This is a genomic window from Bradyrhizobium sp. 142, from assembly GCF_023074015.1.
GTDB lineage: Bacteria > Pseudomonadota > Alphaproteobacteria > Rhizobiales > Xanthobacteraceae > Bradyrhizobium.
Window position 1 is genome coordinate 1 of sequence record NZ_JADPKQ010000200.1, and the last position, 57,671, is coordinate 57,671.

The window sequence follows — 57,671 nt, forward strand, 5'->3', positions numbered from 1 at the left end:
CCGCCCACCCCTGCCCCCTCATCTTCCGATAGCAGGCAAAAAACATCAGATACGCACTGACGAAGCCGAGCGTCTGCTTCGATTCATAGATTCCTTGCCATTGACCATTGTGCATCCAGCTCTGGTCTTCCCCGATCTCGGGCACGAAGACCGCACAAAAAGCCGATGCGGCGACCAGGATGAAGAGACCGAGCGCCGTCGACCTCACGATCTCGTCGATGTCGACGCGCGTGATGAGGCAGAACGCACCGAAGGTCGTCACCACAAGCGCCGCGCTCTTCATGATCGCAGCGGCGCTGACGCTGCTCCAGGCCACGGAAATGGCGGCCAGAGCATAGAATGCCACCAGCACGATCAGGTCGGGATTGAACTGCAGCCACAGCCGTGGACGCACGAAGGCACTGGCGTAGATCAGGACGCCCCACATCAAGAGAGCGATCGCCTGTTGCAGATTGGTGAACTCTGCAGGCAGCAGCGCGGCGTTGAAGGTGCCCATCGATGCGACCACATTGACGGTGATCGAACCGCCGATGACGATCCTGGCAAGCTTTTCCACGCCGACGCCGCGCGTTTTCCAGATCGCGCTTTCGGGTACCCCGGAATTCACCTCGGTCTGCAGGCTGGCCATGATCTGACCTTCCTTAAGCACAGTTAATAAATTGCTATCGCGGATCGCGCGCCAGCTCCGCGCCCAAAAGGCTGCACGACATCAAGGATTGGGAATTCGTTAACGATACGTTTGCCATGCAATCGGGGGCGAGACGCTTTCGGGCAGGCCGACGCCGGATCTGGTTCAGCGCTGAAGGATCACAAAATGGGTCAAGCGACGGCGCGTAAGCCTGACTTATTAATAAGGATCGCGCCTCACCGGTGTCTGCGCCGGCACCGCCCTGCTATAAGAGCGCAGTTCAGGCCGATCGGCCTTCCCGAAATTTCTGGTGTTCCCGGTCACGTATGAACAAGGCTAGCGATACGTTCGATGTCAGCATCGATCACGGGTTCGACTTTTTGTCTCCGGAATACGTCGAGCTGTTCGACAACTCGGCCGCGACCGCGTTCCAGCATCCGCTCTGGCTGGACCGCCTCTATGCCAAGCTCGCCCTGCATGCGAGAGCGGAGCCGCTGATCGTCGTTGTTCGCCGGCACTTAACAGGCACGCTCGCGATGGTGCTGCCTTTGCTCCGGATTCGACGCGGCCCGATACGAACCGTCGAATTCGCCGACCTCCGCGTATCCGACTATTTGGCGCCGGTCTGCAGTGCCGAACTGTTGTCGCAACTCCCCGAGGACGAGCATGCTTGCGCCGAGATCCGGCGCCTCATTCGGCCTTTCGATCTGCTCCGGATGACCAAGCTGCCCGATGGGCGGCTTCCGATCGAGAACCTCCTGGCGGCGCCACGCCGGGTATCCATGGACACGAATGCCTATGCGACCGTTCTCCTCGCCCCGTTTGAGCACTGGCGGGCCAGCGCGATGGATCGCTCCGTTCAAAAGGAGCTCGCAAAAAAGTACCGCCAGCTTGAGAAGAAGGGCGCGCTAGTCTTCTCGTGCTGCGACGACAGCGCCTCTGCGCTCGCTACGATGGAGGTGATGAGGAAACTTCGCGGTCCGCGGTTTCAGGCGCATGGCGACGGAGATTTGCTCCAGCGCCCCGAGTATTACGACTTCTATTCCGACGTGGCGCTCCGCGGTCTCGGCTCCTTTGTTCGACTCTACGCCCTGAAGATGGACGGCAACGTGATCGCCGCCGTGCTTGGACTGTGCCATCGCGGCAGTTTCCTCGTCATCATGAGTGCGTTTGACATTGCCGGATACAAGAGCCAGTCACTTGGCGCTCTGATGTTTGAGCGTGTCGCAAGGGATTGCATCGAGCGCGGCGACCGCATGCTCGATTTCACGATCGGTGATGAGCCCTACAAGAAATCGTTTGGCGGACAGCCTTCGCCGATGTGGGCGGTCACTCAAGCCGGCAGCACAGCAGGCACGATCGCCTTGTTCGCACTGAGGCAGGCTCCCTGGCTCAAGCTGGCGGCAAAGCGAATCTCGGAGTTCAGGCTGCCTGCGACCCGCACCTCGTCTCCGACGCGCTGACCAACAGACGCATGGCGACGGGCTGCCTTCAGGCGCGCAGCGCAGTACGGACGCGCCCGAGCCAGCCCGGCCGCGCCTGGTCGAACCGGTGGATGATCTTGCGCCGGAGGAAGTGCAGCCGCCGCCGCACATCCCAGCCGATGTCCCCGCGAGACGTCAGGGCCTGGCGGAAGCGCGCCATTTTCAGCGACTGCTGATCCGCCGCAACCTTGGCCGGATCTGAATAGAACTGCGATATCTTCTCTTTGCTCATGCCCTCAGTCATGAGCCATCGCGGTGCATATTCGGTGCTAAGACGCTCGACGTCCACCAGCAGACGGGCAACGCCGGTGCCGGCAGCAGGACAGTTGGTCTGGAACGCATCGCCGATGAGCACAACGCCCGGCTGCAGGTGCCCCTCGACGATGGAAAGGTCCATCACCCAATTCTGCACTCGGTCTGTGACGAGAAAATCGCCGAGGTAACACCGCAGTCCCGGCAGCAGGCGCAGAACTGTCGCTTCCGTGTCGCGACGCAGCTCGCGCATGACCGGATCGGTTGGGTCGCGGAACATGAAGAGATTGGCCCGCATGCCGGCCGGTACCGGGAACAGGCTGAGATAGTCGATGCCGTCGCGGGCGCGTTCGCCGTAACAGGTCAGGGCGTTAAAATCGAATGGCGCGCCGTCCCGGCGCGCGATGGTGAAGCCGAACGAGACCGAATGCTGTGCGGCCAGCACGCGCCGCCGAATTCCCAGCCTGTATCCGAGAACTCCCGCCATGCCCGTCGCCAAGATGACGAGGCGCGCCTGAAGGCGCCTTCCCGAGGCAAGGTCGAGATGCTGCACGTCATCGCTGCAGCTCACTGCGATGACCTCGTCAATGATCAGGCTCGATGGATCGGGTATCTGACCGCGCGCCATCGCAACGAGATGGCGATAGGTGAACCCGTAAGCCCGTCCGACGCTGACGTCGACAACTTTGCCTTCCCGGATATTGAGCACGCGGTCGTATGGACAAGCCATGCTCTCGAGGCCGCGGATGAAGCCTAGCCTGCGGAACACGTCGAGCTGCTGGCTGCCAATCTTTTCGACCCGGAACTCATCCGGATGGACGGCACGCTTCTCGACCAAGGCCACGCGATGTCCTGCTCTTGCAAGGACGGCAGCCGCGAGCGATCCGGCAAGGCCTCCACCGACAATGGCGATATCCGCGACGATCGTCGCAGCCCCGGCGGGCGCGATCGGCTCGGCCGCGCCGCTGTTCGCCGTCATGTCCAGCCTCCCACAGTTAACGACTGTTGCATGTGCAAGTCCCTCGCCTGATGTCGCATCATGGAGCCAAACGCGATCATTTCTCGACATCGAGGTTAATGAAGAACAGGCATGATCCAGCCTGACGAGATCTCGGCACGCACCTTGCTGGTATCGACCTTGCGAATCCGGTGTCCGGCCGCGGCGGTGCTTACTGGCGTGCCATTGCGCAGTTGAGCAGCCAATATCGCCCCCCCGCCGGAAGCCGCGCGGCGCTGTGCCGTTGTTCGGTGAGGCGGGCCTTGCACTATCTGGGACAACTGGAACGATGGTGTTCCACGATGATGCACCCGGCGCACCGTCGCAACAGTCACAGCCGGAAATATCCTGGACGCCGTACATTAACACTCGCAGTCTTTTCGCGTGCTAGGCTTGCGCCGGTATCGTAACGTGTTTCCCTCGGGAAGCCGCCCTCGTAACTTTCATGATCGAATCCATCATCCAATTCATGCGACGCGACGTGACGCGCGGTGTTGCCGGGACCATCCTCCTGAAGGTCGCCAGCGGAGCGCTGGCGTTCGCATTGTTCTCGCTGGCGGCACGAACAATGTCGCCGGATGGGTTCGGCATCTTTGCGACCTGGATTTCGCTCGCCCAGATCGCGTCAGTCGTAGGGCTGGTCGGCCAGGAATCGCTCCTTGTGCGTTTCCTGAACGAGTACCAGGTGGGCGATCGGCACGACCTCACGAAAGGTGTGCTCCTATCGAGCCTGAAGATTTCCTTCGTTGCGATGGTGATTGCGGTCGCCGCGATCGCACTGGCGGCGAACATCAGAGGCGATTGGTGGCTGCTGATACTGGCCGTGTCGGCCTATACTGCAGTGAACGCCGGGCTGATGCTCGGCAGCCAGATCGCGCGCTCGCTGGTCAGCATTCTCATGGGAGAAGGAAACAGGGAGCTCTTCTGGCGTGTCGGCGTCGTCCTGTTTCTGCTTGCAGTGCTGTTCGGTCATCAACAACTCGAACCCGCCGAATTGATCACCGTCATGACGATTGCCATGTCGGTGGGGGTGGTCGCGCAGATCGTTGCGATTGCGCGAGCCCTGCCGAACCTGCGCGACACGCCGGCTCGCTCGGAGCCTTCGCGCTGGAGATCGAGTGCCCTGCATTTCTGGGTCGCATCCATCCTCGAGGTTGCGAACCAGTACTTCGACGTCATCCTGGTGTACTGGATGCTGGACCCAACGACCGCGGGAATCTATTTCGCCGCTTCGCGCCTCGCCAACATCTTCGCCATGCTGTCGGCCGCCTTGTATAGTTTCGGGGCGCGCCGGCTTCCCTCGCTGTACTTCAGTAAGAACCACCAGGAATTCAAGCGGACGCTGCAGCTCATGGCGGAGGTGACCGCGCTTTGCGTGGTCAGCGGACTCGTCATCATCTGGATTGGCGGCCCCTACCTCCTCAACCTGTTCGGGGCCCATTTCGCCGCGCAGCATTCGGTCCTGATCGTGCTCGCAATCGGCACTGCCATTCAGGCCGCTGGCGGTCCGTCCGCAGCCATCCTCCAGCTCACTGGCCACGAGCGGAAATATGTCCCGGTTGTTGCCGCGAATGTGGCGGTGCGGCTGATTGGATTTCTTGTCCTCATTCCCTGGCTCGGGGTACTTGGCGCAGCGATTTCAGCGACGGTGTCGCTGGCGTTCGCGACCATCGTCCTGAATTTGCTCTGCCGCCGGCTAGCCGGAGTCGATCCTTCAATTCTGGTGCTCTCGCGCGTCCCGTTCTTCAAGCGCAACGCGTACTCCGTCCGTGTCGCCGATACGACCGATTAAGGGCGCGACTCGCGTTTGATAGCCAAGGCGCCTGGGCATTACGTTGCCGAACGAGGATCAACCAACCAGGCCCAAGGCCTCGCCCCGACGATAAGAGGCCGCCGCACTGGGAGATGCGCGATTGACCACAAGTCCGGTCGGCACGCCACCAAATCTCGATATCGCAGCCGTCGCTCTGCGCATGGCTGGTGAATCGACAGCATCTTCGCAGACCACCAGGAGAACCAGATCGGCGTAAGCCGCCAGAGCCGCCGCCTCGGGTTGGAAAGCAAGAGACGTCGCATGGACGACGATCAGGTCAAACTCCGAACGAATATCGTCCTCAGACAGCGACTCTGGCCTCCTGCCCGCGCCGAGAAGCATATCGACGCTGCGAAAGCCCGCGATGGTGGCGCCCTCGCCGTGCCCGTTGGCTCCGGTGGTGCCGGCACCGCCGAGATCCGGCTGCACTTGGATCAGGACGCTCAGTTTTCCCGTGCTCAAAGCCCACCGGTTCAGCGAACGCGCGACGGTGTTGCCGCCGGCCATCTTCCCGACTGACATCACAAGAACGACCTTGCCCCGAGGTCCTGGCAATTTTTCCAACCTCTCGACGAGCGGACGCAGATGAGGACTGAGATCAAGTTCGGCTCCCGCGGATAGCCCGCCCTGCCAGACGTTTTTGGCGAGCTCTCCAGGCGCCAGATCGGGAATACGGGCCCATACGGGAGGGCGCGGCCATACCTCGGACTGGCGTGGAGCCAGGTCCAGTCCGCGGATTTCCGAAACGGACTCGCTGGATCTCCGTCCCGTAGCCGCCACGGCCGCCGTCGCTGTCAGAAGCGAACCAATCGCCAGAGCGGCGAGCAGCAAAGGCAGCGGCGGAAGGGTGGAGCGAAGCGGCGGAATGGCGGCCGAAGCAACCTTGGTCTGCGAGCTCTGCAGAAGGCGCTGCTCGTTCGTGGTCTTGGACCGCGAAAGAAACTGTTCGTAGATGTTTCGGTTGGCCTCGGCGTCGCGCTGCAGCTCCTGCAGCCGCACCAGAGCCTGACCATCGACGAGGAGCTGCGATTCAGCCGCCTTCATCTGGTTCTCCAGGGCCCTCTGCTGGGCTTGCTGTGCCTCGTATTCCGACTTTGCGGTTTCGATGCCTTTCGTCCGCTCGACCTCGATCTGTCTATTGAGATCATTCGACTGGCTGTACGACATGACGAGATCGGGATGGCGATCGCCCAACACCGCGCGCTTTTGCGCGATTTGGTCGTTAAGCGCCGATCGCTGCGCCCGCAGGGCACTCAGGAGATCCTGCTTGGCGGGCCCTTCGACATTCGCCTTCACATCGCGCTGCGCCTGCTCGTAACGGGCTTTCGCCTCTTCGGTGCGGGCGCGCGCAGCAGCAACTTGCTGCGACAGTTCGGTCACGCGCAATTGCTGAGTCGTGGCGTCCTTGCCGGCATTGACGATCCTGTGCTCGATCTTGAATGCAGCAACGGCATCCTCGGAGGTTCGCAGGCGGTCGTTCAATGTCTTCAGCCGGCCGCCGAGCCAATCGGCGGCCTCGTCGGTCGCGTCGGTGCGCATGCGCCCCTGGCGGGCGACGAACGCCTCGGCAATGGCATTGGCATAATAGGCAGCCCGTTCCGGCCGGTTCGAGGTGAACCGGATGGCGATGACATAGGTCAGCCCGCGCCGGGAAATGTCGAGACGGTTGCGGAATCTCTCGAGCAGGCGCGCGGGGTCGGTGTGCCCCCCGGAAATGTCCGCGTCATCCCGAACCTTGAGCTGCTCGATCAGCGGCTCGAGAAAGCCGTCGGACTTGGCGACTTCAACCAGGCTTTGCAGCGCGGCACTATCCTGCCCTATGCCCGGCAGAACGTCCTGCTCCGTGGTCACGCGTTGCTCTCGGGGATCGACAACGACCAGAGCGGTCGCCGCAAATCGTACCGGAATCACGAGTAGAACGACGACGCCGAGGGCGAAGATCGCCAGAGCCAGCGTCAGGATGCGGCGGGCGTTGTCCCGAAGAAAGGAGAACGCGCCTGCGACTGTGAGCGCACCGCCATCGCGTGCGGCGGTACCACCGGCTTCACCGTTCGACGCATTTCGAGTCTGCCACGACGCGGCGATTGCGGCCGAGCCGGAACTTGTCGGGTCTGCGGGGCGACCGAACGTCATGGATACTACTCGGATTCAACTGGCGAACACTGTTCAGCGGCCTGCTCCACCGTAAATATCTATGGTTAATCCGCAGTTACCCGCCTTCCGCATGGTCATGGCCAATTGGTTAACGGGCACCGTACGTTCCCGCCGGAATCGACGAATTTCCGTTGTGAAAGAGACCTGTTCGCCCAGGCTGCGCATTAACTCCGTTGCGCGCTTGTCGATGTCCGCTTGAGCTTGGCGTGATAGCTATGGCTATTAGAAGGTCAACAATCCATTCCCTCATCGGGTAGGAATCCGTGCTCCGCTATCAGCCAAACGCCGAATTGGGCGAGGCAACGATGCGATCGTCGACCGCACCGTCCGTCGCGCGACCAGATAACAGCAGGCAGAAGCCGCGCGTTCTTCTCGTGCAGACCCAGGCCGAGAACGCTGGAGCCCAGGAGATATCCAGACTGCTTGGTGTCGGCCTGAGTGCACGCGGCTATCAGGTCTCAAACCTCTTCTTCTTCCGCAAATCGGACTCCTTCGACGAGCCGCCGAATACGTTCTATTGCGCGTCCAGCCGCCCCGGAAGTCCGCTCGCGCTGCTGCGAATGCTCTGGAGACTCGGTCACAATATCAGGGCCGTCAGGCCCGACGCTGTACTGACCTTCCAGCATTTCGGCAACGTCATCGGCGCAGGGATCTCGCGTCTCGTCAGCCGCGCCCCTGTTGTCGCCAATCAGGTTTCGTCAGCATTGTCGATGAGCTGGCCGGTCCGCGCAGCCGACATCGTGATGGGCAGTCTCGGCTTCTTCGACCACATAACGCTCAACTCGCTGGACATGCAGCGCGAGTACTCGCGCTACCCGTCGGCCTACCGATCCCGCATGACGCATGTGGCGCACGGCTTCGACGACAAATCGATCGCGCTGCCGAAGGAAACTGCGCGACGACAATTCGATTTGCCGCAGGACCGCATATTGCTCGGCTGCGCCGCGAGGCTTCACCCGCACAAGCGGCTTGATCTGGCGATACGTCTCTTGCCCGATGAACGATCCTGGCACCTTGCACTGGCCGGCCAGGGAACCGACGAGGCACGGCTGAGGCAGCTCGCGGAAGAGCTAAAAGTATCCGACAGATTGCATTTGGTCGGCGAGATTCCGCCGCGCCGGATGGCGGACTTTCTGGCCTGCCTGGATGTGTTTGTGTTTCCCACCCAGGCCGAGACCTTCGGCCTGGCTGCGGTTGAAGCTGCAAGCGCCGGGGTTCCTTCCGTCGTCACCGATCTTCCCGTCCTGCGCGAGGTTCTGTCTTTCGAAGGAAGACCCACAGCCCTCTTCGTCGATGCCTCCGATCATGCGAAGCTGTCGGCGGCGGTATCCACGATTCTGGCAGACCAAAACCTGAGCGACGAACTGCGACAGAACGCCAAAAGCCTGAAGCTGCGCTATTCGGTAGATGCCATGGTGGAGGAATACGTCCAAATCCTCGACCAGATCATTTGATCGCGGGCGCCGGAGTAGATTATCTCGACATGATCATCGAGTTTCGCTGCGAACGTGAGCATGCGCGGCGGTGGATGTGCCGCGAAGCGTTGTCGATCGACGGCCGGGATGTTCCGATTCAAATCGCGTGGACCGCAACGGCGCAGGCAAGACCTGCCGGCCTGGACGCGCTGTTCGAACTCGAGCGCCTGGTTTTGCATCGGGGCAAGCGCAGCGGCGCCGACAAACTGAAAATCGTTCCGGACGACACGCGGCCGCCCACCGCCCCGGCTGACGTGATCGTCAACTTCACCCGTGCCCCAAGCGATCCAAACTCTTCTGCCCGGCTACTTCTCCGTCCGATATTCAACGGAGCCGCCGGCGAGGACGCTGCATTGTCGGCCATTCTCGCCGGCGACCTGCCGGTCATCGAAATCATCAACGAGCGCGATGGCTCGGTTCTCGACCGCGGCCATCCTTCCGGAGAGATCGCGGCCGGCTTGAGCGGCGGTCTCGACACGGTCATGGCACGAACCCTGAGCATGGTAACGGCGATCCTGTCAGGAAGGCCGCGGATTTTGCCGGAACTGGCGCGCTGCGCCGGGCAAAGCATCCGCCGGCACCCTGCCGGCTATGTCGTGCGCGGATTGGCAGCATCGATCGCCAGGGAGATCTATCGCCTCTGCTGCTATGCTCCGCATTGGCACGTCGGATGGCGCTTCAATCAGGGCGCGGGCGTCTGGAATACCGGCGATCTGTCCGGGCCCGGCTGGAACGTCCTTGCAGATCCAGGGCATCGTTTCTACGCCGATCCCTTTCCGGTCAGGTGGCGCGGCAGGACGTTCGTCTTCTTCGAGGATCTCGATCACCGGGTCGGAAAAGGGATCATCTCGGCGATCGAGTTCGATGAAACGGGCCCCATCGGAGAGGTCGTACCCGTACTGGAGGAGCCTTGGCACCTGTCCTATCCGTTCCTGATCGAGGACAACGGCGAGTTATGGATGATCCCGGAGAGCTCCACAAATCGGGACGTGGCCCTGTACAAATGCGTACGGTTTCCGGACAAGTGGGAGCGACACGCGACGCTCTTTTCAGGCATTGAGCTGTCCGACGTCACGATCACGCGGCACAACGGAATGAACTATCTGTTTGCCGCCTGGCGCGACGGAACCGCCGGGTATTCGGATTCGCTGGCAATTTTTTACGCAAAGAGCCTGTTAGGGCCCTGGCTGCCTCATGCCAGCAACCCTGTCCTGATCGACCGCGCAAGCGCGCGGCCGGCAGGCAATTTCGTCACCGTCAATGAAACATTGTGGCGGCCTGTCCAGGATTGTGCAGGCGGCTACGGCGCTGCGCTCGGTCTGGCCGAGATAGTCGAGCTGTCGCCGACGACATTCAAACAGATTGTTCGCCACACCCTTGGACCGGGGCCGGCATGGCCCGGCAGGAAGTTGCACACCTTCAACCGTTGTGGCCAACTCGAAGTGATAGACGGATCGCGCGTTCAACCCAGGATCCGAGCCTTCGCAAGCAAGTTTCCATCGGCCGTTTGGTCCCCGCGAGCCAGTCCGTCGACCGTCCGCTGAAGCTCGGACCGCCGAAGGCGCATCCGGCTGATCGCATCGCTCGGCATGGGTCCTGAAGTCGACCGCCTCGTTGCCTCTTGACGCTTCCGGGACTCGTGGGTCGACGCCCCGCAATGAACTCCGCACGGCCATCTGCTGCACCGCGAAGCAAATTGCGCCGCAACATTCAAAATGAGACTGCCCGTCAAACCCGACGAGGCGCCCACGCGTGCGCCGCATCCGACTTCGGTTAGCCTTCTCTCAAGAAGCCGGGCGCCTTCGCGAGCCACGGGCGGTTCGCCCGTTCGCATCGGCGACCCAGGGACACAGGGAGGAGTGCAAGATGTCAAAATGCAGTGTGGGACTGATCGCGTTAAGCAGCCTGCTTCTTTCAGGCGCGGCAATCGCGCAGGAAAAAATCAGGGTGGGTGTCACCGCGACCCTCGAAGGCACCTATACGGTGCTCGGCGAGGATGGCATGCGCGGTCATCAGACCGCGCTCAACGTGCTCGGCAAGAAGGTCGGCGACAAGGAGCTTGAATTCATCGTTGCCTCCACCGACGCGACACCGGACTCGGCGGTGCGCGCCGTACGCAAGCTGATCGAGCAGGACAAGGTGCAGATCCTGTTGTCGCCGCTCTCCGGCGACGAGGGCATCGCGGTGAAGAACTTTGCCAAAACCCACCCCGAGCTGACCTTCATCAATGCGGCCTCCGGCGCCCAGGAAGCCACCTATGTCGACCCCGCCCCGAACTTCTTCCGCTACAACATGGACGGCGCGCAGTGGCAGGTGGGGCTTGGCAAGTATGCCTACGAGACCAAGGGCTATCGCAAGATCGCGACCGTCGGCGAGGATTACTCCTTCATCTACACCCAGGTGTTCGGTCTGGTGCTCGAATTCTGCGGCGCCGGCGGACAGGTCACCAACCGGCAATGGGTGCCGCTCGGCACCAAGGATTTTGCTTCCGTCATCGCGGCCCTGCCCGACGATGTCGATGCGATCTATCTGGGGCTCGGCGGTGCCGACGCCGTCAACTTCCTCAATCAGTACCAACAGGCCGGCGGCAAGGCGCATCTGATGGGCGGTTCCATCATGATCGACCAGACCATCCTGTCATCCAAAGGCAACGCCAAGAACGCCTTGATCGGCACCATCGCGGCGAGCGGCCAAGCCGACACCTGGGAGAATCCGGGCTGGCAGAAATTCGTCAAGTCGTATCAAGACGCCTTCCCGCCCAACAAGCGCTTCCCGAGCCCGTCGCTGCTTGCGACCAATTACTATGACTCGACCATGGCACTCATCCTGGCACTGCGCGAGGTTAATGGCGACCTCTCCAACAACCAGGCCAAGTTCAAAGCGGCGTTGGCGAAGATCGAGATCGACGCTCCCAACGGCAAGATCAAGCTCGATGCCAACCGCCAGGCGATCGGCACCAACTTCGTCACCGAAGTCGTCGATGACGGCAAAGGCGCGCTGTTCAGCAAGGTCGTGAAGGTGATCCCGAACGTGAACCAGACGCTCGGCTACGATCCGGCGGTGTTCGCCAAGATCGGACTGCCGAGCCGCAGCGTCCCGGAATGTAAGAAATAGTGACACTTCCCTTCTGTCTCGCAACCGGGAAGCGACTTGCGGACGCGGCCGTTCTGCGCTTGCAATCTCTTCCCGGTTGTTGAACGCTCACTGAAAAGACCTGAAACATTCGGGAGGGAAAGGCATGAGCCGGGCGCTCGCCGTCTTTCACGGCCGGTTCGGTCGGGCGACGGTCTATCAGTTGAACCGCCCCTTCAACGTGCACGCACACCGCGAAGGTCATCTGATCTTCCATGTCGGCGGCCTGTCGGCATGCATCGATGTCTCCGACGGGCACTATGATCTGACCGAAAGCTCCGTCGTCGCCGTCAACCCCTGGGAGCCGCACAACTTCCTGCCGTCCGATCTCGACGGCGGCGCGATCTTCTTCGTGCTCTACGTCAATGCCGAGTGGTTCGCACCCGATGCACCCGGGGCCGATCGGCTACGCTTCGGCCGCACTGAGTTCAAGCGCACGGTCGCACTCGACAAGCATATCCGGCGAACCGCGGCGCTCGTGTGCGGCGCACCGTCGCTCTCAAGCCTCGACGGCGAACTGCGGCGGCTGATCGACATCTGCTACGATGAAAGTTGGCAACAGGCCGGAATCGCACGCGAGGCGCGCGCGAGTGGCGCCGTCACGGACTTCCGCGTGCGCAAGTGCATCAAGCTGATGTCGGAAAGTCCGGGCGCCGAGATGGAGCTCGACACGATCGCGCGGGAATCCGGCCTGTCGCGGCCGCATTTCTACCGGCTGTTCCGCACCCAGACCGGCGTCACGCCGCATCTCTATCTCAACACCCTGATCATGGAACAGGCGCTCGAGGCTCTCGTCGCCAGCGAAGCACCCATCGCCGATATCGGCTTCGATCTCGGTTTCTCCTCGCAGAGCGGCTTCACCCGCTTCTTCACCGCCAATGTCGGGATGGCGCCCACCGATTATCGCCGCGCCGCCAAGGTTTTACGTGCCTGACCGCGCGAAAAGATACTGACGGTCAAATGCGCCAACCTCGCTCGCGCTAGGATGTGTGGAAGGCGGTGCCGAAAGAGCATTGTCAGGTTCTGGGAGAACGCACGTCCATGGCGAGGCACGCAGCCTGCAGGGGCTTGTCCGAGCTGCATTCGAAGCACGACGTCGATCAAGGTCGCTGGCGCCTGATCCATCCCTGCTCCCACTTGCGCGGCTGGGCGAGCATGGAGCAGCTATCGTGACGCGCTTCGTCGAACGCCATCCGACCTGGGCGCTGATCGTGATCATCGCCATCGCGCTTGCGCTTTGGCTCATCTTCGCGGTGTGGCCGCCCGGCCTTGAAGACGCGATCGGCCGCAAGCGCGTGTTCCTCAATGCCGTGTTCAACGGCATCACGCTCGGCGGGCTCTACTTTCTGGTTGCGAGCGGATTCACGCTGATCTTTGGATTGATGCGCAACGTCAACCTCGCGCACGGATCGCTCTATCTGTTCGGCGGCTATATCGGCTACGCCATCAGCGCCTCGACCGGATCGTGGATCCTCAGCTTCATCATCGCCTTCATCCTGACCGCGCTGGTCGGTGTCCTGCTTCAGGTCATCGTGTTCCGCCGCATGGAGGGCCAGGACCTGCGCCAGACCATGGTCACGATCGGGCTGTCGATCGTGTTTGCCGATCTGATGCTGTGGGCTTGCGGCGGCGACTTCTATCAGATCCAGACCCCGAACTGGCTGATCGGCCCGATCGAGCTGCCGCTGATCACCGCTATCAAATCCTCCGGCGAGCCAGTCTATCTGCGCTATCCCCTGGTGCGGCTCGTGATCTTCGCCGCCTCCGTGGTGATCGGTGTCGCGATGTGGCTCGCGCTCAACCGAACGCGCATGGGCATGATCATCCGCGCCGGCGTCGATGACCGCGACATCCTTGCTGCGACCGGCGTACGGATCCAGGTCGTGTTCGTCCTCGTCTTTGCACTCGGCGCCGGACTGGCCGGCATCGCCGGAGTGGTCGGCGGAACCTTCCAATCGCTGTCACCGGGCGAGGACATTCGCTTCCTGCTCGCGTCCCTGGTGGTCGTGATCGTCGGCGGCATGGGCTCGATCCCGGGCGCGGCACTCGGCGCGTTGATCATCGGCCTCGCCGAACAACTCGGCTCCGTCTACATCCCGACCTACGCGATCGTCGTGACGTTCCTGATCATGGTGGTGGTGCTGGCGCTTCGGCCGCAGGGCCTGCTTGCGAGGCGCTGAGATGTCCGTCACCCACGATACCCGAGTCCAGGTCCGGCCCGCTACAGCGCAGCGCCCGGCTCTGCGCGGATGGCCGGAGATCAACAATCCAGCGGCCTGGATCGTGGCGTCCATCCTCCTGATCATGCCGCTGATCGCCAACGGCTTCTTCCTGATCGAGATCTTTGCGACGACCTTGATCCTCGGCACCATGGCGCTGAGCCTGATGCTGCTGGCCGGCTATGCCGGCATGGTCAGCCTGATGCAGCTCACTATCGCGGGCTTTGCGGCCTACATGGTCGCGGTGTTCGGTGTCAGCGGCAATGCCAATATCAGCCTCGGCTGGCCGTGGTGGCTTGCCGTGCCGATGGCGCTCGCGCTTGCGACCATCTTCGGCACGTTCGGCGGCGCGCTCGCCGTGCGCACTGAGGGCATCTACACCATCATGATCACGCTCGCGATCGGCGCGGCATTTTATTACTTCACCAACCAGAACTGGGCGATCTTCAACGGTCACACCGGAATCAACACCGTCGCTACGCCGCATTTCTGGGGTGTCGACTGGCGCGCCGATATTCCGTTCTATTATATCGTGCTCGCCGTCGCCGCGCTCTGCTACTTCGCCGTCGAATACGTCTCCCGCGCGCCGTTCGGTCTGGCGCTCCAGGGCATCCGTGACAATCCGCGCCGCATGGCGGCGCTCGGCTTCAACGTCAACGCGCACCGCGTCGCCGCCTATGCGGTCGCCTCCTTCATCGCGGCCCTCGCCGGCGTGCTCCAGGTCTGGAACTACCGCCAGATCTCGCCGGGCTCGGTCAGCGTCGGCGCCTGCATCGATGTTCTCATCATTGCCGTCGTCGGCGGCATCACGCGGCCTATTGGCCCTTACATCGGCGCACTGATCTTCGTCCTGCTACGGACCTTCGCGCTCGATTTCCTGGTCAAGATAGGACTCGACGGCAACCGCTTCCGGCTGCTGATCGGCCTCGGCTTCCTTGCCATCGTGTTCTGGTCGTCGGACGGCGTTATCGGCCTATGGCAACGGTGGCGCCAGAGCCAGCGACCTGCTGCGAACCGCGCGGGCGGAGGAGGACGCGGCCATGGATAGCGTCGCGCAACGCCTCTCGGCGGTCGGCGCCGGTGCCGCGCTGGAATTGCGCGGCGTGACGCGGCTGTTCGGCGCGCTGGCGGCGCTGACCGACGTCACCATCACCGTTCGGCCGGGCGAGCGGCGTGCGGTGCTCGGCTCCAACGGTGCCGGCAAGACCACGCTGTTCAATTGCATCACCGGCGACTTTCCCCCCTCCTCCGGCACCATCCGATTCTTCGGCGAAGACGTCACCCACTTCCCGCCCTATGAACGCATCCGCCGCGGCCTCAGGCGGACCTATCAGATCTCCGCCCTGTTTCCCGGCCTCACCGTGCAGGACAATGTTTATCTCGCCTGCCGCGGCGTCTCGCGCGGGCGTTTTTCGTTCCTGCGTCCCGGGCAGAACGACGCGCTGATGCACGCGGCCGACAATCTCGTGCAGGCCGTCCATCTCGCGGGCGTGAAGGACCAGCCCGTCGCCGAGCTCGCCCACGGCCAGCAGCGCCAGCTCGAGATCGCGCTGGCGCTCGCCGGCGCGCCGCGCTTCGTGCTGTTCGACGAGCCGGCCGCAGGCCTTTCGCCGACCGAACGGCAGGAGCTGGTCGAGATCCTGACCTCGCTCCCGGCGCATATCGGATACATCATCATCGAGCACGACATGGACGTGGCGCTGCGCGTGGTCGAGAGCGTCACGATGATGCACAACGGCCGCATCTTCAAGGAAGGGCTGCCGCAGGAGATCGAGTCCGATCCCGAGGTGCAGGAGCTTTATCTCGGAGGCGGCCATGAATGAGGTCCGCCGCGCCGCAGCCGCGCTCGAGATCCGTGGCCTCGACGTCTATTACGGCCATTCGCATGCGCTGCAAGGCGTGGACCTTTCGCTCGATACCGGTGTGTTCTCCGTCGTCGGCCGCAACGGCATGGGCAAGACCACGCTGTGCAAGGCGATCATGGGCCTGGTGCCGGTGAGCGGCGGCTCGATCCGCGTCCGCGGCGAGGACATCACGCGGCGGCCGCCAGCCTACATCGCGCGCCTCGGCGTCGGCTACGTGCCGCAAGGACGCCGGCTCTGGCGCTCGCTCAGTGTCGACGAACATCTGCGGCTTGCCGGCGGCATGCGGCCCGGCTCCTGGACCGTCGAGCGCATCTACGAGACATTTCCGCGGCTCGCGGAGCGGAAGGACCATGGCGGCGGCCAGCTCTCCGGCGGCGAGCAGCAGATGCTCGCCATCTCGCGCGCGCTCCTAACCAACCCGCATCTGCTGATCATGGATGAGCCGACCGAGGGGCTTGCACCCGTCATCGTCGCCCAGGTCGAAGAGATGTTGCTGCGACTCGGTGAGGACGGCGACATGGCCGTGCTCGTGATCGAGCAGAACATCGGCGTGGCGACGACGGTCTCGCGCAATGTCGCGATCATGGTCAACGGACGCATCAACCGCATCATCGACTCGATGCGGCTTGCCGCCGACCGCGAACTGCAGCAGCGGCTGCTGGGCGTCGGGCTGCATGCCGAGCTTACGCCTGATCTCGACGTGCCAGCTGCGAGTACCGAGACAAAATCAGCGCCGCAGCCTGCGCGGCCGAGTGGCCCAATTCGAATCTACATCTCCAACCCGACACCGCCGACACGCTGGTCGCAGCCGGCCCCGATCGCCCGGATCGAGGCGGCGGCCCGCACGCTCTCGACGCAGATCGCGCGCCTCGACGACGGCGCGCGGCGCAAGCGCGAGCCGGCGACGTCACAGCCGTCCGGGCCGCCGGTCGTGCTGGTCGTCGGCACGCTCGACACCAAGGGCGCCGAGCTCCGCTTCATACGCGACATCATTGCCGGCAGCGGTCTGCGCACGCGCCTCGTCGACGTCTCCACCAGCGGCAAGCAAGCCACCTGCGACGTCTCCGCGCAGGAAATCGCCCTCAATCACGGGCGCGGCGGCTCAGCCGTGTTCGGTGCCGATCGCGGTGCCGCCGTGACGGCGATGGCGGACGCGTTTGCCAACTGGCTGCGGCGCCAGGGCAATGTCGCCGCGATAATCTCGGCGGGCGGCTCGGGCGCGGCGTCGCTGGTCGCGCCGGGAATGCGCACCCTGCCCGTCGGCGTGCCCAAGCTGATCGTCTCCTCTGTCGCCTCCGGCGACGTCGGGCCCTATGTCGGCCCTGCCGACATCGCCATGATGTATTCGGTCACGGACGTGCAAGGACTCAACTCGATCTCGCGCGCGGTGCTGTCGAACGGTGCCAACGCGATCGCTGGCATGGCGAAGGCGCGCCTCGACCAGCGCGAAGCCCGGGACCGGGCTGTGGCCACCGGCCTGCCGTCGATCGGCATCACCATGTTCGGCGTGACGACGCCGGCCGTGCAGAAGATCGCGGCGGACCTGCGTGAGGAGTTCGAATGCCTTGTCTTCCACGCCACGGGGGTCGGCGGGCGCTCGATGGAAAACCTCGTCGACTCCGGCCAAATCGGAGGCGTCGTCGATCTCACCACGACCGAAATCTGCGATCTCCTGATGGGTGGCGTGTTTCCGGCAACTGAAGACCGGTTCGGCGCCATCATCCGCACCCGCGTGCCCTATGTCGGATCGGTCGGTGCGCTCGACATGGTCAATTTCGGCCCGCCCGAGACCATGCCCGAGCGCTACCGCGGCCGCAAATTCCACGTCCACAATCCGCAGGTCACGTTGATGCGGACGACGGCGGAGGAGAACGAGCGCATGGGCCGCTGGATCGGCGAGCGCCTCAACCAGATGGACGGGCCGGTCCGTTTCTTCCTGCCTGAGGGCGGCGTCTCCGCACTCGATGCGCCGCGCCAGCCGTTCTGGGACCCGGAGGCCGACGCCGCCCTGTTCCGCGCGCTGGACCGCACGGTGCGACAGACCGGCAGCCGCCAGCTCATCCGCGTCAAACAGAACATCAACGATCCCGAGTTCGCCTCCACCATTGTCGGCGCATTCCGAGCCCTGTTCGGCCGCGCCGGGGCGCGCCGGCGACTAGTGAGGTGACCGATGGCCAGGTTTGAGCGCGCAGCACTCCTAAGGCGGTTCCGCGACATGGCGAAGCGCGGCGAGGCGATCGTCGGCGGCGGCGCCGGCACAGGTCTGTCCGCCAAATGCGAGGAGGCCGGCGGCGTCGACCTCATCGTCATCTACAATTCCGGCCGCTACCGCATGGCCGGGCGCGGCTCGCTCGCAGGCCTGATGCCCTATGGCGACGCCAACGCCATCGTGCTGGAGATGGCCGGCGAAGTGCTGCCCGTCGTCGCCAAGACGCCAGTGCTCGCGGGCGTCAACGGCACCGATCCATTCCGCGACATGGACGTCTTTCTCGACCAGCTCAAGGCGCTCGGCTTTGCCGGCGTGCAGAACTTCCCGACCGTCGGCCTGATCGATGGCGTCTTCCGCGCCAATCTTGAGGAGACCGGCATGTCCTATGCGCTCGAGATCGACATGATCGCCAAGGCGCGTGAGAAAGACCTGCTGACGACGCCCTACGTCTTCAGCGAGAAGGAAGCCGCCGCGATGGCGATCGCCGGCGCCGATATCATCGTCTGCCATCTCGGTCTCACCACCGGCGGCACGATCGGTGCGCAGACGGCGCCCAGACTGAACGACTGTCCGGCCCAGATCGACACCTGGGCCGCCGCCGCGCTCAGCGTCAATCCGGACATTCTGGTGCTCGCCCATGGCGGCCCGATCGCCGATCCGGATGATGCCGATTTCATCATGAAAAGCACCCGTCACTGCCACGGCTTTTATGGCGCCTCCTCGATGGAGCGCCTGCCGGTCGAACGGGCGTTGACGGAGCAGGTGCGCAAATTCAAGGCGATCGGCGCGCGATAACGCCGGAAGGTTGAAGGAGGGAAACATGTCCGGGGTTCTGGTCGGTGAATTGATCCTCTGGCTCATCGTCGCGATCGTCGTGATCGTGGTCGGCGTGTACATCGTGAACTGGCTCTATCACCGCTCGTCCAAGGAGACGTCCTTCGTCCGGACCGGCTTCCTCGGTGAACGCGTCGTGATCAATGGCGGCGCCTTCGTCCTGCCGTTCATCCACGACTACACGCCCGTCAACATGAACGTGCTGCCGATGGGCGTCGTGCGCTCCAGACAGGACGCAGTGATCACCCGCGACCGCATGCGCGTCGATATCGAGGCCGATTTCTATGTCCGCGTCCAGGCGACCCGCGAAGCGGTGTCCATCGCCGCCGCCACGCTCGGCCGCCGCACCATGGAGCCGGAGCAACTTCACGCGCTCCTCGCCGGCAAATTCATCTCCGCGATCCGTTCGGTCGCCTCGGAGATGACCCTGGAGCAGATGCACGAGCAGCGCGGCGAGTATGTCGCGCGCCTCAAGGCGAACGCTGCGGAGGCCCTCGCCCAGAACGGGCTCGAGCTGGAATCGGTCGCGATCACGGACCTCGACCAGACCGATCTCGAATTCTTCAACCCATCGAATCGCTTCGACGCCGAAGGCCTGACCCGGCTGATGGAGGACATCGAGGCAAAGCGCAAGCTTCGCAACGACATCGAGCAGGATTCGATGATCAAGATCCGCTCCCGCAACCTGGAGGCCGAGCGGCAAGCCCTCGAGATCGAGCGCGAAAGCGAGACCGCGCGCCTCGAGCAGGAGCGCGACATCGAGATGCGCCGCGCCTTGCAACGCGCCGAAGTCGCCCGCGAGCGGGCGCTGCGCGAGACCGAGGCCGAGCAGGCGCAAATTTCCGCCCGCGAGACCATCGAGAAGGCGCGCATCGCCAATGACCAAGCGATCGCGGAAGCCCGCATCGCCTCTGAGCGTGAGACCCGCCAGCGGGAGATAGAGCGCACCCGCATCATCGAAGAGAAAGAACTGCTGGCGCGCGAGGAGATCGAGACGTCCCGGATCGTAAACCAGCGCTCGATCGACACCAGCCGTATCGCCTCGGAGCGCGAGGTGCGCCAGCGCGAGATCGAGCGGATGCGCACTGTCGAGGAAGCGGAGATTGCCGCCCGCGAGGCAATTGAGAAGGCCCGCATCCAGCAGGATCGCGCCATCACAGACGCCCGCATCGCCAACGAGGAAGAGACACGGCGGCGCGAAATCGAGCGGACACGCGCCGTCGAGGAAGCCGAGATCGCCGCCCGCGAGGCCACCGAAAAGGCGCGCATCGCGCAAACAATGACCGTCAATGTCGAGCGCATCTCCTCCGACGAGCGCACGCGTGCGCTCGAGATCCAGCAGGTCCGCACCATCCAGGAAGCCGAGATCGAGGCGCAACGTGCCGTAGAGGCCGCCCGCATCGCCCGCGAGCGTACTCTCGCTGCCGAGCGCATCGCCGCCGAGCAGAATACGCGGCAGCTGGAAATCGAACGCAACCAGATGCTGGAGGTCGCTGGCATCGCCGCGCGGGAGACCACCGAAGCCTCGCGTATCGCCCAGGAAGAGCGCGTCCGCTCGCTCGAAATCGCGCGCAACCGCGCTATCGAGGAAGCCGATATCGCGTCGCGCGAAGCGATCGAGGCCGCCCGCATCTCCCAGGAGAAGGCGGTCGCGGCCGAGCGCATCCAGGCCGAGCGCGACACGCGTTCGCTCGAAATCGAGCGGACCGGCGCCTTGGAGGCGGCCGAGCTGAAGCGGCGCGACGCCATCGAGCGCCAGCGTATCGGAGTCGACCTCGCGCTCGAGGCCGAGCGGATCAACTCCTCCAAGAAGCGCGAAGTCCTCAATATCGAGCAGAAGAAGGCGATCGAGATCGCAGACGAGGACCGCGTCATCGCGCTCTCCACCAAACGTTCCGAGCGCATCGACGCCGATCGTCAGGTCAAGCAGGCCGAGATCGTTGCCCGCAAGGAAGTTGAAACCACCGACGTCTCGCGTGAGCAGGCGCTAGAGGCGGCGCGGATCGAACGCCGCCGCTCGATCGAGCAGCTCGAGGTCGCTCGCGTCCAGTCGCTTCAGGAAGCCGAGATTGCCGCACGCGAGGAGGTCGAGCGTGCCCGCATCTCCTCCGACCGCGGCCTCGACGAGGCCCGCATCGGCCGCGAGCGCGATCTGCGCAAGCTCGAGGTCAACCGCGAGAAGGAGGTCGAGACCGTGCTGATGGAGAAGGCGATTGCGATCCACACCAAATCGCTGGAGGAATCCGCGGCCAAAGCCTCGGCCGAGGAGGCGCGGATGCGCGCCACGGAAGCCACCGAGCGCGTCATCACCGCGCGCGAGAACGAGATCGCCAAGCGCCGCAAGGGCGTGGAAATCCTCATTGCCGAGAAGCAGGCCGAGGAGACGCGGATTGCGGCGGAGGCCGAGCGCGTGCGCGCGGCCGTAGAGGCAGAGGCGCAGCGACTGCTCAATGAAGCCGAGAATGTGCTGACCGATCAGGCGCGCTACTCGCTGTTCCGCCGTAAGCTCTTGGACCGCATCGAGGGCATCGTGCGCGAGAGCGTCAAGCCGATGGAGAAGATCGAGGGCATCCGCATCCTCCAGGTCGATGGCCTCAACGGCAACGGCCATGGCGGCAGTGGCGGCCGCAGCGCCACCGACGAGGTGATCGATTCGGCGCTGCGCTATCGCGTGCAAGCGCCGCTGATCGACTCCCTCCTGGCGGATATCGGCGTCGAAGGCGGCAGTCTCGCCAAAATGCCGGGCCTGATCCGCGAGGCCCGCGACATGCAGGGCATCAAGGAGTCCGCACGCAAAAGCGGCAGTGGCGGCGGCGAAAAGCCCGCCGCCTCGCCCACGCCGCCCGCGGAGGGCGGCGAACCGCCGGCCGAGCGCGGTCCGCGAAAGAAGAGCTGAGGTTTAGGACTATGCCCCGCGTCTACGTCTCCACCGTCGTCAATGCGCGCAACGACCGCGTCTGGGCGCGGGTGCGCGACTTCAACGGCCTGCCGAACTGGCATCCGGCAATCGCCGAGAGCCGAATCGAGGGCGGCGAGCCCTCCGACAAGATCGGCTGTGTGCGGGATTTTCGCCTGCGCAACGGCGACCGCATTCGCGAAAAGCTCCTCGGCCTCTCCGATTACGACATGTTCTGCACCTACTCGATCCTGGAATCCCCGATGGGCGTGGAGAACTACGTCGCAACGCTGCGGCTCACGCCGGTCACCGATGGCGACCAGACCTTTATGGAATGGACCGCCGAGTTCGACTGCGCGCCGGAGCGCGAGACGGAGCTGGTGAGCAATATCGGCGGCGGAGTGTTCCAGGGCGGCTTTGATGCCCTCAAGCGCGTGTTCGGAGGCTGACAACTGTGCCGCATATCGTCAAAAGCACCATCCTGGACGCGCCGACCGATGCGGCATGGTCGGTGCTGCGCGATTTCAACGGCCATGATCGCTGGCATCCGGCGGTTGCGACCTCCTCGATCGAACGCGCGCAACCTTCCGACAAGATCGGCTGTGTCAGACGATTCAAACTGAAGGATGGCGCCGAACTTCGCGAACAATTGCTGGCGCTGTCCGACCTCGAGCAGAGCTTCAGCTATTGCCTGCTCGATACCCCGATCCCAATGTTCAACTACGTCGCCCATGTCCGCTTGCTGCCAGTCACCGACGGCGACCGTACCTTCTGGCACTGGGAGTCGCGTTTCACCACGAAGCCCCAGGATCGGGACCGCATCATCCACATGGTCGCGGAAGATATCTACCAGGCCGGGTTCGAGGCGATCCGCCGACATCTGAAGGAGGCTGCATAGTCATGGCCGTGACCGTCAAAACTTTTGCCAGCGTCGGCGAAGCGGCCGGTGCCCTCTCTTCGGACCGGAGCGCGCGCTATTTCGGCGGCGGCACGCTGGTGATGCGCGCGCTGAACGAGGGCGACGTCTCGATCTCGACCGTCGTCCGCGCCAGCGACCGGGCGCTGACCCGGATCGACGCATCCGGCCCTCGCATCACGCTGGGCGCCGGCGTGACCTTTGCGCGCGTCCTCGCCGAACGTGACCTTGCCTTCCTACACGCCCCGGCGCGCTCGATCGGAGGCCCCGCAGTGCGCAACATGGGCACGGTGGGCGGCAATCTCTTTGCACCAAACCCCTACGGCGATTTCACTGTCGCGCTGCTGGCGCTCGATGCGACCGTCGCGGTGCAAGGCAGCTTTGGCGCCCGCGATATTCTGATCGAGGAGTTTCTGCAATCGCGCGAGCGGCAGGCCGGCACACTGGTGCTGTCGGTCTCCTGCACGCGACCGGCGAGCAATGAGGCGTTCCGCTATCGCAAGATTGCCCGCATCAAGCCGAAGGGCGGCTCCGTGATCACGATCGCCGCGCATCTGCCGATCTCGAGCGGCCGCATCGCCGGCGCGCGCATCGCACTCGGCTCGATGGCGCCGACGCAAATCCGGGCTCGCGCCGCCGAGCGCGCGCTGGAAGGGCGCTCGCTGGATGCCGCGACGATCAGCGCGGCGGCTTCAGCAGCGGTTGAAGGAACATCGCCGTCCGACAACGCGCTCGGCAGCGCCTGGTATCGCCGGGAGATCGTCGGCGTGCATCTACGTCGCCTGCTGTCCGGCCAAGAATAAACAGGGAATAGACAGGGAATAGACCGTCATGTCCAAGATACCCCTGCAATTTCGTCACAATGGCCGCGTTGTCGCGATCTTCGTCGACGGCGGCACCAATCTCCTGGTCGCGCTGCGCGAGATGATCGGCGACATGACGCCCAAATTTGGCTGCGGCCAGGGCGGCTGCGGCACCTGCAGCGTGCTGATCGATGGTGAGCTCCACCTCTCCTGTCTGACACTGGCCGAAACCGTAGCCGGCCGCTCGATCGAAACGCTCGACGGCATGAAGCAAGGCCCGAACCTGCATCCGCTACAGCGCGCCTTCGCCGACAACTTTGCCGCCCAATGCGGCTATTGCACCCCGGGCATGCTGATGGCCGCGAAGGCGTTGCTCGACCGCAACCCCTCTCCAAGCCGCGAGGAGGTCGTCGAGGCGATCTCCGGCAACATCTGCCGCTGCACCGGCTACGAGCCAATTGTCAACGCCATCCTCGCCGCCGCGGGCGGCCGGGCCAGCGCCTAAGGATGTAAACCATGCTGGAACTGCGCAAGGACATTTTCGCCGACGAGCGCGACGATAACTTAAAGGAGATCGGCAAGGGCACGCAGCGTCAGGATATGCTCGGCCACGTCACGGGCACGTCGAGCTATTTCAACGACCACAAGATCCAGGGCATGCTGCACCTGAAGGTGGTCCGCTCGGCGCAGGCGCATGCCAGGATTCGCCGCATCGATATCACGGAGGCCGAGCGTTCGTCCGGCGTGCGCCGGATCATCCGCGGCGCCGACGTGCCGCGCAACCTCAACACGCTTCTGAGCCTGATCAATTTCGGCCAGGACGACGAACCGTCGCTGGCGGTCGACAAGGTCCGCTACAAGGGCGAGCCGATCGTCGCGATCGTGGCCGACAGCGAGCGCGAAGCCTTTGAGGCCATAGCCAAGGTCAAGGTCGATTACGAGCCGCTGCCAGCCGTGTTCGACGTCGAGGATGCGTTGAAGCCCGGCGCGCCCGTGGTCAATGAGACCTATCCAAAGAACACCTTCACCTATCACGAGACTTATGATCACCAGAAGCTCCGCTTTGGCGACGCCGATGCCGCGCTGGCAGGCGCTGATCACGTGCTGGAGCAGCGCTACCAGATGTCGCCGATCGAACATGCGCCGACCGAGACCAACGGCGCGATTGCGGCCCCCGACACCAATGGCCGCTACGTGGTCTACACCTCAACGCAGGCGCTGTTCTTCTCGGTCGACACCTGCGCCAAGATCCTGGACGTTCCCTCCAACACCTTCCACTTTATCGGCGGCACCGTCGGTGGCGGTTTTGGCGGCAAGGTGGATACGCTGACGGAGCCGCTCGCCATTCTCGGCGCGATGCTGACCGGGCGGCCCGTGCGCTACGTATTCGGCCGCGAGGAGGAAATGCAATACGGTCCGCCCCGCGGCGCCGAACGCATCTACATCAAGGACGGCGTAATGCGTGACGGCCGCGTCGTCGCGCGAAAGGTCCGCGCCTATTTCGACAGCGGTGCGTATACGCGGCTCTCGAGCTACGCCGCCGTGAAATGCGCCGCGCACCTGCCGGGCCCCTACACCATCCCGAACGTCTATGGCGACGTCTACTGCGTCTTCACCAACCGCACGCCGGCAACGGCGATGCGGGGCTTCGGCGTCACTGCGATGGATTTTGCGATCGAGTGCCAGATGGACAAGCTCGCGAACCTCGTTGGCATGGACCCGATGGAATTTCGTATCCTCAACGCCTATCGCGATGGCGACATGAAGGCGCACCGTCGCGAGGCCAAGAACACCGCGCTGATCGAGTGCGTCCAGGTCGCCGCCGAAAAGGCAAAATGGCCGATCCGCGACGAGTTCAAGCGCGCCTCATCGCGCAAGGACGGCGGTGGCAGCCGCGCAATCATCCCGCCGACGCCGGCCGATAGCCGTGCGCGACCCATCGCGCCCGCGCAGCAACGCACGACCTACGATCGCGCGCCAGCTGCCACCTCCCGCGAACCGCCGCGAGAGCCGCCACCGCCGCCACCACCTCCACCGCGGCCGTCTGCGCCCTCGCATGGCGCGACCCGCTTCTCCTCCGTCTTCGGCACCAGGAGGCGCTAGATGACCCGGCATCGCGGACGCGGCATGGCGTCGATCAACTATCCCATCGGCATGAATCTCGGCGGCGACCCGAGCCAGGCGCTGGTGCACTCCAACCCCAGCGGCAAATTCACGGTGGCACTGTCGTCGATCGATCTCGGCCAGGGCATGAAGTCGGTGACGCGGCAGATCTGTGCGGAGACGCTGGGCGTGCCCGTGGAGGACGTCTACGTCGACACCGCCGATTCTGACACCGGCCCGCACTGCATGGGCTCGTTCGCCTCGCGCGGCACCCATCGCGTCGGCAATGCCGTGATGGCGGCTGCGCGCGAGGCGCGTGGCGTGATGATGGAGGCAGCCGCCGAGGAACTCGAGGTCAACGCCTCCGATCTCGATACCGACGGGCGAGGCAACATCCACGTCAAGGGCGCGCCGCATCGCTCGATTTCGACCAAGGATGTCGCCATTGCCGCACAGTTCAAGCAGGGCAAGACCATTTCGGGGCGCGGCATCTTTCTGGTGCCGCTGTCGAACGTCGATCCTGAAACCGGCGAGATGTCGCCTGCGACCTGCTACGCCCATGCCTGCCTGGTTGCCGAGGTCGACGTCGACGACGAGACCGGTGAAGTCGCGATGGTGCGCATGGACTCCGCCTATGAACTCGGTCGCGCGCTCAATCCGCGTCTGGTCGAGCAGCAGCTGGTTGGCGGCGCCTGGATGGGCATCAGCCACGCGCTGTATGAGACGCCGGAGCCATACTATCCCGACCCCGTTCACGGTCCCCGCGACTTCGTCGAATATCTGATGCCGGGGCCCGGCGACATCTGCCCGCACGACATCGCCGTGTTGGAGCGCCCCGCCCCCGACGGTCCCTTCGGCGCCAAGGGCCCAGGCGAGATGTGCGCCAATCCGGTGCTGCCGGCCGTCGCCAATGCAGTTTTCAACGCTGTCGGCGTTCGGATCGACGATTTGCCGATCACACCCGAAAAGGTGCTGCGCGCAATCAAGGCCCAGGGCGGCGCGCGGCCGCAGCCACGCCGCTAAGGATTTGCGATGGCGGTCCGCAGCAACATCGTCGGCATCGATAGCCCGGAAGCGCTGGAGAAGGCGCTGCGGGCGGCCTATTACCTCGCGGACGAGGGGCTGGCGACCGCAGCCTATCTTGGGCTGGCGCTCGGCAAGCCCCTGCTGCTCGAAGGCGCGCCCGGCGTCGGCAAGACCGAGGCCGCAAAGGCCATTGCCGCCGTGCTCGGTCGCCGATTGATCCGCCTGCAATGCTATGAGGGCATCGACGCCTCCGCCGCACTCTACGAATGGAATTATCCCCGTCAGATGCTTGCGATCCGCCAGGCCGGCGACGACAGCATCGACATCTATGGCGAGACGTTTCTGATCGAGCGCCCGATGCTGGCCGCGCTGCGCGCGCCCGATTCCACCGTCCTACTGATCGATGAGATCGACCGTTCCGACCAGGAATTCGAGGCCTTCCTGCTCGAGTTCCTCTCCGACTTCCAGATCTCCATCCCCGAGCGCGGCACGGTGCGCGCCGCCGAGCGACCGGTTGTGGTGCTCACCTCGAACCGAACGCGCGACTTGCACGAGGCCTTGCGCCGGCGCTGCGTGTACCACTGGATCGACTATCCCACGGAAGAGCGCGAGGCGCGCATCGTGATGCTGCGGGCCTCGAGCGTCGCCGAGGCGACCGCGCGGGCCGTCGTCGCCGCCGTCGGGAAATTGCGGCGCGAGCCGCTCACCAAGGCGCCGGGCATCGCCGAAGCAGTCGATTGGGCTGAGGCGGCGACCCTGCTGCACAAGGGTGGCGCACGCTGGCCGGACGCGTTCAAGCGCTCGATCGGCGTGGCACTCAAGGACGAGGAGGATCTGCATTTCATCTCGCCGCGGCTCGACGCAATGCTCGCGGAGGCGGCCGCATGAGCACCGAATCAGAGCTCCCGCGCGCCGCCCGTATCTTCGTCTCGTTCGTCGCGCTGCTGCGCGCCAACGCCTTTGCAATCGCGCCGGAGCAGACCACCGCCTATCTCGCCGCGATCGAGCTGCTCGGCCCGCGCGACCTCAACGACATCCGGCAGTCGGCGCTGGCGACCCTCGCCCCGCCACCTGAGCGTCGCACCACCTTCGACCGGCTGTTCGATCTGCATTTCCGCGGCAGCGAGGCGATCGAGCATGCCGACGACGGCGAGGACGACGAGACCGTCCGTCTCCAGGAGGAAGGCCGCGGCGACGAGGAGCCCCTGCTCTCCGACGAGGCCAACGAGTCAGGCTTGGCCGCGAGCCGAACCGAGGCACTGGTCGGGCGTCGTTTCGCCCAGCCCTCCGCGACCGATGCGCTCCGGCGTCTCGCGCGCGAGGCCCCAAGGCGCCTGCCGAAGCGGCGCGGCCACCGGCGCATGCGCGCCCGTCGTGGCCCGTTTGCCGACCTCCGCCGTACCTTGCGCGACTCAGTGCGCAGCGACGGCGAGATCCTGCGGCTCGGGCATCTGAAGCGCAGGCAACGCCCGCGAAAAATCCTGCTGCTGATCGATGTCTCGGGCTCGATGAAGAGCCGCACCGAGGAGAACATGAAGCTTGCACATGCGCTGGTGCAGGCCGCGCCAGGCGTCGAGATCTTCACCTTCGGCACGCGGCTCACCCGCGTCACCCGCCCGCTGCGACTGAAGCGGCGGGAGCAGGCGCTGAACGCAGCCGCACACCTCGTCAGCGACTGGGACGGCGGCACCCGCATCGGCGACGCATTGCAAGCCTTCCTCGCAGTGCCGCGATTCGGTGCCTACGCACGTGGGGCGGCCGTGGTCGTCGTTTCGGACGGTCTGGAGCGCGGCGATTGCTATGCATTGCGCGATGCTGTGGCAAAATTGTCGCGGCGCGCCTGGCGTGTCAGCTGGCTGACTCCGCTCGCGACGGGGCCGGGCTTCCGCCCACAGACCGAGGCACTCGTTGCCATCGAGCGGTTCGTCGATGATCTCGTGGACGGCGGAACAAGCGCGTTGATCGTCGCGCATGTCCTGTCACTCGGACGAAGGAGAGTTGCGTGACCGACATCGTCGATGGCCATCATCATATCTGGCGGCAGGCCGACTTGCCCTGGCTGACCGGCCCGATGCAGCCTCGAATCTTCGGACCCTACGAGCCGATTCGGCGCGACTATCCGATCCAGGAATATCTTGACGACCTCAGGGACACCGGTGTTACCCGATCGGTCTACGTCCAAACCAACTGGGCCAATGACCGTTTCGAGGACGAAGCCGCCTGGGTGCAGCGGACGGCCGAGGAACACGGCTGGCCTCACGCGATCATCGCGTACGCCAATTTCGCGGTCGACGACGTGCGCCCGCAGCTTGATCGTCTGAAGCGCTATCCGCTGGTGCGCGGCGTGCGCATGCAGCTGCACTGGCACGAAAATCCGCTCTACCGCTTTGCCGCCCGGCCTGACCTCTGCATCGATCCTATGGTTCGTCGCAACGTCGCGCGCCTTGCCGACTATGGCTGGAGTTTCGATCTGCAGGTGTTCACGCCGCAGATGCCGGATGCCGCACAGTTGGCCGAGGCGTGTCCCGCGGTGACATTCGTCCTCCAGCATGCCGGCATGCTGGAGGATCTCTCACCAGCCGGCCGCGCCGCCTGGCGCGCGGGGATGGCCCGGCTTGCGGCGTGCCCGAACGTGGTCTCCAAACTCTCCGGGCTCGGCACCTTTATCCATCGCAACGATGCGGCACATATCGCGGCCGTTCTGACCGACGCCGTCGCGACCTTCGGCGCCGAGCGCTGCCTGTTCGGCTCCAATTTCCCGATCGAGAAATTATGGACCAGCTATCGCGACCTCATCGACGCGTTTCGTGCGGCTGCCGCGCCGCTGACCACCCAGCAGCAGGACGCGATCTTCAGGACGACGGCGACACGCGTCTATCGGCTTTGACAGACAAGAACAGAACAGGGAGCGAAAGGAATGGCGCTGGAGATCAAGATCCTGGACTACGGCGATATCGAGCTGGAATCGAGTTTTCTGGTTCTCGGCCGTGATTGCGGCCGCACCCGCCGCGTCCTCACCCTCGGCTTTCTGATTCTTGGCGGCAAATATCCGGTCGTGGTCGACACCGGCTATCGCTCCAACCAGATCATGGAGACGCTGGGCATGCGCGGGCTTCAGTACCATGAGCACATGATCGAGAACCAACTCGCCCGTCACGGCGTGCGCATGGGCGACGTCCGCTTCGTCTGCCACACCCATCTGCACATCGACCATGCCGGCAAGGACGATCTGTTCCCGATGAACACCACCGTCGTCCTCAACCGCAAGGAGCTCGAATATTCCGTCTCCGGCCTGATGCACCCGCAATACCCGGCACCCGACATCAAGCATTTGATCGACCGTCTGCACACCAAGAGCGCGCTGCGTTTCCTGGACCTCGAGATCACCGGCCCGATTGAGCTGATGCCTGGCGTGTACTGCGATGCCGCCAATGCGCATACCGAAGGCTCGATGAACATCATCGTCGAAACCGCGGACGGCATCGCTACCATTTGCGGCGACGTGATCTACGACATCAACGACCAGATCGTCACGCCCTTCAATGAGATTCACGATTGGGAGCCGCGCACCACCGGCAACCACGGTACCACCAAACGAGCGGAGAAGGCCGCGATCAAGAAGCTGCTCAGCAACTCGCGCTATTTACTGCCGGTGCACGACCGTCCGGCCAAGATCGAAGGCGGTAACGTCATCGGACGATTGCACGACCAGGTCCCCGGACCGATCGTGCAGTCACTGCCCGAGCGCAACTGGTTCCCGGCCTGAGGTCAGCCAAGGATCGACCGATGACGCACGTCACCTTGCGAAGCGAATTCGAGACACTGATTGATCCCTACGCGCCGGTCGCGCAGGTCGGCACCGGTTTCGACTTCACGGAAGGTCCGATCTGGCATCCGGTCGACCATTATCTCCTGTTCTCGGACATGCCGGCCGACGTGCGCCGGCGCTGGGATGCGCGGCGCGGCGTCGTCGAGGTCAAACGTCCGTCGAACAAATGCAACGGCATGACCTACGACGCCGAGCTCAACCTGATCGTCTGCGAGCACGGGACCTCGTCGCTGGTCCGCGAGCGGCCGGACGGGCGGCGCGAGGTGCTTGCCTTACATTTCCAGGGCCAAGAGCTCAATAGTCCGAACGACGTCTGCGTGCACTCCTCCGGCGCGATCTATTTCTCGGATCCCTGGTATGGCCGCATGCCGGTCTATGGCGTCGAGCGGCCACGACAGCTCGGCTTCCAGGGCGTCTATCGCATCATGCCGGGCAGCGAGCCGAAGCTCGTTGTCGACCGCAACCTATTTGATCAGCCGAACGGACTATGCTTCTCGCCGGACGAGAAACTGCTCTATGTCAACGACACCGTGCAGGCGCTGATCCGCGTGTTCGACGTCAATGGTGACGGCTCACTGTCGAATGCGCGGGTGTTCGTCAGTGGCATCCGCTCCGAGCTGGAGCCTGGCGTGCCCGACGGCATGAAATGCGACCAGCAAGGCAATGTTTGGGTCACTGCGCCTGGCGGCGTCTGGGTCTATTCGCCACGCGGCGAGCTGCTCGGCAAGCTGCGCCTGCCGGAACTGGTCGCCAATCTTTCTTGGGGCGGTCCCGATTTCCGCACGCTGTATCTGACCTCGACGCATTCGGTGTATGCGATTCCGACCAAGGTCGGCCCGCGCCATGAGCCATATATGAGCGGCGGCCGGCGCGGTGGTGGCGCCGCGACTGCAAGCTCTTCGCCTGCAGCGCCTATCCTCGCCGATGGCGAGATGCGGCTCGATCCGCAGCGCTGCGCCATGATCATACAGGATCTCCAGAACGACGTGATCATGGATGGCGGCGCCTTCGCCGAATCCGGCGCGCCGGGCCACGCAAAACAACAGCATGTCGTCGAGAACGTCCGTCGCCTCGCGGAGGCCGCACGAGCCCGGGGCGTCGCTATCATCCATGTCTGGTTCGTCGTCGAGCCGGGCGCACCCGGGGTCACGCTGAACGCGCCGCTGTTCGAGGGGCTGGTCGACAGCAAGGCGATGGTTCGCGGAAGCTGGGGCGCGGCACCGGTGTCCGGCCTCGAGCCAAGACCTGGCGATTTCGTCGTCGAGAAGATGCGGATGAGCGCCTGGGAAGGCACCCGACTCGAGACGATCCTGAAGGCAACGGGGCGCGACATGATCATCAACACCGGCGCATGGACCAATATGTCGGTCGAGCACACGGCCCGGACCGGCGCCGACAAGGGTTATTTCATGATCGTCCCCGAGGATTGCTGCTCGACCATGAACGCCGACTGGCACAACGCCTCGATCAATTTCGCCATGCAGAACGTCGCGGTCGTCACGAGGGCAGATGTCGTCATCAGAGCGCTGGGATAAGGAGTGGCAAAGCTCCTGCACCTGTCCTGCTCGCCCCGCGCCGATTCCGAATCGAGTGCGTGCGCGCGCGTCTTCCTTGACGGCTTTCGCCAGGCCCGGCCGGACTGGGATGTCGATGTCATGGACATCTGGCGGGAACGGATGCCGGAATTCTCCGGTCCGATCGTCGAGGCCAAGTACGCGCGCATGAACGCGCAAGCCTTCAACGACGCGCAACGCGACAGCTTTGCCGAAGCCGAGCGAATGGCGCTGCGCTTCTCACTTGCCGACCGGGTGCTGATCTCGACGCCGATGTGGAACTTCAGCATTCCCTACAAGCTCAAGCAGTGGTTCGACATCATCGTCCAGCCCGGGCTCACCTTTACGTTCGATCCTTCGCAGGGTTATCTGCCGCTACTGAAGGACCGGCCGACGCTGGTGATCCTCGCCAGCGGCAGCGATTTCGCCACAGGAATGAACCGCGGCCGCATCGACATGGCGACGCCTTACTTGCGAGAAATCCTGCGCTTCGTCGGCATCAGAAATGTCCGCTTCGTGCCGATTGGGCCAACCACCGGACCGCAGCAGCCGATCGTGGCTGCGCGTGAGAGGTCCGAGCAACGCCTCGCTGCCATGGCGACGAGCTTTTGAGGCTCCGGCGCCGCGAAACGGGTTCATCGGCTTTCGCAAACTATTTCGTTGCGTCTATCCAGATCCCGGGCTGCGAATGCTCGCGGATGTACGTCACCAGGAAATCGGAGAAGACCCTGATCTTGGCGGGCAGTCCCGCGCGATTTTGATAGGCGACGTTCATGGTGAGCAGAGGCAGCTCCCAATCCATTAGGATCGGCACGAGGTGGCCCGCCGCGATGTCGCTCTGAACGATGTAGAGCGGCTGGATGAGAATGCCGAGACCTGCGAGCGCCGCTCCACGGATGACCTGACCGTCATTGCTATCGAGTGTCGGCGTGAGGCGGATCGTCTGCGTTCCATTGCCCTTGCGCAGGCGCAGGGAATACGGGTCGTTCGCAAGATTGTAGACCAGCATGTTGTGACGCGCGAGATCGGCGGGCTGCTCTGGCAGGTCGTGGCTCGCGAGATATGACGGCGCGGCCGCCAGCACGCGGCGCATCTGGCCGATGCGGCGAACGATGATGTTTGAATCCGGTTCCTGCTCGCGCGTTCGGATCGCCACGTCGATACCTGCCTCGATGAAATCGGGGTAACGGTTGGCGGTGGTGATTTGCAGGTTGAGCTTCGGATAGCGCGTCCGAAAGGCCGGCAGCATCGGCGCCAGATAGATCACCGCAAAGGAAAGCGAGCTCGTGACGCGTAGCGTGCCCTGCGGCGACAAGGCGCGATCGCTGACGATGTCCTCGGCCTCCGCCAATTCGCTCAGAACCGGGCCGCAACGCTCGAGCAGTTCCTGCCCTGCCTCCGTCAACCACAAGCGACGCGTGTTGCGCTCGATCAGCCGGACGGCGAGACGTTCCTCGAGTGCACAGAGGTGGCGGCTGGCAGCCGCATTCGACATGCGCAGCGCCTCGGCCGCCTTGGAAAGGCTGCCAAGCTCGGCGGTCTTGGAGAACACCTCCAATTGCAGCAAGCGGTCCATTTTTTCGCTTTTAGGAAAAGAGACTTACAATTATTGGCCTTTATTTCCGTATCCCGCAAGGCAAAATGGCCTGAAGACAAGCAAGATAAAGGCGAGGAAACAGGGAAATGTCGGGCCCGATCAGGCACATCGTGATGTGGCGGCTGCGCGGGGAGACCCCCGAGGAGCGCTCCGCCGCCCGCATGAAGGTTAAGACCCTGTTCGAAGGCCTTAAGGGCCGGATCGACGGTCTCACCCATATCGAAGTCGGCCTCGACGTCAGCGATGTCGATTACGCCTGCGACGTCGTGCTGTTCACCGAATTTACCGACCAGGCTGCGCTTGCCGCCTATGCCACCCACCCGGAACATCTGGGCGTGCGCGAGGCGCTGGGCGACTTGCGAACCGGGCGCTTCCAGGTCGATTATCCCATCAAAGAGACCGGCGCATGATCGGTTCGTTCACCTTTGAAAACCTGCCTTGCCGCGTCGTATTCGGCAGCGGAACACTTGCGAGCGCCAAGGCCGAGATCGAGCGGCTCGGCGGCAAGCGCGCGCTGGTGCTGACGACGCCGCAGCAGGAGGCGCAGGGCAAAAGCTTGGGAGCGGCCCTCGGCCCGCTCTATGCCGGGCTTTTTCCGGGCGCCACCATGCATACGCCGGTCGACGTCACGGCGCGTGCGCTCACGGCGATGAAGGCGTGCGATGCCGACTGCGTCGTGTCGCTCGGCGGCGGATCCACCACCGGACTTGGCAAGGCGCTGGCGTTGCGCACCGGCGTCAACCAGCTCTGCATTCCCACCACTTATGCCGGCTCCGAGATGACACCGATCGTCGGCCAGACCGAGAACGGCCTGAAGACCACGGTGCGAGACATGGCGGTGCTGCCGGAGACCGTGATCTACGATGTCGATCTTACCTTGACGCTGCCGGCGAGCCTAGCTGCGACCTCCGGCATCAATGCGATTGCGCATGCGGTGGAAGCGCTCTACGCGCGCGACGCCAATCCCGTCACCCCGCTGATGGCGGAAGAGGGCATTCGCGCATTGGCCCGCGCCCTGCCCGCTATCGCCGCCAGCAGCGACGACCGCGAGGCCCGCACCGAGGCGCTCTATGGCGCCTGGTTGTGTGGAGTGTGCCTCGGGACCGTGGGCATGGCGCTGCATCACAAGCTCTGCCACACGCTCGGCGGCACCTTCGATCTGCCGCACGCCGAGACTCACACTATCGTGCTGCCGCATGCGCTAGCCTATAACGCACCCGCAGTGCCGGACGCGATGACGCGCATCTCGCGCGCGATCGGTGCCGCCGAGGCCTCGCAGGGGCTTTTTGACCTCGCGAAGCGGCTGGGTGCAAAGCTTGCGCTGCGAGATGTCGGGATGCCCGAGGACGGCATCGACAAGGCGGCCGACCTCGCCGTCACCAATGCCTACTGGAATCCGCGCCCGCTCGAACGCAACGCCATCCGCGACCTGATCGCGCGCGCCTGGGCCGGCGAGCCGCCGAGCGCAACCAAAGCGGCGGCGTGAAGCAATGCAGCGCACGCTGATCAGATCCACCACCGTCATCAGCATGGATGACAGGATTGGCGGCTTTCGCACTGGCGATGTGCTGATCGAGGGAAATCGCATCGTTGAGGTGCGCCCATCCATCGACCTCGGCAGCGGCGCGGCCGAAACCGACATCGTAGAGGGCACGGGACGGATCGTCATACCCGGCCTCATCAACGCGCATATGCACACCTGGCAGACCGCGCTGCGCGGCTATGCCGCGAACTGGACGCTGCTCGAATATTTCCGCCGTATGCATGCCGGCCTTGCCACCGTGTTCCGCCCTGAGGACATCTACATCGCGACGCTGGTCGGCGCGCTGAACCAGATCAACTGCGGCACCACCACCCTGGTCGACTGGTGCCATAACAATCCGACACCTGATCATACCGACGCCGCCGTGCGCGGTCTGATCGAAAGCGGCATTCGCGCCGCGTTCTTCCACGGCTCACCGAAGCCTGAGCCTAAGCCGGGCGAGCCCCACTTCTCGGAAGTGCCGCATCCGCGCCGCGAAATCGAGCGGCTGCTGGCCGGCCCCCTCGCCGACCGCGACGGCCTCGTCACGCTCGGGCTTGCCATTCTCGGTCCGCATTATTCGACCCTCGACGTCGCCATGCATGATTTCCGCATGGCGCAGGAGCTGAAGCTGATCGCCTCGATGCATCAGGGCGGCGGCCCGGCGAAGACGCCGGGCGGCTGGGAGAAGCTGATCGAGACCGGCCTCGTCGGCGTCGGCGTCAACATCGTTCACGGCAACGATCTTCCTGACGATTTGCTCGATCGCCTGGTCGATCTCGGCGTGTCCTTCTCGGTGACGCCGGAGAACGAGATGATCCAGGGCCACGGCTTCCCGATCACGGGGCGGCTCCTGAAGCGGAGCGTGCGCCCGAGCATCGGCATCGACCTGGAATCCGTGCTGGCCGGCGATCTCTTCTCTGCCGCGCGGGTCGCGCTCTCGATGCAGCGGGCGCTGGACAATGCGGAGGCGCGCAAGGCCAGCGGCACCATTCCAGCGACGACAACAATTCCCGCGCGCGAGGCACTGCGCTGGATCACGACCGAAGGCGCGCGGATGCTCGGCCGCGACCGCCAGATCGGCTCGCTGACGCCGGGCAAACTCGCCGACCTCGTCATCATCAATGCCAACGATCTCAACCTCATCCCGGTGCACGATCCCGTTTCCACCGTCGTGATGCAGACCAGCCCTGCCAATATCGAAGGCGTCATGATCGGTGGCATCTGGAAGAAGCGGAATGGTCGGCTACTCGCTGAGGGCCTGGAGTCGAAGAAGGAGTTGCTGGCGCAATCCGGCCAGCGGCTGGTGCAGGACATCGAACGACAGGGACGCGCTGCGTAAAGGCGCAAACGGACAACAACAATGACAGACGCTTCGAAGAATATCGCCTTCATCGGGATCGGCAAAATGGGCCTGCCGATGTCGGTGCTCGTCGCCAAGGCCGGTTACGCCGTCACCGCGTTCGATCGGAACGCGGCGCGGCTCAACGAGGCGCGCGCGCAAGGCATCGGCATCGCCGCCTCGCCGGCCGAAGCGGTTGCCGGACGCGCCGCGATCGTCACGTCCCTGCCGGATGACACGGCCTTGCGCGCGGCGGTGCTCGGTCCCACCGGTCTGATCGGCGCGATGGCTCCCGGAGCGGTCCTGATCGAGACCAGCACCGTGAGCCCCGCGGCCTCTGCCGAAGTCGAGGCCGCCGCGCAGGCGCGCGGCATTTCCTATCTACGCGCCCCTGTCTCCGGCAATGCCAGCATCGTTCACACCGGCGCGCTGAGTTGCTTCGTCTCGGGCCCCAAGGACGCGTTCGAAAGCGTAAAGCCGCTGTTCGCCGCCTTCACCCGTGCCCAGACCTATCTCGGCGCCGGCGAGGAAGCCCGCTACGCCAAGCTTTCCGTCAACCTGATGATCGCAGTGTCCGCCGCCATGATGGCCGAGAGCCTTGCGCTGGCACGCAAGGGCGGCATCGCCTGGCAGGACATTCTGAAGGTGCTCAACGACAGTGCGGTGGCCTCGCCCATGGTGAAGTACAAGACCGCGCCGCTCCGGGCGCGCGATTTCGACTCCACCTTCTCCTGCAAGCAGATGGCCAAGGATCTCGATCTCATCCTCGGTGCCGGCCATTCCGTCGGCGTACCCTTGCAGCTCGCCGCGCAGGTCCGCGAGACCTACGGCTCGCTGGTCGCGCAAGGCGATGGCGACACCGACTTCATCGCGACCGTCAAGCATCTCGAACGGCTATCCGGCCTCGGTGAGCCGAAACTCTGATCAACGGAGGCGCACGTGCGAAACTTCAACGAGAACACGATCACGGACGCGGTGTTGGAGCGAATCGCGGGCGCAACCGATCCCCGGATCAAGCAGGTCAGCGAAGCGTTAGTCCGGCACCTTCATGCGTTCCTCCGCGAGGTCCGCCCGACCCAGAAGGAATGGGAATACGGCATCGACTTCCTGACCCGCACCGGTCACATGTGCGACGATAAGCGCCAGGAATTCATCCTGCTGTCCGACACGCTCGGCGCCTCCATGCTGGTCGACGCGATCAACCATCCGGTGCCGGAAGGGGCGACTGAGACCACGGTGCTGGGACCGTTCTTCGTTCAGGCCTCACCTGAGAAGAACAGCGGCGACGACATCTCCGGCCCGATGAAGGGCGATCCGATGCTGGTGACCGGCTCGGTCTCGACCGTCGACGGACGGCCTCTTGCCGGCACGGTCGTGGACGTCTGGCATTCCGACGATGACGGCTACTACGACGTGCAGCAACTCGACAAGATCGGCGACCTCGCGATGCGCGCGCGCTTCCACACCGACCAGAACGGCCGCTTCCGTTTCTGGTCGATCAAGCCTGCCGCCTATCCGATTCCCCATGACGGCCCGGTCGGCGAGATGCTGGAGGCGCAGGGTCGTCATCCCTGGCGCCCGGCGCACGTGCATTTCATGATTTCCGCAGCTGGCTTCGAGCAACTGGTGACGCATGTGTTCGTCGCCGGCGACCAGTATCTCGACAGCGATGTAGTGTTCAGCGTCAAGGACAGCCTGATCCGCGAATTCGTATGCTGCCCGCCCGGCCGTGCGCCGGATGGTCGCATGGTGGACGCGACCTATTTCCACCTCAACTATGATTTCGGTCTGAAGCAGGTTGCGAGCAACGCGCAAGCGGCCTAAGCCGGACACAAACCAAACGGGCCGGCAAGAGTCCGCAACAAGAGTTCGCAAGAGGATACAGACGGGGAGAGATGATGGGACCGCGGGTCAGCATTGCCGCCTTGGCCGATCGCCTGTCGGGCATGATCGGCGCACGTGCCAGCGTCGCGCGCGGCGTGCTGGATCAGCACGGCCAGAGCGAATCCCACTACCGCAACCTGCCGCCCGACATCGTCGTCTTGCCGGAGACGACGATGGAGGTGGTGGAGATCGTCAAGCTGTGCGCCGGCGCGAACATGCCCATCGTGCCGTTCGGCGCTGGCACCTCGCTTGAGGGCAATGCGGCATCCGTCGCGGGCGGCGTCTGCTTCGACTTCGCGCGCATGAACAAGGTTCTGACGGTGCACGAGAACGACATGGATGTCGTCGTGCAGCCTGGTATCACCCGAAAGCAGCTCAATGCGGAGCTGCGCGGCACTGGTCTTTTCTTTCCGATCGACCCCGGCGCCGATGCCTCGATCGGCGGCATGACATCGACCAGGGCCTCCGGCACCATGGCGGTGCGCTATGGCACCATGAAGGACAATGTCATGGCGCTTGAGGTCGTGCTGGCCGACGGCCGTTTGATCCGCACATCACAGCGCGCGCGGAAGTCGGCCGCCGGCTACGATCTGACCCGGCTGTTCGTCGGTGCGGAAGGCACGCTTGGAATCATCACTGAGATCACGCTGAAGCTTCATCCCGTACCGCAAGCAATATCGGCCGCCGTTTGCAGCTTCGACAGCCTGCACGGCGCCGTCGACACTGCCATCTCCGTCATCCAGTCGGCCATTCCCGTGGCGCGCATCGAACTGCTCGACGACGTCATGATGCGCGGCATCAATGCCTACGCAAAGCTCGGCTATCGCGAAACCCCGACCCTGTTCTTCGAATTCCATGGCTCCGACACTTCCGTTGCCGAGCAGGCCGAAGCCGCGGAGGCAATTGCCGCAGAGCATGACGGTCACGGCTTTGCCTGGGCGAAGGCGGCGGAAGACCGCAGCCGGCTCTGGCACGCCCGCGACAACACGCTCTATGCTGGGCTGGGCTTGCGGCCCGGCACGCGCGCCGTGATCACGGACGTCTGCGTGCCGATCTCGCGGCTGGCGGAGTGCCTGACCGAGACGCGACGGGACGCGGACCAGCACGGTTTTGTCGCCCCGATCGTCGGCCATGTCGGCGACGGCAATTTCCACATGCTGATCCTGGTCGATCCCGCAAAGCCGGAGGAGATCGAAGGCGCCAAGGCGCTTCAGGCCCGCATGGTCGCCCGCGCCATTGCGATGGACGGCACCTGCACCGGCGAGCATGGCATCGGGCTCGGCAAGATCGACTATCTCGCCGACGAGCTCGGCGAGGCCGTCGACGTTATGCGGTCGATCAGGACCGCGCTCGACCCTAACGGCCTGATGAATCCCGGAAAGATCTTTGCAAGCAGAGCGCACGCATGAGCACCGCGGCATTCGCCATTGAGCCCTCGCCTGCGCCGCTGTTTGAGCTGCGTGGCATCAGCAAGGAGTTTCCCGGCGTCAAGGCGCTGGACGACGTGTCCTTTGCCGTGTTTCCCGGCGAGGTCCACATGCTGTTAGGGGAGAACGGCGCAGGCAAGTCGAGCCTGATGAAGGTGCTGTTCGGCGCGTACCGCGCCGATGCCGGCGAATTCTACCATAAGGGCGAGAAAGTCTCGATCACCTCGACCGCGGATGCGCAGAAACTCGGCATTGCCGTGATCTTCCAGGAATTCTCGCTCGTCCCCCATCTCGATATCGCACAGAACATCTTCCTCGGCCGCGAGCCGATGGGACGCATTCCCGGCACGATCGACCGCCGCAAGATCCTGGCCGATGCCAAGCGCGTGCTCGGCATGATCGGCTTCGACATCGATCCGTCCACCACCGTCGACAAGCTCGGCGTCGCCCAGCAGCAGATGGTGGAGATCGCAAAAGCGATCAGCCAGGACGCGCGCATCTTGGTGATGGACGAGCCGACGGCCGCGCTCTCCGACCGCGAGACCGAGTTGCTATTCGCGCTGATCGCGCGGCTGAAGGCCGACGGCGTTTCCATCGTCTATATCTCGCACCGCATGGCGGAAGTATTCGCGCTCGGCGACCGCATCACAGTGCTGCGCGACGGCCGCCGCATCGACGGCGTCCGTCCCGCCGACGTCACCCCGGACCAGCTCGTCCGCATGATGGTCGGGCGCAACGTCGACATGACCTATCCGCGCAATTTTGTCGACAAGCCCGGCGAGGTGTTGCTCGAGGTCAAGGGCCTGGCCTCGTCCACCGGGATTTCGGATATCAACATCGAGGTGCGCCGAGGCGAGATCGTCGGCCTGTGCGGGCTGGTCGGCTCGGGACGCAGCGAGGTCGCGCGCGCCATTTTCGGCGCCGATCCCATAACCTCCGGCGAGATCGTTTTCGACGGCAAGCCCATCATCGGGGAGCCCGACGTCGCAGCCCGCCGGGGTATCGCGCTGATCCCGGAGAGCCGCAAGAGCGAGGGACTCGCGCTGCTGCGCTCGGTCGGCGACAATCTCGTGGTCTCGGCGCTGCGAAAACTGTTCCCGCGCGGCCTGTTCGACCAGCGCCGCGCGCAGCGCACATCAGAGGGCCTGATCCGACAGCTCAGAATCGCCACTCCGAGCGCACGGCAGACCGTCGGCCTGCTCTCCGGTGGCAACCAGCAGAAGGTCGTGATTGGCAAATGGTTGGCTGCCGGTTCAAAACTCTTCATATTCGACGAGCCGACTCGAGGCATCGATATCGGCGCCAAATCCGAGATTTTTGCGCTGATCGACCGGCTGGTGGCCGAAGGCGCCGCCGCCCTGATGATCTCGTCCGAGCAGGTCGAGATCTGCCATGTCTGCGACCGCGCCTATGTGATGCGCGAGGGCCGCATCGCCGGACATCTGACGCGCAGCGAGCTGACGGAGGAGAACATCGTGCGATTGGGAATGCATCATGCGTGAGGCCGCGGTCGTTTCACAGCCCAATCCACTGCAACGCATTCCCGGCGTTGCCGTCGTACTGGTGCTCCTGGTCGCGCTGTTCGGCGTGATCGCACCCGGATTTCTTTCGGTCGCCAACCTCTCCAACGTTCTGGTGCAGTCGACGATCCTGACCATGCTGGCGCTGCCGATGACGCTGATCATCATGACCGAGGGGCTCGACCTGTCGATGGGCGCAGTGCTGACGCTGACCTCGCTCTGCGTCGCCATCGTATCGCTCGCAACCCAGTCGATGCTGCTGGGCCTCGGCGCGGGCCTGCTGGTCGGTGCGGCCTTCGGTACCATCAACGGCTGGCTGGTGGCGATCCTCGGCATCCCACCTTTCGTCGCGACGCTCGGCACGCTCGGCATGGCGCAGGGCCTGTCCCTGATTGTCAGCGACGGCCAGAGCGTGGTCGGCATCCCTCACAGCGTGCGCGACATCTATTCGGCAACGCTGCTGGGCGTACCTGTTCCGATCGTGATGGCGCTGGTGACCTATGCAGGGTTTCACACGCTGCTCTATCATACCCGCTTCGGCACCTACATCTTCGCGCTCGGCGGCAATCGCGAGGCGCTACGCTATGCCGGCCTTTCGCCGAACCGGCTCCTGATCGCGGTCTACGCGATCGGCGGCGCCATGGCCGGCATCGCCGGCCTGCTGATGACCGCGCGAATGAATTCCGGTCATCCGACCGCCGGCCTCGGCCTCGAGTTCGACGCGATCGCAGCCGTGGCGGTCGGCGGCACCTCGTTCGAGCGCGGCAACGGCTGGCTGCTCGGCACCTTGCTCGGCGTTATCTCCGTCGGCGTGCTGCGCAACGGACTCAATCTGATCTCGCTGCCGTCCTCGGTGCAGGTCGCAAGCGTCGGCGTCCTCGTCATCGTCGCACTGTTCCTGGACGGCCTTCGGAGCCGCGCATGACCGACATTACCAAAGACGCCATCGCGCCGCCCCGCTCCTTCCTGTCGCAGGACGCGATCCAGGTGTTCTATCGCCTGCTCGCCGCACTCCTGATCTGCGCGGTGCTGGCCGTGCTGAGCGATTCCTTCCTCAGCCTCGGCAACATCCTCAACGTGCTGCGGCAGGCAAGCCTGACGTTCTTCATCGCCTCGGGCTTGACCCTCGTGGTGTTGACCGCGGGCCTCGATCTCTCCGTCGGCGCCAATGTCGCGCTGTCGGCCTGTATCGCCGGGACCGTGATCCACAAGACCGGCTCGCCGGCACTCGGCATCCTCACCGGGCTTGCCTGCGGCGGCATCGTCGGGCTGCTCAACGGCGTGATGGTCACCGCGCTGCGCATCCCCTCCTTCATCGCCACCTACGGCATGCTCTGGGTGCTGAACGGCCTGACCTACTGGTACATGGCGGGCGAGACTCTTCACGGCTTTCCGGCAGGATTCCGCCAGATCGGCAGCGGCTATCTGTTTGGCCTCCCCATTCCGGTCTATCTGCTGCTGGTGTTCCTCGGGATCGGAACGCTGTTTGCCCAGCGGACGATCTGGGGTCAGGAGATCTATGCGATCGGCGCCAATCCGGTCGCGGCGCGGCTCTCCGGCATCCCGGTCGCGCGCCGCCTGCTGCTGGTCTACGCCGTCTCCGGCACGATGGCGGGGCTCGCGTCGATCATCTTCCTGTCGCGGCTCAATTCGGCGGAGGCCGACATCGGTGAAAGCCTGACGCTGCCGGCGATCGCCGCCGTGCTGATCGGCGGCACCTCGCTGTTCGGCGGCGTCGGCACCGTGTTCGGCACCTTCATCGGCGCATTGATCCTGACCCTGGTGCTGAATGGCATGAACCTTTTGGCGGTCAGTGCCAATTGGCAACCGCTCGTGACCGGCATCATCGTCATTCTCGCGGTCTGGCTCGACATGAAGACCCGGCGCCGCGCGCAATGAGTTTCTTGAAAGTTCAACAAGCAAAACGAGGGATGGAGGCAACATGAGACTGGGTTACCTGGCACTGCCGCTGCTGATGGCCGCTGCGTTCACTACACAAGCGCGTGCGGACGGCGAGACCATCGCCGTCTTCACCAAGAACCAGACCAACCCGTTCTTCCAGACAGTGCGGGTCGGCGCCGATAACATGGCAAAGACGCTGAACGCCAAGACGCTGCAATACATCCCGACCAAGCCGGATTCGATCCCCGAGCAGCTCAGCCAGATCGAGGACGTCGTGGTGAAGAAGCCGAGCGCCATCGTCTTCACGCCGGTCGATTACAAGGCGATGGTGCCGGGCGTCGAGAAGATCAACGAGGCCAAGATCCCCGTCGTCAACATCACCGACCGCTCCGCCGGCGGCAAGTTCATCTCCTTCGTCGGTGCCGACGATTACAGCCTGGGGCTGGAGACCGCTCGCTTCCTGCTCAAGACATTGGGCGGCAAGGGCAACATCGTCATCATCGAGGGCGTCAAGGGTTCGCTGACCAATGTCGACCGCGTCCGCGGCTTCAACGACGCGCTGAAGGAGAACAGCGGCGCAAAACTCATGGCCTCGCAGCCCGGCAACTATCAGCGGCTCCAGGCGCTCCAGGTGATGGAGAATTTGATGCAGTCGAACGCGCAGATCGACGGCGTGCTCGCCGCCAACGACGCCATGGCTGTCGGCGCAATCGAGGCGCTCGACGGTGCCAACCGCAAGGCGCAGGTGATCGGCATCAACGGCACCAAGGAGGCGATCGATGCGATCAAGTCGGGCAAGCTGCTCGCAAGCGGCGACTACAACGGATTTGCGCAAGGGTGCCTCGGCACCATGATGGCGATCCGCAGCTTGCGCAACCAGCCGGTCATCAACGAGATCGTGCTGAAGCCGACCGTGATCACCAAGGACAATTACCAGCCGTTCGACGTTCCGCTGGAGCAGCGGAACTGCCCGACCTTCGAGGACGCCGGCAAGCTCGGCGGCAAATAGGGCGACCTATCAAGGCAAACTCGGACGGCCGCCCTTGCGGCCGTCCCAAGAAACGGAGACACCATGCTGTTTGCAATTCACGCCCTCGACCGCGCCGGCGCGCTTCCGACCCGGCTTGCCAATTACGACGCCCACAAGGCGTTCCTGAGCGACACCTCGCGCTTTGGCGTCAAGATCGTGATGTCGGGCCCACTCGTCTCGGACGACGGCGCGACAATGATTGGCAGCCTGTTCCTGATCGAGTCCCCTGGCCGCGCGGAGGTCGAAGCCTTCAACAGTGCAGATCCCTTTGCCGCAGCCGGGATCTGGGAAAAGGTCACGATCACGGGCTTTCTGCGCCGCCAGGGTTGAAGGCAGCGCAGCATGCTCATGCGCCAACCGGACGCGGTTGATATTCAATTCGGACAGGATTTCGTGACGCTGCCCGCCGGTTGCTGGATTAAAGGACGCGAAAACAACCCCATCACAGTAGGGATACGCTTGTTTCTAAAGCCAAATCCACACCGCTTCTCAAGCCAAATCCACGTCGCGTGTGGCTTTGACTCGTCGGGCAAAACAGGAGCACAATGCCCGACTGTCCCGCCCCCCGCACCAACCCAGACCTCCTCTCCGGTGATCCCGACCGGATAGAGCCGTAACGGCGGACTTGGCCAGCCGAAGAGATGCATCCGTCGCGCAAGTCGAAGGATGCTGCGTGATGGGGACAAAACAAACCGGCCCGCCACCGCATGTCCCAGACCGAGGTCCGCCTGTTCGTGCGGGCACGCGCGTTCGCCGGCGGCACCATGCCTCCCGTCTTGTTCGCATCGTGTCGTCACTAACAGCCGCCCGAACCGGACCTCGACCTGCAAGCCATTGATCTCTTTGGCGCAATTGGCGGTTTTGCGACATGCGGTCGCACTACGCACGCTTGCAAGTTCTAACAACCCTTAAGCATCTCTAACGAGCTTCGGGACAGGATCAGCCATATCGTTTGAGCATCGAAGTGCTGCATTCGGCGTCCGGCAACCGCGCCGGCTGCCACGGCACTCAGGAAACGGAACGAACGATGCTCACCGATATGCAAACGGCCGGCGCCTGGTTCAGCCATGAAGCCTGCCAATCCGAAACCGACTTGCCCCAGCCGACGCGCGGCTTTCCTCACGAGCGAACGTGGCGCGAGCCGGAGCAAACCGGGATCGCCGCCGAGGACATCACGATCTCGCGCTGGACTTGCGCGCGACCTGCCGCAAGGCGCGAAGAGGCGACGACACCACCCGATCGGTACTTCATATCCATCGCATTGAAGACGACCCGTCTCAAGCTGACCAGGGGCACTCAGAGGATTTTCGACGGCATCATGCCGGCGGGCTCGCTGTATGTCGGCGGCCCCTCGCAGCAACTCAGCGCGCAGTTCGATGCTCCCTGCGATTTCCTGCACTTCCACATTCGGGTCGGCTGCTTTCCATCCGTCCAGTCCGGAACGGAGGCTTCGACCCCCGAAGGCCTCAACGACCTCGTGCTGTTGCGCGACCCGTTCGCCGCGCAGCTCGCAAAGGCGTTGACCGACCAAGGCAACTCGACCGACCAGGAATTCGCGCACTGCATCGGCCAGACGCTGGCGCTGCACGTTGCCCGGCGTGAACCGCCACGTGCGAAGATCAATGCCTTGCCGAAATGGCGGCTGCGGCGCGTCGAGGAGTATGTCCGGACGCACTACGGCGACTGCATCAGCTTGTCCGATCTGGCCCGGGTCGCGGGACTGTCGCGCATGCACTTTGCGGCACAGTTTCGTGCAGCGACGGGATACCGGCCGCGCGAGTACCTCCTGCACCAGCGCGTCGAACATGCGAAATCACTGTTGTCGAATTCCAGGATGCCTCTGGCCGAGATCGCGCTGGCCGTCGGCTTCTGCACGCAGGCGCATTTTTCGACCGTCTTCAAGCGCATCACGGGCGATACACCCGCACGCTGGCGATGTGCCAGGCGGAACGAACCGTCTTCGATCGCGGCGTTCGGCGGTAATCCCGCCCCCATGCGCACCTATTTGTCTCGTACCGCCGCAATGGGCCAGCGTGAATCATGCGAAATGAGAAACTTCCTCGGTTCGTGAAATATTTTGTCCGCCGGATCGGCGATGTTGCAAGTGTGAGTGACTGAGACCCCCACCAGTCACGGCTCGAGCCTCTCCTCCCAGGCCTGCGAGCCTCAGGGCCGTCCTTCCCCAAAAGGACGGCCCCTTTTTTGCCGCCGCACGGCCGGCATCGCTGGTCTTCAATCCCGCTTCAGCCCGATCGACTTGATGATGGGAGCCAGGCGCCTCAGTTCGTCCTCCACCAATCGCTGAAATTTGTCCGGGCTGGAATCGGCATCCGGCTCCATGCCTTGCGAACGGTAGGTTTCCTGTAGCAAAGGATCGGCCATCGCGCTGCGGGTCGCCGCGGATACGCGGTTCACGATCTCATCCGGGGTTGCCTTCGGCGCAAACAAGCCGAACCATCCGGCATAGCTGAGGTCCGGCATGCCGGCCTCTGTGACCGTCGGAATTTCCGGCGCGCCGCTCAAGCGATTGCGGCTCGTCACGGCCAGTATGCGCAGTTTGCCGGCGCGGTGCAATTGCACGAGGTTGCCCGATACGACGGCGATCATCGCGGGGATCTCGCCACTGACGAGGTCGTTGGTTGCGGCCGCCATGCCGCGGTAGGGAATGTGGACGATATCGGCTTCGGTGCCCGATTGCCGCCTGAACATCTCGCCGACCAGATGATTGCCGGTGCCGACGCCTGGCGTGCCATAGGAAACCTTGCCGGGATTGTTCTTCACGTAAGCCGCCAGCTCTTGCATATCCCTGACCGGGAGCGAGGGATTCACGACGAAGGCAAGCGTACTGGTGATCAGGCGATAGATAGCCCGGAAATCACGGATCGGATCGTAGGCCGTGCGCGCCGAGGACAACGGTATCATGACCTGCGTGCTGCCATTGCCGAGCAGCAGCGAATAGCCGTCGGGCGCACTCTGGGCCACTACGGCAGAGCCGACCGCCCCGCCGGCGCCGCCCAGGTTCTCGACATAAATCGGCCCGAGCAGCGAGGCCGCCCTGTCGGCCCAAGGCCGGCCGATCTGATCACCCGCAGCACCCGCCGCATACGGGATCACCAGCCGGATCGGGCGAGAAGGATAATCGTTCGCGCATGCGCGGCCATGCCATGCGGCCAGCGCGGCAACAGACGCGACCGTTCCGAGGATTTCCCGCCGTGATAGAAGGTTCATTGCGCACACATTCCGGGATCTGGGCCGTCGTTTTTAGAGCAGCGGGGCACGAGGAGATAGCGCCCAGGGGCGGACCTGCCATCTCGATATGGCTTCAAGGTTCACCGCTTCACCACAGGCGGAATAAAGGCGCTAAGGACTTGAAATTCCGGTACGCCTGCACGTTGTGCAGCGCGTGCGCCGCCGCGCTAGCGACCATACAGTTCAGGGACGCCGCGCAGCTCTAACCCTGCGGCAGTGCGTCGAGATGGCACGCCACCCACTGCTCGCTGCCGCTCGAACGAAGTTGCGGCTCCTCTGCCCGGCAGCGGTCGAAGACGTAAGGACAACGGGTGTGGAAGCGGCATCCGCTCGGCGGGTTGATCGGGCTTGGCACGTCACCGCCAAGGATAATGGGATTGCGCTCGGCACCAGGCTCGGGCACCGGCACCGCGGAGAGCAGCGCCTTGGTATAGGGATGTCTCGGCGCGGCAAAGATCTCCCGGCGCGGCGCCACCTCGACGATCTTGCCGAGATACATCACCGCGACGCGATGGGTCATGTGCTCGACGATCGCAAGATCATGGCTGATGAACAGCAGCGCCAGACCGAACTTGTTCTGGAGATCTTGCAACAAATTGACGATCTGCGCCTTGACCGAGACGTCGAGCGCCGAGACCGCTTCGTCGCAGACGATCAGTTCGGGCTCGGCGGCAAGCGCCCGTGCGATGCCGATGCGCTGACGTTGGCCGCCCGAGAATTCGTGCGGCCTGCGGCTCAGCGCCTCGCGCGGCAGGCGCACAATGTCCATCAGATCCGTGACACGCATCTCGAGATCGGCTGCGGACTTGGCGAGGCCGAAATTGCGGATCGGCTCGGCCAGGATGTCGCGCACGCGCATCCGCGGATTGAGGCTCGAGAACGGGTCCTGGAACACGACCTGCACCCGGCGTCGCATCTGGCGCATCGTGCTCGGCGCGGCGTCGTCAATACGCTGGCCATCGAGGATCACCTGGCCCGAGGTGATGTCGAACAGCCGCAGGATGGCGCGGCCGACCGTCGACTTGCCGCAGCCGGACTCCCCGACCAGCGACAGCGTCTCGCCGCGCGCGATCTCAAAGGACACGCCATCCACCGCGTAGACCCATTCGGACCTGCGCCCGAACAGGCCGGTCTTGACCGGAAAATGCTTCTTGAGGTCGTTGACCTGGAGCAGCGGGGGACTCATGCCGCGGCGGCTCCCTTGATGGCGTAGTGGCAGGCGGCAACGTGGCGAGGCCCCTTTTCCTCAAGCCCCGGCGCATATTGGCGGCACAGATCAGTCGCGAGCGAACAGCGCCCGGCAAAGACGCAGCCGGATATCGGCTTTCTGAGATCGGGCACCTGCCCGGGAATCTCGGCCAGCCGCCGCGCGGTGCCAGTCAGGGAGGAGCCGAGCCTCGGCACCGCGCCGAGCAAGCCCTGCGTATAGGGATGGCGCGGCGAGCGAAACAAATCTGCGACCGGCGCCTCCTCGACCTTGCGGCCTGCATACATCACCATGACGCGTTCGGCGATCTCGGCGACGACGCCGAGATCGTGGGTGATCAGGATGATCGCGGCACCGACCCGGCGCTTGAGGTCCAGCATCAGCTTGAGGATCTGCGCCTGGATGGTCACGTCGAGCGCGGTGGTCGGCTCATCCGCGATCAGCAGTTTTGGGTTGCAGGCAAGCGCAATCGCGATCATCACGCGCTGGCGCATGCCGCCGGAAAGCTGATGCGGATATTCGCGCACGCGCCGCTTCGGCTCGGGAATGCCAACCAGAATCAGGATCTCAATGGCGCGTGCCTCTGCGGCCTGCTTGTCCAGGCCTTGATGGATCATCAGCGTCTCACGGATCTGACGGCCGACGGTCAGGACCGGATTGAGGCTGGTCATCGGCTCCTGGAAGATCATCGAAATGTCGTTGCCGCGGATGGCGCGCATCTCGTGTTCGGACAGTTGCAGCAAGTCCCTGCCCAAAAAGCGGACGGCGCCTGCGATCTTGCCGGGCGGCTCGGGGATCAGCCGCATCAGCGACATCGAGGTCACCGACTTGCCGCAGCCGGACTCGCCGACGATCGCCAGCGTCTCGCCCTCGTTGACATGGAAGGACACACCGTCGACCGCGCGGTTGATGCCTCCGGGCGTACGAAAGTGGGTTTGCAGATTGTCGACTTCGAGCAGTGCCATCGCGATCAGCCCCTCGGCACTAGAGACTCTTGGCCATGCGCGGATCGAGCGCATCGCGAAGACCATCACCGAGCAAATTCACGGCAAGCACGGTGACCGACAGGAAGGCTGCCGGGAAGAACACGATGTAGGGCTTGACCTGCCATAGCGCGCGGCCCTCGGCCATGATGTTGCCCCAGGACGGGATGGTCGGCGGCGTGCCGGCACCGATGAAAGATAGGATCGCCTCCGTGATCATGGCGCTGGCGCAGATATAGGTGGCCTGCACCAGCATGGGCGCGACCGTGTTGGGCAGGATGTGGCGCAGGATGATCATCGGCGTACGCGTGCCACAGGCCACCGCCGCGTCCACATAGGGCTGCTCGCGCAGCGACAGCACCACGCTGCGCACGAGGCGCGAGACGCGTGGGATTTCCGCTATCGTAATCGCCAGGATGACGTTGCCGACACTGCCGCGCGTCAATGCCATCAGCGCGATCGCCAGCAGGATCGGCGGTATCGACATCAAGCCGTCCATGAAGCGCATCAGGATGCCGTCGGCCCAGCGGATGAAGCCGGAGACGATGCCGATGGCAAGACCGGCCGCCGACGCGAATATCGCGACCGACAGGCCGACCGTGAGCGAGACCCGCGCGCCGAAGAGCACGCGTGAATAGATGTCGCGGCCGAGCACGTCGGAGCCGAACCAGAAATTGGCCGACGGCGCGCGGGTGCGCTTGGCGGGCGCGAGCGCGGTCGGATCGACCGTTCCGAGATAGGGCGCGAAGACTGCGATCAGGACGAGCGTCAGCAGCAGCGCGCCGCCGATCGCAACCGTCGGATGGCCCCGCAGCAACCCTACCAAGCCACGACGGATGACGACCGGCCGAAAGATTTCGGGCAGTTGCGGCGCGACGACGAAGTCGGCCGGAAGCGATTGCGGGCTAACGGTCGTATCGGTCAATAGCGAATCCTCGGGTCAACGAGCGTATAGATGACGTCGATCATCAGATTGACGAGGACGTAGACGAAGCTGAACAACAGGACGATGCCCTGAATCACAGGATAATCGCGGCGCAGGATTGCATCGATCGTGAGCCGGCCGAGGCCGGGAATCGCGAACACGCTTTCGGTCACCACTGCGCCGCCGATCAGGAGCGCAATGCCGATCCCGATCACCGTGACGATCGGCACCGCCGCATTCTTCAGGGCGTGAATGAACAGGATGCCGCCCTGCCCGAGCCCTTTGGCGCGCGCGGTGCGGATATAGTCCTGCTGAAGCACTTCGAGCATGGTGGCGCGAGTGATGCGCGCGATCAGCGCGATGTAGACGCAGCCGAGCGCGATCGCCGGCAGAATCAGGTTCTCGAGCCAGGGCCAGAAGCCTTGCGCGAGCGGCGTATAGCCCTGCACCGGAAGCCATTCCAGTTCCAGCGCGAAGATGTAGGCGAGCATGTAGCCGACCACGAAGACAGGCAGCGAGAAGCCGAACACGGCAAAGCCCATGATGACACGGTCGATCAGGCTGCCGGCCTTCCACGCCGCCACGACGCCGAGCGGCACCGCAACCACGATCGTGAGCAGAAGCGTCACCATCATCAGCGACAGCGTCGGTCCGAGACGCTGCCCGATCATCGTCGAGACCGGCAGGTTGGTGAAGATCGAGGTGCCGAGATCGCCGTGCAGGATCCGCCAGACCCAGCTTCCGAACTGGATCAGGAAGGGCCGGTCGAGACCGAGGCTCTGGCGAATGCGCTCCACATCCTCCGGGCTTGCCTGATCGCCCGCGATCACCACAGCCGGATCGCCCGGCGCGATGTAGAGCAGGCTGAACACGAACAGCGCGACGATGGCCATCACTGGCAAGGTCGAGACGATACGCCGGAGGATGTAAGAGAGCATCTCTTCAGCGCGCGATCATGCCGACTTCGTCACGTTCCAGAACAAGGGGACCGGTCCCTTGGCAACGCCGGAGACGTTCTTGCGCCACGCGGTGTAGCCCAGGAAGAAGCCGGTCGGGGCGTAGACGACGTCATCCATCGCCGCCTTGTTGAGACGACCGATGGCGGCCTTCTCCTCGTCGAGGTTCTTGGCCTCGAACCAGGACGTGACTTCCTTCTCTGTGCCGGGGCTGGTGGGCCAGCCGAACCAGGCCTTGTCACCATTGGCACGAATGGCGGTGTACGGTGCCGGATTGACGCAATCCGCGCCTGCATGCCAGGTGTGGAACATGTTCCAGCCGCCCTGTCCGGGCGGTGTCTTCTGCGCGCGGCGGGAGCCGACCGTGCCCCAGTCCGTCGCCACGAAGTCGACGTTCATGCCGAGCCTCTTGAGGAGGTCCGCGGTCACGTCGCCCATCGCCTTGGTGATCGGCTGATCCTGCGCGACAAGGCACGTCACCGGCTGGCCGGAATAGCCGCTCTCGGCAAGCAGCTTCTTGGCCGCGTCGAGATCGCGCTTGCCCTTCAGGATGTCGCCACCCACGTCGGTGTAAAGCGGCGTGTCCGGCGTAAAATAGCCCGGCAGCGGCTTCCAGAGCGAATTGTCGTCACCGACGATCGCGCGCATATAGTCTTCCTGGCTGAGCGCCATCAGCACCGCGCGCCGCGCCCGCACATCGTTGAAGGGCGGATACAGGAAATTCATGCGGAACGAGCCGATATTGCCGAGGGGATCGCCGATATCGACGCTGATGTTCTTGTTCTTCTTCAGGACCGGGACCAGATCCGCGATCGGGTTTTCCCACCAGTCGATCTCGCCGTTCTGCAACGCGGCTGCCGCGGTCGCCGGATCCGGCATGATCACCCATTCGACGCGATCGATCATCACCTGCTTGCCGCCAGCGAACCACGACGGCTTCTCCTGCCGCGGCACATAGTCCGCGAATTTCTCGAACACGGCTTTTGCGCCCGGAACCCATTCGCCCTTGACGAATTTCAGTGGGCCAGAGCCGATATAATCCGAGATCTGCTTGAACGGGTCGGTCTGCGCGATGCGCTCCGGCATGATGAAGGCGCATGGCGAGTTGTTCTTGCCCAGCGCGAACAGCATTTTCGGAAAGGGCTGCTTCAGCACCCATTTGAAGGTACGGTCGTCGACGGCGGTGAGCTCCTGCTGGAGCGCCTTAAGCATCAGGCCCATCGGGTCGCGCGCCGACCAGCGCGTCAGGCTCGCGACGACGTCCTTGCTCAGCACCGGCTCGCCGTCGTGGAATTTGAGTCCCGGCCGCAGCTTGAATGTCCAGGTCGTGCCGTCGTCCGTCACTTCCTCGGATTCGACCATCTGCCGCTGCGGCTGGAACGAGGAATCGATGCCGTAGAGCGTGTCCCAGACCATCGCGGCGGCGTTGCGCACGACGTATTGCGTACCCCAGATCGGATCGAAATTGGCAAGGTTGGCCTGCGGCACGAAACGCAGGGTGCGGGCTGCCGCGCCTTGCGACAGCGCAGGAGCCGAGAGGCCACCCGTCAGCGCCAGGCCGCCCGCGCCAGCCAGTCCCTTCAATATGGTCCTGCGATCCATGAAGTCCTCCCAATAATGTCGTGATGCCGGCCCTTCGTTGGCCAAGGACAGGTGAAACCGAGCCCATTAGCGTGCAAATGGTGTGCCACTAACCGGACCTTCGCTTGCAGGAACTCATCTGATTTCTGCGGCACTCCGATATCAAAGAGCCGCCGCCAGAGCCGGCCCGGCCTCGAAATGGGGAATCGCCTCGACCAGCTTGCGCGTGTAGTCCGTCTTCGGATTATCGAACAGCGCCCGGCTTTCGCCCTGCTCCACGATGCCGCCATTGCGCAGCACGATGGTACGGTCGCACAGCATGCGCACCACGTTGAGATCATGGCTGACGAACAATAGCGCGATGTCGTTCTCGCGCCGCAACCGGTCCAGCAATTGCAGCACCACCGCCTGCACCGAGACGTCGAGCGCGGCGGTCGGCTCGTCCAGCACCAGAAGCCGCGGCCGGCAGGCGATGGCGCGGGCGATCCCGACACGGGCCTTCTGGCCACCGGAGAGCTGGTGCGGAAAGCGCGGCAGGAGATCCAGCGGCAATCCCACCCGCTCCGCGCATTCATTCACCCGCCGGCGCAATTCGTCGCCCGCCCGCAAACCATCAAGCCGCATCAAGGGATGGGCGATGCAGTCAAAGGCGGTGAAGCGCGGGTTGAGGCTCTCGTTCGGGTCCTGGAACACCATCTGGATGTCTTTGCGGAAGCGCGAGCGGTGAAAGTCGCGCGCCGCCACATGACCGATCGACTGCCCGTCGAACACGATGTCGCCTTCGCTTGGATCGATCAGACGACAGATCATGCGCGACGTCGTGCTCTTGCCGGACCCGGATTCGCCGACGAGCCCGACGCTTTCGCCGCCGGCCATCGTCATGGAGAAGTCCGCAACCGCGGCCGCCCCCTGATCAAAGCGCTTTGCAAGCTTCCGCACCTCAAGGAGCGGCGGCGTGCCTGCCGCGAGCTCCTGCCTGGGCTTGCTGACGATCGCAGCGTAACCCTCCCTTTCCTCTTCCGTCACGAGATCCTCGATCCGCGAGACCGCGGTGGGCGAGGCCGCGACCAGGCGCCTGGTGTAGGCGTGCTGCGGGGCGCCGAACAGGGCCTGCGGGCTTGCCTCCTCGACGATACGTCCGCGCTCCATGACGGCGATGCGGCGGCAATAGCGCGCTGCAAGACCGAGATCGTGCGTAATCAAAATCGTCGCCATGCCGCGCGCGGCGGCAATGTCCGCCAAGAGATCCATCACCACCTTCTGCGTCGTGACGTCGAGCCCGGTGGTCGGCTCGTCGGCGATCAACAGCGCGGGACTGCAGGAAATCGCGATCGCGATCATGACGCGCTGGCACATGCCGCCGGAGAGTTCATGCGGATAGGCATTCATCCGCGTCTCGGGGTCGCGTATCTCCACCGCGCGCAGCAGCTCGAGCGCCTCGGCGCGCGCGGCGTCCTTCGATATCCGCTTGCGTGTCAGGATCGCGTCCGCGATCTGCAAGCCGATCGCCCGGATCGGATTGAGCGCGGCGCGCGGGTTCTGGAAGATCATCGACATGGCGGCGCCTTGCAGCTGACGAAGGTCCTCGCCTCGAAGTTTCGTGACGTCCTGCCCGCGAAATAGGATCTTTCCGGCAGTGACGCGCCCGGCCGCATCCAGCAGACGCGTCGTTGCAAAGCCGGTAACTGACTTGCCCGAACCGCTCTCGCCGACAAGGCCGAGCATCTCGCCGGCCTCGACCGTGAGCGTGACCCCGCGCACGGCCTCGACCATTCCACGCCGCGTCGAGAACGAGACGTGGAGGTCGTCGATGCTGAGCAGTTTCTCGCTCATGTGCGCATGCGGGGATCGAGAATGTCCCGCATCCCGTCGCCCAAGAGATTGAAGCACAGCACCGCCATCATCAGTGCCAGGCCCGGGAACGCCACCAGCCACCACCGTCCGGTCGAGATGAAGCGTGCGCCTTCCGCGACCATGATGCCCCATTCCGGCGTCGGCGGCTTGACGCCGAGTCCGATGAAGGAGAGGCCGGCCGCGTTCAGAATCGCCCAGCCGAGATTGAGCGAAATCTGCACCGCCATCGCCGGCAGGATGTTCGGAAGCAGGAAGCGCAGCACCACCGAGAAATGGCTCTCGCCGCAGGCGCGCGCGGCCTCAACCCAGCCGACGTTGCGCCTGACGTTGACCTCCGCCCGCGCGAAGCGGATGTAGAAGGGAAGATTGATGATCGCGGTCGCGATCACGATGTTCTCGATCCGGTTTCCCAGCGCGGCGACCATTGCCATCGCCAGCACGAACAGCGGAAAAGCCATCATCACGTCGACGAAGCGGCCGACCGCGCGGTCGAGCTTGCCGCCGGCGTAGCCGCAGAACGAGCCGATGACGGCGCCGAGCACGAAGGAGATGCAGACCGCAGAGACCGCAATTGCAAGGTCGAGCCGCGCTGCGATGACGAGGCGGCTGAACACGTCGCGTCCGAGTTGATCCGTGCCGCCGATATGGGCTGCACTCGGCGGCAGCAGCGCCTCCGACACATTCGAGACCACGGGATCATAGGGCGCGATCCACGGCCCGAAGATGGCGACCAGAACGAACAGGAGAACACCCGCCGCGGCGATGCCGGTGAGCGGATTTCCGCGCAGGATCCAGATCGAATGCCGCAGAGTTGCGCTGGTCATTCGATCGACACCCTGGGATCGGCGATGCCGTAACAGATGTCGACGACCAGATTGACCAGCACGAAGACGCTCGCCATCAGCAGCACGAATCCCTGCACCGGCGCATAGTCCGAGGACAGCAGCGCATCGAGCGCGTAGGACGCGACGCCCGGCCAGGAGAACACCTTCTCCACCAGAACATTGGCGCCTAACATGGTCGAGAACACGATTCCGGCGATGGTGATGACGGGCAGGATCGCGTTGCGCAGCGCATAGGTGACGACCACCTTGCGCCAGGATAGCCCGACCGAGCGCGCGGTGCGTACGAAATCGCTGCCGAGCGAGACCAGCATCGAGGCCCGCGTGATCCGCGCCAATGGTGCGATGACGAATAGTGCCATGCTCACCGCCGGCAGGATCAACTGCTTGCAGGCCGCCCACCAGCCGTCGATGTCTCCGGCGAGCAGGAAGTCGATCGAAAGGAAGCCGGTGCGCTGCGGCGGCAGCGAGGTGAAGACATCGATCCGCCCGGTCGGATCGGGCGCAAGCCCGAGCAGGTAGTAGAAGACGTAGATCAGCAGCAGGCCCGAGACGAAGGTCGGCACGCAGACGCCGAGCGCGCAGAACATCCGCACGCCGTGATCGACGAGCGATCCCGGCCGCAGCGCCGCAAGGACGCCGAGCGGCACGGCCGCAATGAGGGCGATCAACAGTGCGGTGAAGGTGAGTTCGAGCGAAGCCGGCAGGCGCTCCCGCAGATCCTTCAGTACCGGCTGCCCGGTCATCATCGAACGGCCGAGATTGCCGTGGCCGATGTCGGAAAGATAGAACACGAGCTGCTCCGGCACCGACTTGTTGAGGCCCATCTGCTTGCGGATCTGCTCGATCTCCTCCTTGCCCGCATTGGGCCCCGAGGCGAAGAACACCGCGGGGTCTCCGGGCAGGACGCGCATCAGGAGAAAAGTGAAGACCAGCACACCGAACAGCGCCGGCAGCGACGACAAAAGCCGCCTGCCCGCCCGCACCATCGTTGCACCAAGACCGCTTGTCACCCTTTAGCGTCCTTCCCGTCTGCTGCCGTCACTTGCGGCTGACATCGCGGTAGTCGACCTGGCGGTGAAACTCGTAGGTATAGCCCTCGATCGAGGAGGCCATCACCGCATCCTGGTTGGGCTGCCACAGCGGGATCTGCGGCATCTCGCTGAAGTGGATCGCATTCAGCTTGCGGCCGTCCTCCTCGTACTTGGCCTTGTCCGGCTCGAAGCGGGCTTCCTGCGCGATTGCGGCCAGATCGGGATTGTTGATCGAGCTGTAATTCCAACGCTGATTGCCGGTGTAGAAGTTGCGGTAGAAATAGTCCGTCGAAGGCAGCCAGGCGACGATGCCTTCGGTGAACAAGGGCAGCTTCTTCTCGTTGATCTGCGTTGACATCTGCGCGTCCGGCAGCTTCTGGATGTCAACCTTGATGCCAATCTTGGCAAGCGACTCCTTGACGAGAGCCGCCATCGGCTCCGCAGTCGAGGCCTGGCCGACGTTGAAGCTGAAGGTGGTCGAGAAGCCTTCGGGAAGGCCCGCGGCCTTGAGATATTCCCGCGCCTTGTCGAGATCGATCTTCACCGGTGCCTGGAACGGATAGATGCCGTTCAGCGGCTTGCCGTCCGGCCAGTTCGCGCCGAACAGCGGCGCGCCGCGGCCGAACAG

Annotated in this window: 49 protein-coding genes and 2 pseudogenes (1 of these 51 running past the window's edge); 36 read left to right on the forward strand and 15 right to left on the reverse strand. The window is 64.1% G+C overall.

The features are described from left to right. Nucleotides 1–628: pseudogene (locus tag IVA82_RS18255) on the reverse strand (O-antigen ligase family protein); the annotation flags it as partial. Between the two features lie 326 nt (nt 629–954). Between IVA82_RS18255 and IVA82_RS18260 the strand changes: the two are divergent. Further along, on the forward strand, nt 955–2,091 hold the full coding sequence (locus tag IVA82_RS18260) for a GNAT family N-acetyltransferase (RefSeq protein ID WP_247390187.1): 1,137 nt from the start codon (nt 955–957) through the stop codon (nt 2,089–2,091). 28 nt (nt 2,092–2,119) lie between these two features. Here IVA82_RS18260 and IVA82_RS18265 read toward each other — a convergent pair whose 3' ends face one another. Then, nucleotides 2,120–3,343: an NAD(P)/FAD-dependent oxidoreductase gene (locus tag IVA82_RS18265; protein ID WP_247390189.1), complete on the reverse strand. Its 1,224-nt coding sequence runs from the start codon at nt 3,341–3,343 to the stop codon at nt 2,120–2,122. A 463-nt stretch (nt 3,344–3,806) separates the two neighbouring features. On the opposite strand from IVA82_RS18265, the gene IVA82_RS18270 reads away from it, so the two are divergent. After that, on the forward strand, nt 3,807–5,153 hold the full coding sequence (locus IVA82_RS18270; protein WP_247390191.1) for a polysaccharide biosynthesis C-terminal domain-containing protein: 1,347 nt from the start codon (nt 3,807–3,809) through the stop codon (nt 5,151–5,153). A 57-nt stretch (nt 5,154–5,210) separates the two neighbouring features. On the opposite strand, the gene IVA82_RS18275 is transcribed toward IVA82_RS18270, so the two are convergent. Then, the gene (locus tag IVA82_RS18275) at nt 5,211–7,307 is read right to left on the reverse strand and encodes a GumC family protein (RefSeq protein WP_247390193.1); all 2,097 of its coding nucleotides are present in this window, start codon (nt 7,305–7,307) and stop codon (nt 5,211–5,213) included. Between the two features lie 284 nt (nt 7,308–7,591). Between IVA82_RS18275 and IVA82_RS18280 the strand changes: the two genes are divergently transcribed. From IVA82_RS18280 to IVA82_RS18385, 22 genes are all read left to right on the forward strand, one after another. Then, the gene (locus tag IVA82_RS18280) at nt 7,592–8,782 is read left to right on the forward strand and encodes a glycosyltransferase family 4 protein (RefSeq protein ID WP_247390195.1); all 1,191 of its coding nucleotides are present in this window, start codon (nt 7,592–7,594) and stop codon (nt 8,780–8,782) included. Nucleotides 8,783–8,811: 29 nt separating this feature from the next. Continuing rightward, nucleotides 8,812–10,347 (forward strand): hypothetical protein, encoded by a 1,536-nt coding sequence (locus tag IVA82_RS18285; protein ID WP_247390197.1) that lies wholly within the window; start codon nt 8,812–8,814, stop codon nt 10,345–10,347. 322 nt (nt 10,348–10,669) lie between these two features. Then, nucleotides 10,670–11,917, forward strand: a complete 1,248-nt coding sequence (locus tag IVA82_RS18290) for an ABC transporter substrate-binding protein (RefSeq protein WP_247390198.1) — start codon at nt 10,670–10,672, stop codon at nt 11,915–11,917. A 124-nt stretch (nt 11,918–12,041) separates the two neighbouring features. Next, the gene (locus tag IVA82_RS18295) at nt 12,042–12,869 is read left to right on the forward strand and encodes an AraC family transcriptional regulator (protein ID WP_247390200.1); all 828 of its coding nucleotides are present in this window, start codon (nt 12,042–12,044) and stop codon (nt 12,867–12,869) included. 235 nt (nt 12,870–13,104) lie between these two features. Then, complete coding sequence (locus tag IVA82_RS18300) at nt 13,105–14,115, forward strand: branched-chain amino acid ABC transporter permease (protein ID WP_247390202.1); 1,011 nt, start codon at nt 13,105–13,107, stop codon at nt 14,113–14,115. A 1-nt stretch (nt 14,116) separates the two neighbouring features. Next, on the forward strand, nt 14,117–15,202 hold the full coding sequence (locus IVA82_RS18305; RefSeq protein ID WP_247390203.1) for a branched-chain amino acid ABC transporter permease: 1,086 nt from the start codon (nt 14,117–14,119) through the stop codon (nt 15,200–15,202). Then, nucleotides 15,195–15,977: an ABC transporter ATP-binding protein gene (locus IVA82_RS18310; RefSeq protein WP_148738011.1), complete on the forward strand. Its 783-nt coding sequence runs from the start codon at nt 15,195–15,197 to the stop codon at nt 15,975–15,977. The genes IVA82_RS18305 and IVA82_RS18310 overlap by 8 nt, the downstream gene beginning before the upstream one ends. After that, a complete protein-coding gene (locus IVA82_RS18315) occupies nt 15,970–18,186 on the forward strand; it encodes an ABC transporter permease (protein WP_247390205.1) in 2,217 nt (738 codons plus the stop codon). The genes IVA82_RS18310 and IVA82_RS18315 overlap by 8 nt, the downstream gene beginning before the upstream one ends. Before the next feature lie 3 nt (nt 18,187–18,189). Next, the gene (locus IVA82_RS18320) at nt 18,190–19,023 is read left to right on the forward strand and encodes a phosphoenolpyruvate hydrolase family protein (protein ID WP_148738013.1); all 834 of its coding nucleotides are present in this window, start codon (nt 18,190–18,192) and stop codon (nt 19,021–19,023) included. A gap of 25 nt (nt 19,024–19,048) precedes the next feature. Then, complete coding sequence (locus IVA82_RS18325; RefSeq protein WP_247390207.1) at nt 19,049–21,958, forward strand: flotillin family protein; 2,910 nt, start codon at nt 19,049–19,051, stop codon at nt 21,956–21,958. 11 nt (nt 21,959–21,969) lie between these two features. Beyond that, on the forward strand, nt 21,970–22,407 hold the full coding sequence (locus tag IVA82_RS18330) for an SRPBCC family protein (protein WP_247390209.1): 438 nt from the start codon (nt 21,970–21,972) through the stop codon (nt 22,405–22,407). A 5-nt stretch (nt 22,408–22,412) separates the two neighbouring features. Then, complete coding sequence (locus tag IVA82_RS18335; protein WP_247390211.1) at nt 22,413–22,856, forward strand: SRPBCC family protein; 444 nt, start codon at nt 22,413–22,415, stop codon at nt 22,854–22,856. 2 nt (nt 22,857–22,858) lie between these two features. Further along, nucleotides 22,859–23,677, forward strand: a complete 819-nt coding sequence (locus IVA82_RS18340; protein ID WP_247390213.1) for an FAD binding domain-containing protein — start codon at nt 22,859–22,861, stop codon at nt 23,675–23,677. Between the two features lie 28 nt (nt 23,678–23,705). Continuing rightward, nucleotides 23,706–24,182, forward strand: a complete 477-nt coding sequence (locus IVA82_RS18345) for a (2Fe-2S)-binding protein (protein ID WP_247390214.1) — start codon at nt 23,706–23,708, stop codon at nt 24,180–24,182. Nucleotides 24,183–24,193: 11 nt separating this feature from the next. Further along, nucleotides 24,194–25,780: a molybdopterin cofactor-binding domain-containing protein gene (locus IVA82_RS18350; protein ID WP_247390217.1), complete on the forward strand. Its 1,587-nt coding sequence runs from the start codon at nt 24,194–24,196 to the stop codon at nt 25,778–25,780. Further along, a complete protein-coding gene (locus IVA82_RS18355; protein WP_247390218.1) occupies nt 25,781–26,803 on the forward strand; it encodes a molybdopterin cofactor-binding domain-containing protein in 1,023 nt (340 codons plus the stop codon). It begins immediately after the preceding gene. Between the two features lie 9 nt (nt 26,804–26,812). Continuing rightward, on the forward strand, nt 26,813–27,694 hold the full coding sequence (locus IVA82_RS18360; RefSeq protein WP_247390221.1) for a MoxR family ATPase: 882 nt from the start codon (nt 26,813–26,815) through the stop codon (nt 27,692–27,694). After that, on the forward strand, nt 27,691–28,812 hold the full coding sequence (locus tag IVA82_RS18365) for a VWA domain-containing protein (protein ID WP_247390223.1): 1,122 nt from the start codon (nt 27,691–27,693) through the stop codon (nt 28,810–28,812). The genes IVA82_RS18360 and IVA82_RS18365 overlap by 4 nt, the downstream gene beginning before the upstream one ends. Beyond that, a complete protein-coding gene (locus tag IVA82_RS18370) occupies nt 28,809–29,693 on the forward strand; it encodes an amidohydrolase family protein (protein ID WP_247493439.1) in 885 nt (294 codons plus the stop codon). Before IVA82_RS18365 ends, IVA82_RS18370 begins: the two co-directional genes overlap by 4 nt. 30 nt (nt 29,694–29,723) lie before the next feature. Continuing rightward, on the forward strand, nt 29,724–30,572 hold the full coding sequence (locus IVA82_RS18375) for an MBL fold metallo-hydrolase (RefSeq protein WP_247390227.1): 849 nt from the start codon (nt 29,724–29,726) through the stop codon (nt 30,570–30,572). A 20-nt stretch (nt 30,573–30,592) separates the two neighbouring features. Then, a complete protein-coding gene (locus IVA82_RS18380) occupies nt 30,593–32,170 on the forward strand; it encodes an isochorismatase family protein (protein ID WP_247390234.1) in 1,578 nt (525 codons plus the stop codon). A gap of 3 nt (nt 32,171–32,173) precedes the next feature. Next, complete coding sequence (locus tag IVA82_RS18385; RefSeq protein ID WP_247390236.1) at nt 32,174–32,800, forward strand: NAD(P)H-dependent oxidoreductase; 627 nt, start codon at nt 32,174–32,176, stop codon at nt 32,798–32,800. A gap of 40 nt (nt 32,801–32,840) precedes the next feature. On the opposite strand, the gene IVA82_RS18390 is transcribed toward IVA82_RS18385, so the two are convergent. Next, on the reverse strand, nt 32,841–33,764 hold the full coding sequence (locus IVA82_RS18390) for a LysR family transcriptional regulator (RefSeq protein WP_247390238.1): 924 nt from the start codon (nt 33,762–33,764) through the stop codon (nt 32,841–32,843). 107 nt (nt 33,765–33,871) lie between these two features. Between IVA82_RS18390 and IVA82_RS18395 the strand changes: the two genes are divergently transcribed. The 11 genes from IVA82_RS18395 to IVA82_RS18445 all read left to right on the forward strand — a co-directional run bounded on the left by IVA82_RS18395 (nt 33,872) and on the right by IVA82_RS18445 (nt 44,742). Then, a complete protein-coding gene (locus tag IVA82_RS18395; protein WP_247390240.1) occupies nt 33,872–34,195 on the forward strand; it encodes a Dabb family protein in 324 nt (107 codons plus the stop codon). Beyond that, a complete protein-coding gene (locus tag IVA82_RS18400) occupies nt 34,192–35,271 on the forward strand; it encodes a maleylacetate reductase (RefSeq protein WP_247390242.1) in 1,080 nt (359 codons plus the stop codon). The genes IVA82_RS18395 and IVA82_RS18400 overlap by 4 nt, the downstream gene beginning before the upstream one ends. Nucleotides 35,272–35,275: 4 nt before the next feature. After that, a complete protein-coding gene (locus tag IVA82_RS18405) occupies nt 35,276–36,649 on the forward strand; it encodes an amidohydrolase family protein (RefSeq protein WP_247390244.1) in 1,374 nt (457 codons plus the stop codon). Between the two features lie 21 nt (nt 36,650–36,670). Continuing rightward, on the forward strand, nt 36,671–37,573 hold the full coding sequence (locus IVA82_RS18410) for an NAD(P)-dependent oxidoreductase (RefSeq protein ID WP_247390246.1): 903 nt from the start codon (nt 36,671–36,673) through the stop codon (nt 37,571–37,573). Between the two features lie 15 nt (nt 37,574–37,588). Next, the gene (locus IVA82_RS18415) at nt 37,589–38,473 is read left to right on the forward strand and encodes an intradiol ring-cleavage dioxygenase (RefSeq protein ID WP_247390249.1); all 885 of its coding nucleotides are present in this window, start codon (nt 37,589–37,591) and stop codon (nt 38,471–38,473) included. Between the two features lie 74 nt (nt 38,474–38,547). Next, entirely contained in the window at nt 38,548–39,942 is a 1,395-nt protein-coding gene (locus tag IVA82_RS18420; protein WP_247390251.1) for an FAD-linked oxidase C-terminal domain-containing protein, read from the forward strand. Then, nucleotides 39,939–41,462: a sugar ABC transporter ATP-binding protein gene (locus IVA82_RS18425; RefSeq protein ID WP_247390253.1), complete on the forward strand. Its 1,524-nt coding sequence runs from the start codon at nt 39,939–39,941 to the stop codon at nt 41,460–41,462. Before IVA82_RS18420 ends, IVA82_RS18425 begins: the two co-directional genes overlap by 4 nt. Further along, nucleotides 41,455–42,405 carry an ABC transporter permease gene (locus IVA82_RS18430; protein WP_247493440.1) on the forward strand — a complete coding sequence of 317 codons (951 nt, stop codon included), beginning with the start codon at nt 41,455–41,457 and terminating at the stop codon, nt 42,403–42,405. Before IVA82_RS18425 ends, IVA82_RS18430 begins: the two co-directional genes overlap by 8 nt. After that, nucleotides 42,402–43,379: an ABC transporter permease gene (locus IVA82_RS18435; protein ID WP_247390256.1), complete on the forward strand. Its 978-nt coding sequence runs from the start codon at nt 42,402–42,404 to the stop codon at nt 43,377–43,379. The genes IVA82_RS18430 and IVA82_RS18435 overlap by 4 nt, the downstream gene beginning before the upstream one ends. A gap of 43 nt (nt 43,380–43,422) precedes the next feature. Beyond that, on the forward strand, nt 43,423–44,391 hold the full coding sequence (locus IVA82_RS18440; RefSeq protein ID WP_247390259.1) for a sugar ABC transporter substrate-binding protein: 969 nt from the start codon (nt 43,423–43,425) through the stop codon (nt 44,389–44,391). 63 nt (nt 44,392–44,454) lie between these two features. Continuing rightward, nucleotides 44,455–44,742, forward strand: coding sequence for a YciI family protein (locus IVA82_RS18445; RefSeq protein WP_247390261.1), 288 nt, complete (start codon nt 44,455–44,457; stop codon nt 44,740–44,742). A gap of 242 nt (nt 44,743–44,984) precedes the next feature. Here IVA82_RS18445 and IVA82_RS18450 read toward each other — a convergent pair. After that, nucleotides 44,985–45,215 (reverse strand): annotated as a pseudogene (locus IVA82_RS18450) (Rieske 2Fe-2S domain-containing protein); the annotation flags it as partial. Nucleotides 45,216–45,439: 224 nt separating this feature from the next. Between IVA82_RS18450 and IVA82_RS18455 the strand changes: the two are divergent. Then, entirely contained in the window at nt 45,440–46,483 is a 1,044-nt protein-coding gene (locus IVA82_RS18455) for an AraC family transcriptional regulator (RefSeq protein ID WP_247390263.1), read from the forward strand. Nucleotides 46,484–46,644: 161 nt separating this feature from the next. Here IVA82_RS18455 and IVA82_RS18460 read toward each other — a convergent pair whose 3' ends face one another. The 10 genes from IVA82_RS18460 to IVA82_RS18505 form a co-directional block, all read right to left on the reverse strand. Then, nucleotides 46,645–47,640, reverse strand: coding sequence for a tripartite tricarboxylate transporter substrate binding protein (locus tag IVA82_RS18460; RefSeq protein WP_247390265.1), 996 nt, complete (start codon nt 47,638–47,640; stop codon nt 46,645–46,647). A 223-nt stretch (nt 47,641–47,863) separates the two neighbouring features. Next, nucleotides 47,864–48,847 carry an oligopeptide/dipeptide ABC transporter ATP-binding protein gene (locus tag IVA82_RS18465; RefSeq protein WP_247390267.1) on the reverse strand — a complete coding sequence of 328 codons (984 nt, stop codon included), beginning with the start codon at nt 48,845–48,847 and terminating at the stop codon, nt 47,864–47,866. Further along, on the reverse strand, nt 48,844–49,833 hold the full coding sequence (locus IVA82_RS18470; RefSeq protein ID WP_247390268.1) for an ABC transporter ATP-binding protein: 990 nt from the start codon (nt 49,831–49,833) through the stop codon (nt 48,844–48,846). The genes IVA82_RS18465 and IVA82_RS18470 overlap by 4 nt, the downstream gene beginning before the upstream one ends. Before the next feature lie 19 nt (nt 49,834–49,852). Further along, complete coding sequence (locus tag IVA82_RS18475; protein WP_247390270.1) at nt 49,853–50,776, reverse strand: ABC transporter permease; 924 nt, start codon at nt 50,774–50,776, stop codon at nt 49,853–49,855. After that, nucleotides 50,773–51,714, reverse strand: a complete 942-nt coding sequence (locus IVA82_RS18480) for an ABC transporter permease (protein WP_247390272.1) — start codon at nt 51,712–51,714, stop codon at nt 50,773–50,775. Before IVA82_RS18480 ends, IVA82_RS18475 begins: the two co-directional genes overlap by 4 nt. 15 nt (nt 51,715–51,729) lie before the next feature. Continuing rightward, complete coding sequence (locus tag IVA82_RS18485) at nt 51,730–53,334, reverse strand: ABC transporter substrate-binding protein (protein WP_247390274.1); 1,605 nt, start codon at nt 53,332–53,334, stop codon at nt 51,730–51,732. Between the two features lie 141 nt (nt 53,335–53,475). Further along, nucleotides 53,476–55,146: an ABC transporter ATP-binding protein gene (locus IVA82_RS18490; RefSeq protein WP_247390276.1), complete on the reverse strand. Its 1,671-nt coding sequence runs from the start codon at nt 55,144–55,146 to the stop codon at nt 53,476–53,478. Beyond that, the gene (locus IVA82_RS18495) at nt 55,143–55,991 is read right to left on the reverse strand and encodes an ABC transporter permease (RefSeq protein ID WP_247390278.1); all 849 of its coding nucleotides are present in this window, start codon (nt 55,989–55,991) and stop codon (nt 55,143–55,145) included. Before IVA82_RS18495 ends, IVA82_RS18490 begins: the two co-directional genes overlap by 4 nt. Continuing rightward, nucleotides 55,988–57,022, reverse strand: coding sequence for an ABC transporter permease (locus tag IVA82_RS18500; RefSeq protein ID WP_247390280.1), 1,035 nt, complete (start codon nt 57,020–57,022; stop codon nt 55,988–55,990). The genes IVA82_RS18495 and IVA82_RS18500 overlap by 4 nt, the downstream gene beginning before the upstream one ends. 28 nt (nt 57,023–57,050) lie before the next feature. Further along, nucleotides 57,051–57,671, reverse strand: the 3' portion of a protein-coding gene (locus IVA82_RS18505) for an ABC transporter substrate-binding protein (RefSeq protein WP_247390283.1). It continues 999 nt past the right edge of the window; the window shows 621 of its 1,620 coding nt (coding positions 1,000–1,620); its start codon lies beyond the right edge, outside the window — the gene reads right to left on this strand; the stop codon is at nt 57,051–57,053.

Bases quoted from the DNA above. Each gene is read 5' to 3' on its own strand.
- IVA82_RS18260 (WP_247390187.1), top strand. From the start codon at position 955: ATGAACAAGGCTAGCGATACGTTCGATGTCAGCATCGATCACGGGTTC.
- IVA82_RS18265 (WP_247390189.1), bottom strand. From the start codon at position 3,343: ATGACGGCGAACAGCGGCGCGGCCGAGCCGATCGCGCCCGCCGGGGCT.
- IVA82_RS18270 (WP_247390191.1), top strand. From the start codon at position 3,807: ATGATCGAATCCATCATCCAATTCATGCGACGCGACGTGACGCGCGGT.
- IVA82_RS18275 (WP_247390193.1), bottom strand. From the start codon at position 7,307: ATGACGTTCGGTCGCCCCGCAGACCCGACAAGTTCCGGCTCGGCCGCA.
- IVA82_RS18285 (WP_247390197.1), top strand. From the start codon at position 8,812: ATGATCATCGAGTTTCGCTGCGAACGTGAGCATGCGCGGCGGTGGATG.
- IVA82_RS18290 (WP_247390198.1), top strand. From the start codon at position 10,670: ATGTCAAAATGCAGTGTGGGACTGATCGCGTTAAGCAGCCTGCTTCTT.
- IVA82_RS18295 (WP_247390200.1), top strand. From the start codon at position 12,042: ATGAGCCGGGCGCTCGCCGTCTTTCACGGCCGGTTCGGTCGGGCGACG.
- IVA82_RS18305 (WP_247390203.1), top strand. From the start codon at position 14,117: ATGTCCGTCACCCACGATACCCGAGTCCAGGTCCGGCCCGCTACAGCG.
- IVA82_RS18310 (WP_148738011.1), top strand. From the start codon at position 15,195: ATGGATAGCGTCGCGCAACGCCTCTCGGCGGTCGGCGCCGGTGCCGCG.
- IVA82_RS18315 (WP_247390205.1), top strand. From the start codon at position 15,970: ATGAATGAGGTCCGCCGCGCCGCAGCCGCGCTCGAGATCCGTGGCCTC.
- IVA82_RS18320 (WP_148738013.1), top strand. From the start codon at position 18,190: ATGGCCAGGTTTGAGCGCGCAGCACTCCTAAGGCGGTTCCGCGACATG.
- IVA82_RS18325 (WP_247390207.1), top strand. From the start codon at position 19,049: ATGTCCGGGGTTCTGGTCGGTGAATTGATCCTCTGGCTCATCGTCGCG.
- IVA82_RS18330 (WP_247390209.1), top strand. From the start codon at position 21,970: ATGCCCCGCGTCTACGTCTCCACCGTCGTCAATGCGCGCAACGACCGC.
- IVA82_RS18340 (WP_247390213.1), top strand. From the start codon at position 22,859: ATGGCCGTGACCGTCAAAACTTTTGCCAGCGTCGGCGAAGCGGCCGGT.
- IVA82_RS18345 (WP_247390214.1), top strand. From the start codon at position 23,706: ATGTCCAAGATACCCCTGCAATTTCGTCACAATGGCCGCGTTGTCGCG.
- IVA82_RS18350 (WP_247390217.1), top strand. From the start codon at position 24,194: ATGCTGGAACTGCGCAAGGACATTTTCGCCGACGAGCGCGACGATAAC.
- IVA82_RS18355 (WP_247390218.1), top strand. From the start codon at position 25,781: ATGACCCGGCATCGCGGACGCGGCATGGCGTCGATCAACTATCCCATC.
- IVA82_RS18360 (WP_247390221.1), top strand. From the start codon at position 26,813: ATGGCGGTCCGCAGCAACATCGTCGGCATCGATAGCCCGGAAGCGCTG.
- IVA82_RS18365 (WP_247390223.1), top strand. From the start codon at position 27,691: ATGAGCACCGAATCAGAGCTCCCGCGCGCCGCCCGTATCTTCGTCTCG.
- IVA82_RS18375 (WP_247390227.1), top strand. From the start codon at position 29,724: ATGGCGCTGGAGATCAAGATCCTGGACTACGGCGATATCGAGCTGGAA.
- IVA82_RS18380 (WP_247390234.1), top strand. From the start codon at position 30,593: ATGACGCACGTCACCTTGCGAAGCGAATTCGAGACACTGATTGATCCC.
- IVA82_RS18390 (WP_247390238.1), bottom strand. From the start codon at position 33,764: ATGGACCGCTTGCTGCAATTGGAGGTGTTCTCCAAGACCGCCGAGCTT.
- IVA82_RS18395 (WP_247390240.1), top strand. From the start codon at position 33,872: ATGTCGGGCCCGATCAGGCACATCGTGATGTGGCGGCTGCGCGGGGAG.
- IVA82_RS18400 (WP_247390242.1), top strand. From the start codon at position 34,192: ATGATCGGTTCGTTCACCTTTGAAAACCTGCCTTGCCGCGTCGTATTC.
- IVA82_RS18405 (WP_247390244.1), top strand. From the start codon at position 35,276: ATGCAGCGCACGCTGATCAGATCCACCACCGTCATCAGCATGGATGAC.
- IVA82_RS18410 (WP_247390246.1), top strand. From the start codon at position 36,671: ATGACAGACGCTTCGAAGAATATCGCCTTCATCGGGATCGGCAAAATG.
- IVA82_RS18420 (WP_247390251.1), top strand. From the start codon at position 38,548: ATGGGACCGCGGGTCAGCATTGCCGCCTTGGCCGATCGCCTGTCGGGC.
- IVA82_RS18425 (WP_247390253.1), top strand. From the start codon at position 39,939: ATGAGCACCGCGGCATTCGCCATTGAGCCCTCGCCTGCGCCGCTGTTT.
- IVA82_RS18430 (WP_247493440.1), top strand. From the start codon at position 41,455: ATGCGTGAGGCCGCGGTCGTTTCACAGCCCAATCCACTGCAACGCATT.
- IVA82_RS18435 (WP_247390256.1), top strand. From the start codon at position 42,402: ATGACCGACATTACCAAAGACGCCATCGCGCCGCCCCGCTCCTTCCTG.
- IVA82_RS18440 (WP_247390259.1), top strand. From the start codon at position 43,423: ATGAGACTGGGTTACCTGGCACTGCCGCTGCTGATGGCCGCTGCGTTC.
- IVA82_RS18445 (WP_247390261.1), top strand. From the start codon at position 44,455: ATGCTGTTTGCAATTCACGCCCTCGACCGCGCCGGCGCGCTTCCGACC.
- IVA82_RS18455 (WP_247390263.1), top strand. From the start codon at position 45,440: ATGCTCACCGATATGCAAACGGCCGGCGCCTGGTTCAGCCATGAAGCC.
- IVA82_RS18460 (WP_247390265.1), bottom strand. From the start codon at position 47,640: ATGAACCTTCTATCACGGCGGGAAATCCTCGGAACGGTCGCGTCTGTT.
- IVA82_RS18465 (WP_247390267.1), bottom strand. From the start codon at position 48,847: ATGAGTCCCCCGCTGCTCCAGGTCAACGACCTCAAGAAGCATTTTCCG.
- IVA82_RS18470 (WP_247390268.1), bottom strand. From the start codon at position 49,833: ATGGCACTGCTCGAAGTCGACAATCTGCAAACCCACTTTCGTACGCCC.
- IVA82_RS18480 (WP_247390272.1), bottom strand. From the start codon at position 51,714: ATGCTCTCTTACATCCTCCGGCGTATCGTCTCGACCTTGCCAGTGATG.
- IVA82_RS18485 (WP_247390274.1), bottom strand. From the start codon at position 53,334: ATGGATCGCAGGACCATATTGAAGGGACTGGCTGGCGCGGGCGGCCTG.
- IVA82_RS18490 (WP_247390276.1), bottom strand. From the start codon at position 55,146: ATGAGCGAGAAACTGCTCAGCATCGACGACCTCCACGTCTCGTTCTCG.
- IVA82_RS18495 (WP_247390278.1), bottom strand. From the start codon at position 55,991: ATGACCAGCGCAACTCTGCGGCATTCGATCTGGATCCTGCGCGGAAAT.